We start from the raw sequence: 57,671 nt of genomic DNA on the forward strand, positions 1-57,671 counted from the left end.
GCCATAAAAAACACCCCTAAATTGTTAGATTTGGTGTCTAACAATTTAGGGGCAGTTCATAATTTCGACAGTCTTTTGATTATTTATTAGGATTTTGTTACGAAATGTTGATTGATTTCGCGGCGGTTATTTTTTTGCTTTTTGCATGATTTTGGATTTTATGATAATTAATCAGAAGCAAGCTTGTTAGAATAAAAAGGATGCCTACAAACATAATAGGATGGAAATATTCTTTGTAAAACAAAGAGCCAATTGCTAAAGCAATTAGGGGTGAAACATATAGCCAAGTAGATGGAAAAAAAGAGTTTGTTTTTGCGACTAGATAATAATATATCGTGTGCCCAAGCATAGAGCCCGCGATAATTAAATAAGCGATGGAGCTTATTCCTTCTATCGAAAAAGAAGGGATGCTCTCTTTTGAAATAACAGATATCATGATTAAAAAGAGACCGCCGTATATCATTTGGACAGCATTTAAAACAATGGGAGAATCAGACTTCAAAGCAGCTATCACTTTGCTTGAGTAAATTGTTCCCCATGCATATCCGATTTCTCCAAGAAGTATGACACTGCATCCTATTAGCCATTTTGTATTAAACTCTATCGTTAATCCTGGAAGAAATAAAAATAATACCCCAATAAAGCCAATTACTACGCCAATCATACTAATCATTGCTATACGGGTTTTAAACATAATCCGCTGCAGCATAATAATCAATATAGGTCCAGTTGCCGAAAGAACAGCTGCAATTCCTGATGTTACATATTGCTCTGCCCAATATAAACAAGAAAATGTAATAAAGGTCAAAGAAAATCCGGTGAAAATTAATTCTTTACGCAAAAGCAAACCTCTAATTGAGCGATCCCGACAAAAAAAGAATAAAAAGATAATAGCTCCAGCCAGCAAAAATCGGATGCCAGCAGAAAAAAATGGGGGAAGTCCTGCATCCACTCCAATTTTTATCGCTAAAAAAGTCGTTCCAAAGATAAAACACATTATACTGTATAAAAAAATTATCATCTTAATCCCTCCTATTTCTAATAGTAAGGTAGAATGAACAGAACAGATGCTAATAAACAGACCAGATGGAAACAAAAAGATGCAATAATGAATAAAAAGGAGGATTAAATAAATGACTAGAATTCCTTTATATCAGCAAGTATGTGATTATATCATTCAGCGCATAAAGACAGGAGAGTGGGAAGAAGGCAGCAGGCTTCCATCTATTCGTACGTTAGCAAGCCAGCTAGGAGTCAATCGTTTAACAGTATTAAAGGCGTTTCAAGTATTAAAAGATAGTCAATATGTATATGCCAAGGATAAGTCTGGATATTATGTACAAAAAAATGCTGACAATCAAAAAAAACAGCAAAGTACCTTAAACGAACCCAAAATTTATTCCTATATAAAAAACAGCCATCTATCAGATATACATAATAAACCGGTCAACTATATGTTTTCTACTTCTTTAATTGATCCCAAGCTGTTGCCAAACCGGTATTTATCCGAGCATGTGAAAGAAGTATTTGATCAATATCCTCAGCTATTAGGGACATATGCACCAGTAAAAGGAGATAAGGAGCTTATAAAAGGATTTTCTGCTTATTTTCAAAAATACTATAATTTTTATATTCATGAAGAGTCCATTTTAATTACAACTGGGGCACAACAGGGAATAGATATTATTGCAAAAGTATTTGTGCAGTCCCGTGATTATGTGCTAATTGATTCGCCAACCTATAGTGCGGCCGTTGATATTTTTCTTAATAGAGGTGCACAACTTTTGCCTATTGATTTGACTACAAAAGGATTTTCATTGGAGCAGGTAGAATCGTATATGAAAAAGTATAAGCCGAAATTATTTTATATGAATCCAACTTTTCATAATCCTACAGGATATACAGTCCCGACTGAACAACGAAAACAGTTGGTGGAACTTGCGGAAAGATACCAATGTATTCTTGTAGAAGATGATTCTTTTCATGAAATTTACTTTGTTAAAGCCCCGCCTGCTCCAATTTTTACCTATGATCCATGCGGCTATGTGATCTATTTAAGAAGCTTCAGCAAATATATTGCCCCTGGATTAAGAATATGTGCACTTTTGGCTCATCCTATTCTAATAAAATGGCTTGTAAAGGGAAAGGCTTTAGCGGATAATGGAACACCTTTGTTAAATCAAAAGGCATTCTTATATTATTTAACATCAGAAAGAGTGCAAAGGCATATGGAGAAGCTTAGGATTGCCTTACAACTTAGAAAAGAGGCGATGGAGAAGGAATTGTCTCTTAAACAATTTCAGTGGAATAGTCCAGCAGGAGGCTTAAATTTATGGGTAAAACTTCATGAGGACATCAATATAGAAAAGTTTAAGATAAAAGCATTAGAGCAGCAAATTTCTATTGTTCCAGGCAATATTTGTGATCCGTTAGCGCGCAGTATACCTTATATTCGGCTAAGTTATTCATTTTTAAATGAACAAGAAATTAAAGAGGGAATACAGCTTTTGAACGAGGTGCACGAATCACTAAAAGTATAGGGGAGAGATGAGAAGATGGAGAAGATCTCTTTAGTGTATTATGTTATAACGAGAAAGATTGAATTTACAGAACAACGTATTATAGAAGAGGAAAAAAAGATTATCTTATATGATGATAAGATAATGGCAGATAATCGGATATTTTATTTACATACAGTGTCTGATGTTTCCTTTAAAAGGACAACGAACGAATATGATATGCTCTATTTGCATACACTTAGCGGTGTATTTTCTTTTCTGATTAAGGACAATCCAAAAAAATTTATGCGAATGGTTAAAGAAAAAGAAAACTAACCTCTGAATTTAATGAGGTTAGTTTTTTAGCAAATTAATCTTTATTAGAAAGAATACCGAAAATGCGGAGAATGTTAATAAATAAATTAATAAAATCCAGATATAGATTTAAAGCCATTAATGGAACTTCTTCAGCTGAGATTCCATAATGCTTCATTCTATTGAAATCAAATAATACATATCCGCTGAATACTAAAACGCCAATAAAAGAATAAGCAAGCATGGCAGTAGAGCTAAGCGGCCAGAAAATATTAAAAATTGATATCGCAATTAAGGCGAGAAGTGCTGCCATTAGCATGCCGCCTAAAAAGGATAGATCTCTTTTGGTTGTAGTGGCATATAAAGCCAAACCTCCAAAAATGACAGTGGTGGTTCCGAATGCTGTCAGCACTAAATTTGCGCCAATAGTAGAAACATAGTGCGCTACTATTGGGTAAGTAGTTATTCCTGATATAAACGTAAATGTATACAAAAAGGAATAAGATAAAGATTTTCCTTTTCGCAAAAAGAATGCAATAATGAGCAAAACAATTTCTAAAATAGACAATGGCAAAAATAGGGAGGTGGGAATATAATTGCCGGCCAAAGTTCCAACAAATGCAATCGCTAATGATAAAGCAAATGTTTTTAATACAGCAGGCATATGCTCATTTCTAGCACTATGTGCGTACATTTTTTTCACTCCATTAATAAGTATTTAGATTATATACGTCAATAAATTAAAATAGTTTCATATTAAATATATTATTTTTCTCGGACAATATCCCTTTTTAGCAAATCTCTAATTTCCATTAATAATTCCTCTTTTGAATCTGTTTTAATCTCTTCTTCTTTTTCTTGTTGTACTTTTTCTTTTCTCTTTAATCTATTAATAAGCTTTACAAATAAAAAGATGGAAAAAGCAATAATAAAAAAATCTAAAATAGTCTGAATAAAGGTTCCATATTTAATAACTGCAGTGCCATGGCGGAAAATTAAAGAGGTAAAATCAATTCCTCCTACTAACATTCCAATAATGGGCATAATTACATCATTTACTAATGAACTGACAATTTTGCTGAATGCTGTGCCGATAATAACCCCGACAGCCAAGTCTACTACATTGCCTTTTATCGCAAATTGTTTAAATTCATTCCACATAAGTATTCCTCCTCTATAAATAGCTAATTATTATCAGTATAGGTAAAAGGATAGAGAGATATTCGCTTGTCTCCACTGCTTACTAAACAGCTAGCCATAAAAACTTGTCTCCTTTGCTAGCGAATTTTAAACGAAGTAAAGCCCGAAGGAATCTCTTCCCGTATATCTAAATGCTCTACAGATATAAAGCGATTCCCTTTTTTTATTTCCTTGATAAAACTTAATAAAGCTTCTTTACATGCAGATGCCACAATTTCAACTGAACCATTCTCTAAATTTTTAACCCATCCAGTAACATCGTAGTGGATAGCCTTCATTTGTACAAAATACCGAAAACCAACGCCTTGGACTTTGCCTGAAACAATAAGATGATATTGAATCATTATATCATTCTCCTTTCCTAATACTAGTTTGCTATGGGACCCGCTTTTAATTTTTTATATATAGTAGTAAAAAAAGCCCATTTTCTTTTTTTCGGAGATTAATAGCCTTGTTCTACTGTACAATAAATAAATAAGTAAAGAGGATTTTCAAAAAAAAGCGTTTAACTCTATGAGAAAAGTTGGAGAATTATTCTTTGCATTTTATTTATTTGGAAAAAGCTAGATTTGTAGAACAACCCTCATTTTGTTAATATATTAAGTACTTATAACAAAAACATGTTTTTATGTAAAGAAGCGTGTAGTGTTCAGGAGATAAATAAATGAAACCTTATATATATACTAGCATTATCATATTTTGTTTAATTGGAGTTACGGTATTTGCTGTAAATGTTAATGTTAGCCAAAAACATCCAGCAACTAAAGTGGCAGAAGACATGGTAGATAAAAAAGCGATTAGCTGGATGCAAGAAAATGCTTTATATGAATTAAATATGAAAAATGGCAATAAAGAGTATGAGGCGTATTTAGTAAGTGAAAATCAAAAAAAGTATAGCTTGCAGCAAGAAAATATATATGGAAAAAAAGATGATCAATTAGTGGAGGGAGATTATTCTTTTTATGTTCTGGATGATAAGTCAGAATATGCCTATAAACAAACGGTCGCTATGCAGCATATGACGTTTAATACATCCAAAAAAAATAAAAGTACTTTTTATGTAAATAAGCATACAGTTGCAGTGATTTATCAACAAAGAAATGAAGACGTTATTGATGCTTATATGTATTCTATAAAAAAAGGGAAGGTTGTTTTATTATCAGATGAGGCTTTACAGCTTTATGATCGAAAAATAAAAAATGTCCAACAAAATTATCTGCAAACCATCTCTAAAAAGGATAAGGAAACATACGAAGTAAAAACGTGGATACTTGATGCGGAAAAAATGAGACTTAATGAATTAGATGCTACAATAGTTAAAGATAAAAAGGTTGTATCTGATTGGCTGGATACAGAAGAATATTATTATCCATATAAAAATGTGCAGGATATTTCAAATATGGTCAGCAAGGCTGAACAAGGCATGCTAATAGGAAGCCAGTATCCAATTGGAACAAATATTGATGTAATTAAGAAATCAAATCCTAATTACCTGAAAGAAGAAAAACAAAAGGATACGGTAACGGTAGAATATCCAGAAGTTACCTATTATTATAATGAAAAAGAAAAACAAGTTACAGCGATATCCATTCCAGGAATTCGTCTGAAAACGACTTTGCAGGAGTTGGAAGCAAAGTTTGGAGAACCGAAAAGTTATATAAAAAATAAAGAGATAACAGCTGTTTATGAAGCAGGAAAATATGAACTTCATTTTGTTATTACAGATTCACAAGAAATAGAATCTATTCAATTAATAAAAAGGTAAAAAAGGAAAAAACTTTTCCCTTTTTTACCTCTAAAGAGTCACAATTAAAATGCCCAATTGCCATTCCTAAAGATTGCTTCCACTTTTCCATCTGCCGTCACGCCATCAATATCCATTTTATCGGAGCCAATCATAAAATCTACATGTGTGATGCTTTCATTGAGACCAACAGCTGTGAGTTCTTCACTTGTCATTTTTTTGCCGCCTTCTATACAGAAAGCATAAGCGCTGCCAATAGCTAGATGATTGGAGGCATTTTCATCAAATAGCGTGTTGTAATAAAGAATATTTGACTCAGAAATAGGGGAGTGATGTGGTACAAGGGCCACTTCTCCTAAATAATGAGAACCTTCATCTGTTTCCACTAATTGTCGCAGAATCTCTTCTCCTTCTTCTGCCTTCACATCAGTGATTCTTCCATCTTTAAAGGTGATGGAAAATTGGTCAATAATATTGCCGCCATAACTTAATGGCTTTGTACTAGAGACTGTTCCATTTACACCTGTTTTATAAGGGACAGTAAACACTTCTTCTGTTGGCATATTTGCCATAAATTCAAACCCTTTTTCATTGATGCTTCCTGCACCGCACCATAAATGATTTTTTGGAAGTTCAATTGTTAAATCTGTTCCAGGTGCCTTGTAGTGAAGTTCTTTATAAGCTTTATTGTTTAAATAGTCTACTTTTTCATGTAGTGTTTTATCGTGTTTTTTCCATGCTTCAATCGGGTTATCAGCATCTACACGGGAAGCTTTAAAGATAGCATCCCATAACAAATCGACACGTTTTTCAGAAGGCTCGTTAGGAAATACTTTATCTGCCCAGCTTTGAGAAGCTGTGCCGATTACTGTCCAGCTCACTTTATCTGATTGAATATATTTGCGGAATGTAGTTAATGCTTTTCCTGACGCTTTTTGAAAATTGCTGATTTTTTCAGATGAAATCCCTTTTAGAAGATCAGGGCTAGAAGATAGAACAGACATGAATGCTGCGCCATTTTCTGCTAATTCTTCTGTTTCTTTTGCCCTCCATTTTGGATATTCTAAAAAGGCTTCACTTGGCGCTAATTCATATTTTGTTCTTGTAACGATGTCATCTGTCCAATTTACGACAACATTGTTTGCCCCTAGTTCATATGCTTTTTTTACTACGATACGTACAAATTCTGCTGCATCAATTGTTGTGTTGATAACAAGTGTTTGGTCTTTTTGAATATTAACGCCAACTTTAACAGCAAGTTCTGCATATTTCTCTAAATTCTTTTGAAATGTGCTCATCATTTCACTCCTAATTAGTTCAATTTTTTTATGTAATGCAAAAAAATTCAAGATACAAGCACTTGGCAAGAGCAAGTATTATTGTTGCTTTTATTTTAGCTTTTTTATGAGTAGAAAGAAACTAAAAAGGTACTCACATTTTTTTGATATAATGCTAATAATGGAATGCTAGAGGAGGTAAGAATGTCTCAATTATTAAAAGCAGTTATATTTGATTTCGATGGTGTTATTGCAGACACTGTTTCTTTATATTATGAAGCAACCAAAAGATTAGCAATCGAGATGCAGGTACCCTTTACAAAGGAAGATAATATTCGTTTTCAAGGAATTCCACGTAAAGTGTTGATTAATGAACTTGCATCTAGAGGGAATTTATCATTAACAGAAGAAGAAAAAATCGTGTTGGGAAATAAAAAAGGAGATTATTATAAAGAACTAATTGCCGATTTTACAGACAAGCAAATGCTGCCTGGAATAAAGGAGTTTCTGAATGATTTAAAAAATGCTGGAATCAAAATGGCGATAGCCTCATCGAGCTCTAATGCGCCTTTTTTATTAGAACGGTTTGGTGTAAAAGAATGGTTTAATTGCATTGTTGATCCACATTCCTTAAAAAAAGGAAAACCTGATCCAGAGATCTTTTTAACAGCTGCCAACTGCCTGCAAGTAGATTACAAAAACTGTGCAGCTATTGAAGATGGAGAAGCAGGTTTAAAAGGAATTATGGAGACACCGATGTTTTCTGTTGGAGTGGGAAAAGAAGAATACTTAAAGTATGCAGATTGGCATGTAAAGGAAACACAACATTTAAATCTGGACAGTTTATTAAAAAAGTTCCAGATAAAAGGATAAATCTTAATGTATGGTAGTATAAATCGTAAACAGAATGACGTAAAGGCAAATATAAAAGAAAAATTTCTAAGTGCTAAATGATTGTTCTTTAAAAGGCGCATTTTAGAAAATAAAGGAGCATAAAACAAAATGGCAAAAAGCCTGGTATTAGCTGAAAAACCTTCCGTTGCAAGAGATATTGCAAGTGTATTGAAGTGTTCAAAAAAAGGTAATGGATTTTTAGAAGGAGATAAATATATTGTTACATGGGCATTGGGCCATCTTGTCACATTAGCTGATCCGGAAAGTTATGATGTGAAATATAAACAATGGAATTTAGAAGATTTGCCAATGCTGCCTGAAAGCTTAAAGCTGACAGTAATCAAGCAATCGAGCAAACAATTTCATGCTGTGAAAGCTCAATTAGCACGAAAAGATGTAAATGAAATTATTATCGCAACAGATGCAGGCCGCGAAGGAGAACTGGTTGCCCGCTGGATTATTGAGAAAGCAAAGGTTAATAAGCCAATTAAACGTTTGTGGATTTCGTCTGTAACAGATAAGGCAATTAAAGATGGATTCAAGAACTTAAAGCCAGGAAAAGATTATGAAAACTTGTATCATTCAGCTGTAGCTCGATCTGAGGCAGATTGGTATATTGGATTAAATGCTAGTCGTGCGTTATCGACAAAATTTAATGCCCAGCTGAATTGTGGGCGGGTACAAACGCCAGTAGTAGCAATTGTTGCGGCACGGGAAGAGGAAATAAAAAATTTTAAGCCACAGATATTTTATGGAATTGAAGCACAAACAGCAGATAATTTAAAATTGACTTGGCAAGATAAGTCTGGCAATAGCCGAAGTTTTTCTAAAGAAACAGTGGACGGGGTTTTAACAAAACTTGCAAGCAAAGATGCAGTTGTGACAAATGTTGAACGCAAACCAAAAAAATCTTATGCACCAGGTCTTTATGATTTAACAGAGCTGCAGCGAGATGCCAATAAAATTTTTGGGTATTCTGCTAAAGAAACATTAAACATCATGCAAAAATTGTATGAGCAGCATAAAGTTCTAACATATCCCCGAACAGATTCACGTTACTTATCGTCTGATATTGTCAGCACGCTAAAAGAGCGTTTAAAATCTTGCGGGTTTGGTGAATATCAATCTTTAGCACATAAAATTTTAAATAAGCCAATAAAAGCAACAAAGGCATTTGTGGATGATAGCAAAGTAAGTGATCATCATGCGATTATTCCGACTGAAAGCTATGTGAACTTGTCAGCATTTACAGATAAAGAGCGTAAAATTTATGATTTGGTTGTTAAACGATTTTTAGCTGTTTTATCTCCTGCTTTTGAATATGAACAATTAACATTACACGCAACAATAGGCAATGAAAAGTTTATAGCACGTGGGAAAACGATTATTAATATTGGCTGGAAAGCAGTATATGAAAATCGTTATGAGGAGGACGAATCCACAGATGATTTAAAAGAACAGATTTTGCCACGTTTGGAGAAGGGACAAGTGCTTAAGACAAAATTAATAGCTGTAACTTCTGGACAAACAAAATCGCCAGCACGTTTTAATGAGGGGACGCTGCTGACAGCAATGGAAAACCCTGTGAAATATATGGAAACAAAGGATAAAGAACTGGCAGCTACATTAAAGTCAACTGGAGGACTTGGAACTGTTGCAACACGTGCGGATATTATAGATAAGCTGTTTAATTCATTTTTGATGGAAAAGCGTGGAGGCAAAGAAATTTATCTTACATCAAAAGGCCGCCAGCTTCTAGAGTTGGTCCCAGAAGATTTAAAGTCTCCTGCTTTGACAGCGGAATGGGAAAATAAGCTAGAACAAATTGCAAGGGGCAAAAGAAATAAAAAAGCATTTATCACAGAAATGAAGGGCTATACGAAAGAAATAGTTTCTGAAATAAAAGCAAGCAATAAAAAATATAAGCATGATAATATCTCTACTAAATCTTGCCCAGATTGTGGGAAGCCAATGCTTGAAGTGAATGGAAAAAAAGGCAAAATGCTTGTTTGCCAAGACCGTGAATGTGGACACCGAAAGAATGTAGCAAGAACGACTAATGCTCGCTGCCCACAGTGTAAAAAGAAAATGGAGCTTCGAGGAGAAGGTGAAGGCCAAATTTTCGCATGCAAGTGTGGATACCGAGAAAAATTGGCTGCATTTCAGGCTCGAAGAAAAAAGGAATCGGGTGGGAAGATAGATAAGCGTGCTGTACAAAAGTATTTGAAGCAGCAAGAAAAAGAAACAGAACCCGTTAATAATGCCTTTGCAGAAGCCTTTAAAAATTTAAAGCTATAGGGCATTCCTGAAAATTTCAAATAGAAAAAGCACCTATTAGAAAAAACTTTAAATAGGTGCTTTTTTAGAAAAGTTAAAAAAACGAAAAATTACAGAGTTTTTGAGAAGAGTCTAGGATAAAAAATAATAGACCTTGCTGCTAATTTTAAGCAGAGAAAATTTCTCATTTATTCCTCTTCTATACGATTTTTAAAAGCTTCCTGTGTCACAATAAATTCCTCATCTTCAGGTGCATCCTCTGCATGTGTATGCACTTGAGTATCTTCAGGTAGTGGACCAGGATGATGCTTCTTTTTATGTTCAAAATGCTTTCCGCGAGCCATATTTACACCCCTTTCTTTTTCTATTTGTATTGTCTGAAAAAAAGGGGGTTCTTATACAATGTATAAGAAATCATTCTATTCGATCACCATTGTAGAGAAAAACCAGGAGATGATAAAATGGACTTTTCCTCATTAATTTCTGAAGAGAAAATAAAAAAAGCTTATAAAAATGGAGAGTTCGAAAATTTGCCTGGCTTTGGAAAACCTTTGCCGAAAGACAAGTTTGCTGCTGTTCCAGCAGAACTTCGGATGGCTTTTCGGGTCTTATCCAATGCGGGATACAATGTAGAAGAGGACCAGTTGAAGCAAGAATTGCTATCCATTGAAGATCTATTGAGGGCATGTAGAGAAGATGAAGAAAGGAATAGACTGCAAACAAAATATAGGGAAAAGCTGATGCGTTTAAATAAATTAATGGAGAATCGAAGGAAAAATAATACATCTTCTTTTATTAAATATCAACAGAAAATAGAAAGTGAATTCTGGAGAAAATAGTGGTAATTTATTTGAGCTTTTATAAGGATAAAAGAGCATTTTGTCAAAAAAAATCCATAGTTAGTCCATATTATTTAAAATATCCTCGAGTTCCCCTAAAATAATGGCAAAAATAGTCGAAATATAAGATATATACAAAAAACAAAAGCAGACAATATATTTCAAGTAAGATAGGTGAATTGAATGGATAAGACATCACTCATAGGAGTTGTTTTAGGATTTGTAGCAATAGGTGTAGGAATGGTTTTTAAAGGCGTTAATCCTTCTGTTTTGGCAAACCCTGCTGCGATACTGATTATTTTATTGGGGACAGCAGCGGCTGTTGTCATTGCCTTCCCAACTAGTGAAGTAAAGCGAGTACCAAAATTATTTGGCGTTATATTTAAAGAACAGAAACTTCATAAGACAACTGATCTTATTCGAATGTTTTCTGAATGGGCGCAGCTTGCAAGAAAAGAAGGATTATTGGCGCTAGAAGCAAAAACAAACGAAGTAGAAGATCCATTTTTGCGAAATGGTTTATCATTATCTGTGGACGGCCAAAGTGCAGAGTATATTCGTGATGTTTTATCAGAAGAAATTGAAGCGATGGAGGAAAGGCATAGAGCAGGTGCCCTTATTTTTACACAGGCAGGAACTTATGCCCCAACATTGGGAGTGCTCGGTGCAGTTATCGGATTAATTGCGGCGCTTGGATTTATGGACGATGCAGAAGGGTTGGGCCATGCAATAAGTGCAGCTTTTGTTGCGACTTTAATGGGGATATTTACTGGATATGTTTTGTGGCATCCATTTGCAAATAAACTGAAAAGAAAGTCTCAGCTAGAAGCGAGCCAAAAATATTTAATGATTGAAGGAATTCTTTCCATTCTGGAAGGAGAGGCTCCAAGGGTTATTGAGCAGAAACTATCTTCCTATTTACCGGTTTCTGAAAGGAAGAAATTCTTGGAGGAAATGGAAAGCAGTGTGAATAATAATGAGTAAAAAAAGAAAAAAGAAGGAGCATCATGAAGAGCATGTAGATGAATCATGGCTTGTTCCTTACTCCGATCTACTGACATTATTACTCGCATTATTTATTGTTCTATATGCAATGAGTTCTGTTGATTCAAAAAAATTTGCAGCTTTGGCAGATGCTTTCAACAAAGAATTTCAAAGTGGAACGGGAATATTCGATTATCCTAGTCCAGCTCCATCCAAGATAGAAGAGCAGGCCGATATAGATGATATGAATGAGAAATCAAAGTCAAAAGATACGGCCACTATGACGAATGAAGAATTGGAAAAAATAAAAGAACAACAAGATCAAGAAGAACTTGGAAAGATACAAGACAAGGTAAATTCCTATATAAATGACAAGCACTTAAATAAGCAATTAGACACATCTCTAACAGATGAAGGGCTGCTTGTGTCAATAAGAGATAATGTATTATTTGCTTCTGGAAGTGCAGATATTCGAAATTCTGACAAAAAAGTAGTTACAGAAATATCAAAGCTGCTTGTCATGGATCCACCAAGGAGCATTATTATTAGCGGCCATACAGATAATGTTCCAATCAACAATTCTGAATATGATTCGAACTGGGAGCTTAGTGTAACAAGAGCAATCAATTTTATGAAACTTTTGCTAAAAAATGATAAATTAAATCCAAGCTCCTTCAGTGCAAAGGGTTTTGGCGAATTTAAACCAGTGGCAAGCAATAAAACGGCAGAAGGAAGAACAAAAAATCGTCGGGTTGAGATTTTAATACAGCCTCGTGCTGCTGAGAATTAAAAAATGGATTCAAAGGTCATTAAGTTTTGGACTTTTGAAATCCATTTTTTTTATAAAAAAAATGGATTTCAACCTGTTTTTGCACTGATATTTGATTCTTATAAAAGTTTTTAACTCTTAATAAATAAGAGTTGTGACTACTTAACCAAAGTGGATGTTCAAGCTGTTTAGTCGAAAACAATTTTAATAAATAGAGAACCCAAAAGAATGGTCTATGAATGTTTCCTATTTTGCTATTTCAAATCATCTGTCATTCTTTTGAATTTTAGAAACTCTAAGCAATAGCGAAAATCTTCTTTTGTAACCCCCTCCCTTATAGCGGATTCCAGTAAGTCCCTCCATTCCTCGTCTAAAATATCAGAAATAGCAGCATCATTTTTATCTAGTAGTTGTTCTAGATTAGTGTCAAGGGTATGAGCTAGCTTTGAGAGTATTTGTAAGGAAGGATTTTTTTGGATTCCACGTTCGATATAACTTAAATAGGACTTGGAAACACCAGCGCGTTCGGATAATTCATTAATTGAATAGCCTTTCATTAACCTTAACTTCTTAATTTGAGTTCCAACCATTTAGAATTGTCTCCTTAGGTATATGTATAAACATATATTTTCATTATAACGAACGAAACGTTCAATAAAAAATACGAATTTGCTAGAAAAAACGAGATAATTCGAGATAAAGAACGATATTTGTTCTTTAAAGAGAAGAAATCAAGGATTTTAGAATTTTTCAAATTAATCAATTTGAACTATAATAATCATAAATAACTGTTCTTTAAAAAGAACTAATTTATTAGTTAAAAAGAAATGATTTGGAGTATTTAGAATTAGACATGCTTAGATAGAAGGGATTATTTACTAAGGAATATTTAATAAAAGTTCTATAAAAAGAAGGTGTGAACTATCTATAGAAAAAACTGTGATAAATGTCATAGACCGTCATATAGTAGTAGTGAGATAGGTGATTGGTATTGCCCAATATGCAATAATAATCTAACAGATTATCCATTTTTTGATGCAATTACATTTGAACAGATTCATATTAATTATTCCTTTAAGAAAGTATTAGAGAGTTATCAAAATAAAACTAAGGTTACAGGCAGTTTTAATAAAAACTGTTAAATACAATAGTATAGATAATTATATAATTATATAATCAATATAAGAGCGAACGACAAATATAGTACAGCTGCAATAATGAGAGGTTTTAATTCTAATTCACTGAATCTGTGTATTGATTGAATCAAGGTTTCTTATTTAGTATTACTGAGTTATAGGGATAATATTTTTAGGTCATTTATTACTCTGTCCAGCTGTTTATTAGTTCAAGAATAAAAGAAAAGGACAAATTAACAAAAGATTGGAGCCTAAAGTTTAAGTATTGCAATGGCAGCCAGACTGCAAAAATACAAAGGTATTTTTGGGAGGGAAAGAAATTAGATGATCGATCAAAAAGTATTGGCAGTAGAGCTGGATATTGAATGACTTCAATTGATAAAAGAAGCAAAAAAATTGGGGTTAAAAATGGAGGAAATCAGGAGGTTTATTTATAATAATCAGAATGATTGTTTGATTCTAAAAAATGGCTAAAGTTTGTCAATGTACAATAGAAAAAAGACACAAAGTCATTTGTGTCTTTTTTTTACTGTACAGATTTGATTTTATGAATAATTTTTAGTGGATTTCTAAAAATACTTGCTCTAAGTTCCAATAGTCGAGCGAAGTAAATTATGATGCAATGGCATACGTAATTTATGAAAAAAATATGCCAGGAATTTCTCTGAAAAAGAACATCGATTATTAAAGCCAATAATATTTTATATGTTGAACAGATGGAGATTTAGTCTATAGAAGTTCTATTTTTTTGTTCAATTCGCCATTTATTAAACTCTAAAAATTCTCGGAATTCGCTTTTGGAGACTCCGGAATCCATCGCTTCTTTAACTATTTTAAGCCATTCAGAATCTAAGTCCTCTTTATTTTGCTGTTCATTAATAAGATGATCAACAGGAACATTAAAAACCGTCGCAATTTTTTCTAAAAATTGTATGGAAGGATTAGATTGTAAATTTCTTTCTAATGAACTTAAATAGGATTTAGCAACGCCCGCTTGCTCAGCTAATTCTGATAAAGACATCCTTTTCTCTAAGCGGAGCTTTTTTACACGATCGCCAATCATACAGCCTCACTCACCTTATCACTATATGTATTAATATCATAACAAATATATATGAAAAGTTCCATATAAAGAACAATTTGTTCAATGATTTATTAAAGAAAATGCCATTAATTATTCACAATTAAAGCCAATCATTTATAAAAAGAACCTTTTTATAAATACCCGTTAAACAGCAAAATAAACCTTTGTTGTGTAAAAAAATAATGTTTTAAAAGTGAGAAGAAATATTTAATATAGCCTTATATTAAAATAATGAAATTTAAAAGTGATATACCTCACACGTATATAGAATTATTCAATAGTTATATATGTATCCAAATACGTATAGAGTTATGAATAAATAAAAAATATTTATTTAAATAGCTACAATGATAGAAAAAATAATGACACTAAAAGCCATAAGTTTTAGGTATAACAATTTTTTAAGAATCTGAATGCTTAATTAGCTGATGGGTTAGAAGCTTTGTAGATGATAAATTATAATAATGAACGTATACAATTTTCTACTAGCATGTTTTATCTTTAATGTTTGGGGAAACTAATTTATAAAACGAACCAATAAGGAGATGAAAACATGGGTAAAAAAATTGCAACAGTTCTTACAAATATGTTTGAGGATGTAGAATTTACGGAGCCTGCTAAAGCATTTAAGGAAGCTGGTCATGAGGTTGTTACCATTGAATCGGAAGCTGGAAAATCAGTAGAAGGCAAACAAAAGGAAGCAACAGTAAAAATTGATAAGAGTATTAATGAAGTAAATCCAGAGGAATTTGATGCATTATTTATTCCAGGTGGATTTTCTCCTGATCAACTTCGTGCAGATGATCGATTTGTTGCATTTGCAAAAGTATTTATGGATGCTAAAAAACCAGTGTTTGCGATATGTCATGGGCCACAGCTACTTATTACGGCAAAAACATTGGAAGGAAGAAATGCAACAGGATATAAATCAATTAAGGTAGATATGGAGTATGCTGGGGCAACGTATAAAGATCAAGAGGTGGTTGTCTGCAATAATCAATTAGTAACAAGCAGAACACCGGAAGATATTCCAGCCTTTATTAAGGAATCTTTGGGACTATTACAATAAGTAAAAAGGGAGGAGTATCTCCCTTTTTTTTTGCGTATAAATGATAGAAATACATAGGAAATAAATTAAGAATAAATAGTGTTTTTTTCTGTTTTGGTGTATATATATTAAGGAAATGAAGCTTCTTTTATGAAGGAATTTTTCGACTAGGTAAAGAAAACACTAGCTTATTTCCTCGTATAATGTTTTGGGTTATCACTAGGGAGGACGATGGAAATGATTGTATTAAAATCAAAAAGAGAAATTGAAAAAATGAAAATGGCAGGAGAAATATTAGCGAATTGTCATAAAGAAATTGCCAAAATAATTAAACCGGGAATTACTACAATGGAGATAGACTTATTTGTAGAAAACTATTTAAAAGAAAAAGGGGCAACACCTGAACAAAAAGGATATAGGGATTATCCATATGCCACTTGTGCAAGCATCAATGATGAAATATGTCATGGATTTCCAAGAGAAACAGTTCTTGAGGCAGGAAATATTGTAACAATTGATATGGTCGTAAATTATAATGGGGCGTTAGCTGATTCTGCCTGGACATATGCAATCGGACAAATTTCTGAGGAGGCAGAACGATTATTGCAAGTAACAAAAGAGGCATTATATATTGGCATCAATGAATCGAAAATTGGGAATCGAATTGGCGATATTGGTTATGCCATTCAGCAATATGTCGAAGGTCAAGGATTCTCTGTTGTAAGAGAATTTGTAGGTCATGGAATAGGCGCAGCTATCCATGAAAAGCCTAATGTTCCTCATTATGGACTGCCTGGTAAAGGACCCCGCATAAAGGAGGGCATGGTATTTACTATTGAACCAATGGTAAATATAGGCGACTATGCAATGAAGATGGATGATAATGGTTGGACATCCCGTACAAGAGATGGCAAATATTCTGCACAATACGAGCACACGATAGCTATTACCAAAGATGGTCCCATTATTTTAACAAATCAGGAGCGTTAATGGAGGGGAAGAAAAAAGGAGATTCATCTTACATGAATCTCCTTTTTATTATTGTTTACGCAAAGATCCTAATTCTTCTGCTAGTGCTTGCATTTCATTTGGGCTAAAAGATTCCTTTTTCATCACATGTTCATAGATTTCTTTTAATTCTTCATACATTTCTTCATCGAAATGTGATGGTTTGATTGCCCCAAAATTTAAAACCTTTAACTTTTCTTTAATCTTATCAATCATATATTCAACATTTTCAGTTGATTTAGCACTTAAATTCATGCTTATTTGCCCCTTCCTATTTGCCATTTTTTCATTTTTGCTAAACTCTTTTGTTTAGTACATCTTTTCATGGGTTTGTATAAAAGTCAAACATAAATTGTGGTTCTCTTTTATAGTAGTGTGTTGCTTCAAATGTATGGAAATGCTAGTCTGTAATGTATGTTATAAAAATGAATGGAGGAAACTATAGTGGTAGTAAATGTTCTTTTTATTTGTTTAGGAAATATTTGCCGTTCTCCCATGGCTGAAGCGATTTTTCGGAATTTAGTAAAGAAAGAAGGCCTTGAAGGAGAAATAAGCTGCGATTCTGCAGGAACAGGTGGATGGCATGCTGGCAAAACTCCTCATCAGGGTACAAGAGATATTTTAAAAACGAATAATATTAGTGATGAAGGTATTTTTGCCAGACAGTTTATCAAGGAAGATTTGGATCAATTTGAATATTTAATTGCAATGGATGGAAGTAATATTGAAAATATTCAAAAGTTAAGTGCAGATTCTACAATAAAAGTTAGGCTGCTAATGGATTATACAGCAGAAGAAAAGGGAAAAGAAGTACCAGATCCTTATTTTACTGGTAATTTTGAAGAAGTATATGAATTGGTAACAAAGGGTTGTGAAGCGCTGCTAGCAGAAATAAAAACAACCTATAAATTCTAGACAATAAGTTTTTGACTATTTGAAGATATTCAGCAGTTGTTGAAGAAAGGATGGAAGAAATGGTGCATATAAATATTTTTCAAGGTGTAGTATTGGGAAGTCTTGTAGGTGCATCTTTAAGTCTTCTGGATAAACAAACAAGAAGGAATTCTCTGCAAAGTGTACAAAAAATTAAAAGTTCTGTTACTAATTTGGAGCAATTAACATCATCTGTCACTACTACTTCTGAGAAGTTAAAAACGACTGCTGAAAAAGTTTCAGAAGATGTTGCTTTTATCTTAGAAAAAGTCGAGGAGTTAAAGCAGGTGACTCCAGCAATCGCAAGTATTGTGAAAGAAACAAAGGATGCTTTCTCTAATGGAGGCAAAGAGCCTAGAAAGCAAATCTCAAGCATTCAATATTTACCTGAGTATTAGTATTGATAATTCTCTGTTAGTGCCTCATTACTTCATAAGTAAGGGAAACAAGCATGGTAAAACATAATATCACTGCTTGTTTTTCCTCCCTTTAAGTCTTTTTCTATATATAAAATCAACAAAATGCTACATAGATATGTTTTTAGCATGTATATAAAGGGGAAAGAGAAAACATCTAAAAAAAACAGTGAAGTCCGTTAGGAAGGTGAAAAAGATTGGGAGAGGCATTTACAGTTGCGAAAGATTTAGTTAAGAGAATACAGCAGGATGATGTTTTCGATTTAGCCGCACAATTGGCTTATTATTTTTTATTATCCATCTTCCCCCTCATTATTTTTATCATGACATTGCTTCCATATTTACCAATAGCCAAAGAGGATTTATTGGGCATGTTTGAAACATTTGCACCTGGAGAAAGCATGGATATAATTGAGTCCAACTTGGATCAAGTGCTCAGCAAAAATGGCACATTATTATCAATCGGGATTATCGGGACAATATGGTCTGCATCGAATGGCTTGAATGCGATTGTAAAAGCATTTAATAAAGCATATGATGTGGAAGAAACAAGATCTTTTGTTGTTGCAAGGGCAATGTCTATTGTATTGACCTTAGGCATGATCGCAGTGTTGGTTATTGCTTTACTGCTTCCAGTCTTTGGGGAACAAATAGGGATTTTTTTATTTAGTCAATTTAATTTATCAGAGGAATTTTTATCTGTTTGGAGAGCCATTCGCTTTTTAGTAACCCCTGTTATTTTATTTATTGTATTTTTAGCGCTTTATTGGGTGGCCCCAAATAAGAAAATGAAATGTGTCAGCGCTATTCCTGGAGCATTATTTGCAACAATAGGATGGGTTGTTGCTTCTTTAGGATTTTCCTATTATGTAGGAAACTTTGGGAATTATTCTGCTACATATGGCAGCATTGGGGCTATTATTATTACGATGATTTGGTTTTATTTAACAGGTGTGATCATTATGATAGGCGGAGAGATTAACGCTTATTTTACAGACAAAAAGAAAAATTGTTAGGTAAAATTGCCATTATAAAATGAGTGATAGGACACAAACTAGTAGAGGGGAATCACTTACACTTATAGGGGGCATTTACAATGACTAAACATACAAAAAAAGATGGCGGCACCAAACAAAAAGGAAAAAGCAAACCAAAACATAAAACGTCAGGTTCTGCAAATGGACAAAATGGCTATCACTAAGAATCTATAAACAAAAAAAGGATGAGTTTTAAAGCTCATCCTTTTTTGTTTAATTCCGAAGCAAACGAAGGCTATTTAATATTACTAATATCGTGCTGCCTTCATGGCCAATTACGCCAAACGGAAGATCTAATATTTGTAAAAAATTTGTACAGATAAGCAACATAATAACGGTTATAGAAAAAATAATGTTTTGTTTTACAATGCGATTCATTTTACGGGATAATTTAATGGCTTCCGATATTCGAGGCAAGTCATTTTTCATTAAAACAACATCAGCGGTTTCTAAGGCCACATCTGTGCCTTCTCCCATTGCGATGCCGACATTTGCGGTTGCAAGTGCAGGAGCATCGTTAATGCCATCACCTACCATTGCTACATTTCCAAACTTTTCTTTTAATTCTTTAATATAAGAGACTTTTTTCTCTGGCAGACATTCTGCCATATATTCATGAATATGGCTTTCTTCTGCGATGGCACTTGCTGTTTTTTTGCTGTCCCCAGTCAGCATAATGGTATGGATGCCTTGTTCTTTTAATGTGTGAATTGCCGACTTTGTTTCTGTTCGAACAATATCTTTTAAGCTGATAAGTGCAATTATTTTTTCTCCCTTTTGTACAAATACTACCGTTTTTCCTTCTTCAGAGAAACGATCATAGGCATGATTGGCGAAAATCTGTGCCTCTTTTTTACCGACAAATTGAGCTTTGCCAATTTTCCATTCTTCATTGTCTATTATTGCTTTTACTCCCCAACCAGAAGTATCTTGAATACTTTGCGGCTTGAGAACATCCTTTTTGTACATGGTTTTAGCATATTGCACAATCGATTTTGCCAAAGGATGATTAGAATGATTTTCAATGCTTGCGACAGTTAAAAGAATGGACTTTTCGTCTAGTCCCTTTTGTACAATTACATCTGTTACAACAGGTTTTCCTTTTGTAAGTGTTCCTGTCTTATCAAAAGCGATTGCTGATATATGGGCTAAGTTTTCTAAATGGACGCCTCCTTTAAAAAGAATGCCGTTTCGAGCGCCATTTGAAATAGCTGATAGAGTTGCTGGCATAATGCTCGCAACTAGGGCACAAGGGGATGCTACAACAAGTAAAATCATCGCTCGATAAAATGTTTCATTCCAACTCCAGTCAAATAGAAAATGGGGCAGAACCATCATAATTAAGACGATAGAAAGAATAACCTTAACGTACGTTCCCTCAAATTTTTCAATAAATGCTTGGGAAGGAGATTTTTCACTTTGCGCAGATTGCACTAATGTAATAATCTTATGAAAAAGTGTTTCGTTTGTATTTTTTGTAATTTCAACGGTGATTGATCCATTGATATTAACTGTTCCAGCAAAAACATCATCGTTTATTCCTTTTGCTACAGGAACGGACTCTCCAGTAATTGCTGCTTCATCTATGGCAGTATCTCCTGTAATAATTTTTCCGTCTGCAGGAATTCTTTCACCTGGTTTAATAAGAATCATATCAGAAATCACCAGTGATGCTACAGGGACAACTTTTTCCCTGCCATTTGGAAGCAGTTTTACAGCTTCCTCTGGCTGCAGACTCATTAGAGATGAGATTTCTTTATGGCTTTTATTCATTGTATAAGTTTCTAATGCGCCACTTACAGCAAATATAAAAATAAGAATAGCTCCTTCTGTCCAATAGCCGATGATAGCAGAGCCTATTGCTGCAAATACCATTAGCATCTCTACATTTAGCTCTTTGTTGGCAATCGTTTCTTCTATTCCTTCCTTTGCTTTGGCAAATCCTCCGATAATAAAGGCTAGAATATAAGCAGTGATCGACAATGGCTTATCTTCGAAATGGGCGAATAACCATCCAACTACAATAAGAATTCCACTTAATCCTGCAGCAATTAATTCTGCATGTGGCATTATTTTTTCAAAAAATGAACTTTCTGTCAGCTGTTTTTGCTTTTGATTAAGAATTTTTGTTTCTGCGGTCATTTTTACTACCTCCTATTTGATTCTTTTTTCTCAATGAGAGAGATAATCACATTCATTACCCTTAAAAAACACGAAAGCTGCCACCTATTTAGGTGACAGCATTATTTCTTCTTTGATGTCTGGACAAAAGCAATAAATAATTGCTTCTTGGCATAATGTATTTAATTATCTATATCCTACCATATAAATTATGTATTGAACATTGATTTGTTCATTAAAATTAATGTGTTTTTGCTAAACCTTGTTTTCCAAAAAAGAATAAGATTAGACTTAAAATAAAAAGAATGCTACTGATAAATAGAAAATAGCTAAACTCTTTAAAAAATTGAATAAATAGTCCACCTAAATAGGGTCCTGTTAAACTGCCTATGCTAAATGCTATTCCACATAATAAATTCCCTGTTGGCAAAAGATTTGTGGGAACTAGATCTGTCATATAACTAACGCCTAAGGAAAAGGTAGATCCAACATTCATGCCAGCAAGAAAAAGTAACAAGCAAATGATTGGCAGAAAATCTTCGAATAGACTGGCGGTTAAAAAGCAAAAAAATCCAACAAATAAAATAATGATCAATATTTTTCTTCGTCCGTATTTATCGCTTAATATGCCAAGAGGGAGCTGAAAAACAATCGCACCAATCGCAAAGGAGGTTAAAAGAAAAGAGATATGAACTACGCCCATGCCAATTCGAAGTCCATAAATTGGAAAACTGGAATTGAGACTTGATTCTAAAAAACCGTATGCTAATGGAGGGAGGAAGGCAACCCAGGCATATTTCATAGTACGAGAGAAGCGTTTTATCGTTTCCTTAAAGGTATTTATTTCAATCGTTTGCTGAGGAAAGTCATTTTGAATAAAGAAAACAAAAATCCATGCACATAAACACAAAAAGGAAGACAGAATAAAGGGGAAGGATTCATTTATTTTTATCAATGGAGTCAGCATAGGGCCAACTGCAAAACCAATCCCAAAAAACAGTCCATATAACGATATGTTTTTTCCTCGCTTTGCTTCTTCTGATTGAGAGGTAATCCACGTTTGGGTAGCGAAATGCAAAGAATGATCGCCAATGCCAATTAACAGCCGTAAACAGAACCAAAACCAAAATGATTTCCATAATGGAAAAAGGGTGAGTGCTGTAATGACTGTTAATCCCCCAACTAAAATAGCTGGTTTATAGCCGAATTTGCGGAGCGGGTATTCCATAAACGGTGAAATAAGCAATATACCAATATATAAGCCAACTGCATTTAATCCATTTAATGTCGAAGGAATTCCATCACTTTCAAAAATAACAGAAATAAGAGGAAGGAGCATGCCTTGACTAAACCCAGAAATGCTGATAATCGTAATTAATATCCAAAATTTTTTATTTTCCATAAATAAGTACTCTCCCCAAGATAAAATCATAGATGAAAAAAACTTAGTGTCCCTAAAAGATGTTAGCTGGAAAAGACTTGGTTTGCAAATAAAAAAGAACATGCTCTATAGCGGCATGCTCTTAGGTGAGTAAAGGTCATAAAGAGATTTCTTCTGCTTCTGCTCCAACATCTGCAAAATAGCGAATTTTATGTGGTGTAAATTTAAGCAGGACATAATTAGGATCATTTGGACCAGTCAGCCAATTACTTAATTGATCAGACCAAAAGGCTTCTTTATTTTCCGGTGCTTCATCAATTTCTACATTTGCTTCTACTTCACAATATGCCCCGTTATAGCCGCCGTTCTCTAAACCAAGCAGGATATGGACAGAAGGATTTTCTTCAATTGTATCCACTTTATGTGTTTGTTTATTCGTAGCGCTATATAAAGTTAATTCTTTAGCAAAAAAGAGCATAAATCGACTGTAAGGCTTATTGTCTTTAATAGTCGCTAATGTACCAATTTTATGGTTTTTAAATAGATGAATAACTTTATCTTTAGTCAAAACAGCAACACTCCTTTTGGGCTTATATACTACTATAATTTGTGTACTCTTTTTGTTTTTATCCTTCTTTTTAAGAAATCAAACTATGTTAAAATAAGTGGTGAGATTTGGAAGGAATGTCTCGTTGCTCCTATGTTTATCTTATGTATAAATGGGGAAAGTTAAAATTTAGAAAATGAAAGGAAGAGGATAGTGTGGTCAATAAAATTTTTATGTTTGCAGCTATTATAGGTGTACCATTATCTATTATTGGATCTCTTATGCATTTGCCGAGTATTATGATGTTTATTATCTATTGTTTAACCATTATTGCCCTGTCTAGTTTTATGGGGAGAGCAACAGAAAGTTTGGCAATAGTTGCAGGACCAAGAATCGGCGGTTTGCTTAATGCTACTTTTGGAAACGCAGTTGAATTAATTATTGCTATTTTTGCATTGCAACAAGGATTAACGGAAGTAGTGCTTGCATCTTTAACTGGTTCTGTACTTGGGAACTTGCTTCTTGTTGCGGGACTTTCCTTTTTTATTGGTGGAGTTAAATACAAAAGACAGCATTATAATGTTTTTGATGCGAGGCATAATTCTGGATTATTAATGTTTGCTGTTATTGTTGCATTTGTAATACCAGAAGTATTCTCCATCTCGATGACAGATCGTGAAACGCAGTCTTTAAGTATCGGGATTTCCGCTATTCTTATCCTTTTATATGTAGCGGCGTTATTTTTTAAACTAGTTACACATCGGGGGGTTTATCAGACAGAAGGAGAAAATAAGCACGCACATGAGGAAACGCCGGAGTGGTCTGTGAAAAAAAGCATTGCTATATTAGCTATTGCAACATTAGCGGTCGCATATGTTTCCGAGCATTTGGTACATACATTTGAAGTAGTTGCTGAATCATTTGGGTGGTCAGAGTTATTTATCGGGATAATCATTGTTGCGATTGTAGGAAATGCAGCAGAACATGCATCAGCTGTAGTAATGGCATATAAAAATAAGATGGACATCGCTGTAGAAATTGCTATTGGATCTACTTTACAAGTAGCGATGTTTGTTGCACCAGTACTTGTTATTATCTCCTTGTTTTTCCCAACACCGCTATCACTTGTATTTACACTGCCAGAACTTGTTTCAATGGCAGCATCTGTTTTGTTGATGGTTATTATTTCTAATGATGGGGAAACGAACTGGTTTGAAGGAGCGACTTTGCTTGCAGCATATGTCATTATGGGCATTGGATTTTATTTATTGTAAAGTTTATGAACAGTTAGTGGGGAAATGCATTAGCGCTGATTGCTCATAAATACAATAGGAAAAAAGGCAAAACAAAAGCCAATCCGTTTTCTTTACAGCGGATTGGCTTTTTTGCTATAGATCATCCTTTCTATTCTTTTTTTAATAAGTATATATTTACTTGTTATTATGTTTTCTTTAGGGAGTAAATCAAGTCGCTTCCATTGGATCACCAACCTTTATAAATTGTTAATGTACATACAATACTAGCTGATTGATGAGTTATTAAAATTATTTTTTTCCTCCTTTATTATTTTAAAAAAGCGATATGACTGGCTGCCCTCCTTCTATTTGATATCTTTATTATAAAGTAATTTTTGATAAATGTAAATATTCTGATTATTTATTTTTAAAATTTTATTCAAGATAATGGAGGCTTGTGCATATGTATTAAGGACAAGTAATTTAGAGGGAGAGAGTAAAATGGCAATATTTTATCGAAGTCTTTTTTATATAGTTGGGCTATTAATACTGTCATTTGGTGCCACACTGACGATAAAGGCAAATTTGGGAGCTGGTCCTTGGGATGCTTTAAATGTTGGGTTATCCCAATTAATTGGCCTAACCATTGGAAGTTGGATTATTATTATTGGCATCTGTTTAATTTTTATTAATGCGTCTCTTATGAAAAAAAAACCAGAACTATTGTCCCTATTTACAGTGTTTATTTTAGGTTTTTTTGTTGATTTCTGGATGGCGCATTTGCTTCATCATTTTAATTATTTTTATTTTATGAATCAGCTAATCCTTTTAATGGTTGGGTTAGTGGTTGTTGGCTTAGGGATTGCACTATATTTACAAGCAAGTTTTCCCTTAAATCCAATTGATCATTTTATGGTTAGCATTCAAAAAAAATTCGGTTTAAATATTATGGCAGCAAAATTAGTAGGAGAAGTGCTTGCCCTGGTGTTTGCGCTGCTTGTAAATGGACCAATTGGTGTAGGAACAGTAATTATTGCATTTGGAATTGGACCAGCTATTCAATTTTTTCATCCTTACTGCAATGGAATTATGAATAAATTATCGATTAAATAAAAAAACATGGATAGAAAATCAGAACTCCGAAGAAAATAACTATAGATAATTTATAGTTATTGTATTGGAAGGGAGTTCTTACCTTGATAAAAAAAATATCGACTGTTCTATTAACTTTTATCATGATGCTAACGATTCTAACACCTGTATCTGCTGAAAAAGAAAAAAAGAAACAAGTGGATAAAGAAAAGTCCCATCTAGTTGTTATTCCAAACTCGGTAACCAATATAGCAAAAGAGAATACGTATCCAAATCCGGCGCAAGATATGCCAAAACTGCAGCCGAGTGAATTAACACAGGAGCTGATTAATTCATCCAAAGTAAAAATTGAAAATCCTGATTTAATTCGCATGCTAAATGAAAGTACAGTAAATAGCACACCTTTTGCTCTTGGATATAAAGCTATTGTATATTTAGGACAATGGCCTCTTAATTATGAATCGACTGAAACAGCTCCAAACTGGGAATATCAAAAAATCAATACAAATTTTTATGATAATAGAGGGGGAAAAGCGCCTTATCAAATTCATTATGCACAAGAGGTGCAAAAGATTGTTCGAGGCGGTTTAACAGCGAAAATTCCAAGTGCGGAAGAAGTAAAAAAAATGATGCTAGTAAAAGCGACACAAAATTCTGGATTATCTCTAGGGTTTGAAACAGTGATTGGAATTGGAACGAAAAAAGACCATGTCTATAATATTCCAGCAAAAAAACTTGGTTATTTGTATGGATATGCACCGGCAGTAAATGAAAAAGGGAAAGTAACCTATGGGGAAGTTTATTTGATGCTAAAAGGCAGCAAAAAGACAATAGTTGTTAAAAATGTGACATCACAAGGCATTGGAGCATGGATTCCAGTCCAAGATCACGTATCATTTGGTTTTATAGCGAGCGATAAACCGAGATAATAGAAAAAATGGATGCAATTTTTATTTGCATCCATTGAGGCTGTTGACAAACGCTCGCTTTCTTCGTTATTCGCCTTGCTCGGATGCTCATTACCTACCTGGTAACTCCGCTCCTCCCAAGGCTTCACTCCTCCAAAGACAAACGTTTTCGATCAGCCTGAAAAGTTAGTAAAATAAGCTTTTTCTACACTCTGAATGGATGCAATTTTTATTTGCATCCATTTTTTTTATTTAGAAATAAGTGCTTTTCTTGTAGAAAAGTCTATATTTTGATAATAGCTGTTTTTTACCAATACATTGGGTCCTAAACATTGAACGCTTGGACAGTGGCAGTTAAGGGAAGATGCTAAATCTGTTTGCATCCATTTTTTGAAGATATCCTCTAATTGATCATGTTTAATATTTCCTAATGCCGGTGTATCGCCGAAGTCTGTCACAATTACATCCCCTGTGAAAATATTAACATTTAAGCGAGAACGACCATCAGGATCATTCCGTACGGTCACATTTTTGCTGCTATATAAGCGACTTAAAAGATTAAGATCTTCTTTTTTGCTGTTACATGGATAAAAAGGAAGTGTTCCAAAAAGCATCCATACATTTTCATCCCGAATATCTAAAAGATGGTTGATGCTTTCCCTAATCTCATCTAAGGATAAAGTTTCAAGTGTTGATGCAAAGTCAGAGGGATACATAGGATGTATTTCATGACGCTGACACTTCATTTCATCGACAATTTGTCGGTGAATATGCTCCAAATAAGGAAGTGTTCGTTTGTTTAGCATTGTTTCTGCAGATACTACGACACCAGCTTCCACTAATGCACGACTGTTTGTAATAATATTTTGAAACAATTTTCCTCGCTGTTCATATGAAGGTTTTTTTGCCATCATCGCAAATCCCCGCTCCGCAAACTCCTCTTCTGTTCCCCAGTTATGGGAAATATGAAGAACATCCAAATAAGGAATAACTGGTTCATAGCGATGCAAACTTAATGTTAAATTAGAGTTTAATTGGGTTTTAACACCGCGGCTATGTGCATATTTAAATAGTGGCACAACATAATTTTCGACTGATTTTGTGCTCATCATTGGCTCTCCGCCAGTAATGCTGATAGAACGCAAATAAGGAATTTCTTCTAGGCGTTTAATTAATAAGTCGATAGGAAGCGCATTGGGATCCTTTGGCTGCAAGGTATAGCCAACTGCACAATGTTCACAGCGCATATTGCATAAAGTGGTAGTAGTAAATTCTATATTGGAAAGTGTCAACTTGCCATGCTGTTGTATATCCATATATGCTTCCCATGGATCTATTTTGGGGTTTATGGATGTTTTTTGAGAAATCATGATATTGCTCCTTCTTCATTAAAATCTTTAGTCATTATTGAGCGAAAACATCTTAATGTCAAACCCTTTTTTGTTTAAAATTTGTTCAGCAGGGAAAAGAGTCAACAAGACTGAAAAAAGGGAGATGGCTCATATGTCTAATGAAAAACATAATAAATTAATGACTGGTATGGTAATAGGCGGACTTATTGGTACTGCATTTTCTCTCCTCGATTCGACTACAAGGAAAAATGTTCTGGAAAAATTTCAACATATAAAAACTAACTCAGAAAAAATATTTTATGAAATCAGAGAAAATCCAAAAGAAGCAAAAGAACAAATCAGTGAAAAACTGCATTACGCCCAAGCCGTAGTAAAAGATGCCTTCCGTGATGGACAGGCACTTTATGAACAGATACAACGGACGGTCGTTGCAAGAACTAGTGATGTAAAGGAAATTACACAAGAAACATTAGATACACTGCAGCATTCAAAAGGTGAAATACAGGCGATTACAGGAAAGTTAAAAGAAGCAGGCACTACTGTGATGCCAACACTTGAAACAAATAAGCCTCAGAATGAAGAGAATTTGCCTGCTATTCAAGGAAATCGTATGGTAAATATTCATCCCGTTCTTTAAATAGTTATGTTTGTAAAATGAATCTTATTAATAGTCTATCATAAATGATCACCACGATTGATAAATCATGGTGATGTTTTTTGTCAGTAGAAAAAGTCACTTGCATGTGTAAAAATATCAAAAATGTGCAAACATATAAAGAGGAAAGAAGCGGGAGTACATTGCCGAAAACGAAAAAATTCGGTAGGATGTATATAGTAGTGAAGGGAGAGAAAAGTATTGGGTAATTCTATTACAGGCAAAAATGAACAAGTAGACTTTTTAAAAACAAGATTAAATATGTTTTTAGAAGTATTGGATGCGATCGATCCAGAAGAAGCAGAATTAGAAGATATTGATCGTTTAATTGAAATGATTGATGATATTGAATTAAAATGCAATGAATTTAAACATAGAGATTTATAAGAAGAAATAGATCCCAGAGAAATCTGGGTTTTTATTTTTGGCTCTTTTCTAAAAGATTGTTGTTTTTAAATAGATTTTGTTCACTCAAATCGTTTATAAAGAAGCTGATTGGAGCGGAAATCAACTACTCTTTTTTGATTAATTAGCAATAAGGTTTATGAAAACAGCCTTATGTTTTTATTGGATAACGGAATAGATATAGTCCATTCTATTTAAAGAAAATAATTAAATTTTTAATAGGGAATATAGGGTTATTTTATGAAAACGATTGCATATCACTTCTCACATTTAAAGAAGAAGAGTATACTTTTTAGTGAAATGTTTTTTTGAATATTTAGGCAGATAGCAACAAAAATAAACGGTTTTAAGAGTAAGGGTTCTGAAGGGGGAAGAGCAAAATGTATTTGGAAAACTTAAAGAAAAGTGTCTATCAATTGATTGTGGAAACTTCAACAAATCTTCCGAAAGATGTACGAAGAGCAATAAAAAAAGCAAAAGTATTAGAAAGTGCAGGTACACGCTCCGCAATGAGTTTAGCCACAATTACGCAAAATATCAGTATGGCGGACGAAGAAGTGTCTCCAATTTGCCAAGATACTGGCTTGCCGACATTTAAAATAAAAACACCGATCAAAACGAATCAGCTGGAAATAAAAGCAGCTATTTACGAAGCAATGGAATTGGCAACGAAAAATGGAAAATTAAGACCGAATTCTGTAGATTCATTAACAGGTGAGAACAGCGGCAATAATTTAGGAGCAGGCACTCCTGTCATTAAATTTGAGCAGTGGGAAAAAGACTATATCGAATTAGCGCTGATCTTAAAAGGAGGCGGCTGTGAAAATAAAAATATTCAATATAGTCTTCCTTGTGAACTGGAAGGATTAGGAAGAGCAGGCCGGGATTTAGATGGCATCAGAAAATGCATTATGCACTCTGTTTATCAAGCACAGGGACAAGGTTGCAGTGCTGGTTTTATTGGTGTAGGCATTGGCGGCGACCGTTCGGCAGGCTATGATTTAGCGAAAGAACAGCTGTTTCGTTCGGTAGATGATACAAATCCAATTCCGGAACTTGCAGAACTGGAAGACTATATTTTAGAAAATGCGAATAAGCTTGGCATTGGAACAATGGGATTTGGCGGCGAAACGACCCTTTTAGGCTGCAAAATTGGTGTAATGAACAGAATTCCCGCAAGCTTTTTCGTATCTGTTGCCTATAATTGCTGGGCATTTCGCCGACTAGCAGTAAAAGTAAATACAGATAGCGGTGAAATAGCAGAGTGGAAATATCAAGATGGAGAGAAGATAGATTTTAGCAAAGAGCAAAGGCAAGACCCATCTGTTGATAAAGAAGAGGTTATTACACTCCAAGCTCCAATTAGCGAAGAAGAGATTCGCAAATTAAAAGTAGGTGATGTAGTACAAATTAATGGTCTGATGTATACAGGCCGGGATGCTATCCATAAATATCTAAGCACAAATGAAGCTCCTATTGATTTAAATGGCCAAATTATTTATCATTGTGGGCCGGTTATGCTAAAAGATGAAGATGGTACATGGCATGTCAAAGCAGCAGGACCAACAACAAGCATCCGTGAAGAGCCATATCAAGGAGATATTATGAAAAAGTTTGGCATTCGCGCAGTAATCGGAAAAGGCGGTATGGGACCTAAAACATTAGAAGCATTAAAAGATTATGGAGGCGTCTATTTAAATGCGATTGGCGGTGCAGCTCAATATTATGCAGACTGCATTAAATCTGTAGAAGGCGTCGATTTGATGCAATTTGGGATTCCAGAAGCAATGTGGCATTTAAAAGTAGAAGGATTTAAAGCAGTTGTTACGATGGATTCACATGGAAATTCCTTGCATAAAGATGTAGAGCAATCTTCTTTGGAAAAACTTGCTCAGTTCAAAGACCCAGTTTTCAAATAAAAAAGATTCAAGCAGCGGCTAGATAGCGGCTGCTTTTTGTTATTAATATCCAAGCATCTTTTCCTTCTTAACACAAACAATAAGAAAAAAGCTGTATAAGGAGGATGAAAAGTGAAGCAGTTTGTTCAATATGCTTTTATATTATGTTTGCTTTTGGGAATCAATTTAACGCCAGTACATGCAGTGTCTAATCAGCCAATTCATTGGGGATTTAAAAAAGCGGTAAATGAAGCGCCAGCAGAAGCCGGGAAAGAATTAGATGAGCTTTTGGAGAAATATGGAGCATATTATAAAGACAAAACAGATAAGAAGGTACTATATTTAACATTCGATAATGGCTATGAAAATGGCTATACTGGAAAAATACTTGATGTTTTAAAAAAGGAAAAAGTACCTGGAACGTTTTTTATTACTGGACATTATTTAAAAACAGCTCCCGATTTAGTAAAAAGAATGGCAAACGAAGGGCATATAATAGGGAATCATTCTTATCACCATCCAGATTTCACCCAAGTATCAGATGAAAAGCTAAAAAGCGAGCTCGAAAGTGTTGTTGCTGAAACTGAAAGTCTAACAGGGAAAAAGGGCATGACTTATTTGCGTCCGCCACGAGGGATTTTTAGTGAAAGAACATTAAAATTAGCAAAAGAAATGGGCTATACACAAGTATTCTGGTCACTCGCTTTTGTGGACTGGAAAACGGATCAGCAAAAGGGCTGGAAGTACAGCTATGATAATATTATGGCGCAGGTTCATCCTGGTTGTATTCTCCTTTTGCACACAGTTTCTAAAGATAATGCAGATGCACTGGAACAAGCAATTAAAGACCTAAAGAAACGAGGCTATATTTTTAAAAGTTTGGATGATATCAGTGTGAAGCGAGAAATGGATGAAGGAATTATAAATTAGGATTAAAGTGAAGCGGACTTAGTATAGACTAGGTCTGTTTTTTTATGGTGTATATGCTTCGAATTTTGTCGAAAAATAGCTAATTTGGGGAAAAATGAAGCAAAAGCCGTGAAAAGTGCAGACTAATCGATAAAAATTGCAACAAAAGGAGCAAAATGGAGCCTATATTATTTTACTTTTTACCTATACTGGATATTAGGGGAAAGAAGTATTAGTATTAATAGGATAGTGTTATGATGAAAAAATAATAAAATATTTATAGATAAATGTGGGAGTAAATAAATGAAAGATAATAAACAAACAAATTCAGTAAAATTAACGCAAGGGCAAACCTTTCCGTTGACAATAAAACGTTTAGGAATTAATGGAGAAGGTGTAGGCTACTTTAAACGCCAAGTGGTATTTGTTCCTGGTGCCCTTCCTGGTGAAGAAGTGGTTGTAGAAGCAACAAAAGTGCAGCCGAAATTCTCAGAAGGAAAAGTGAAGAAAATCCGTAAATCCTCTCCTTTCCGTGTAAAAGCCCCGTGCCCAATTTATGAACAGTGCGGCGGATGTCAGCTGCAGCATTTAGCATATGATCAGCAGCTTAAGGAAAAAAGAGATATTGTTCTTCAGTCATTAGAAAGACATACAAAGCTGAACGTAGAGAAACTAGATATTCGGTCAACAATAGGTATGGAAGAGCCATGGAAGTATCGCAATAAAAGCCAATTTCAAATCGGCCAGCAAAAAAATGGGAAAATCATTGCAGGACTATATGGAATAGATTCCCATCAGCTTGTTCCTGTACAAAATTGTATGGTCCAGCATCCGTTAACAAATAAAGTATCAGAAGAAGTAAGAAAAATATTAGAAGCGCTGAACGTTCCTATCTATAATGAACGAACACAAAAAGGTATTGTCCGCACGATTGTTACCCGGGCAGGTTTTCAATCAGGCGAAGTGCAAGTAGTGTTAGTTACAACACAAAAAGAAGTGCCACGTAAAAAATTGATTATGGCGGAAATTCAAAAAAGGCTGCCTGAAGTCAAATCATTGGTGCAAAATATTAACGGCAATAAAACATCACTTATTTTTGGCGAAAAAACATTGCATTTAAGCGGAGAAGAAGTGATTCAAGAAACATTAGGAGACTTAAACTTCGAATTATCGGCACGAGCATTTTTTCAATTAAACCCTATTCAAACGGTGAAATTATATGATGAAGTAAAAAAAGCGGCAAATTTAACAGGCAAAGAAAAAATTGCCGATGCTTACTGTGGTGTTGGAACCATTGGTTTATGGCTGGCAGATGGCGCGAGTGAAGTCCGCGGGATGGATACAATCGAAGCAGCGGTAATAGATGCACAACAAAATGCCGCCCGCCACAATATTAAAAATGCCACATATGTTACAGGGACTGCAGAACATTGGCTGCCAAAATGGGTAGAAGAAGGATGGAGGCCAGATGTTGTTGTGGTAGATCCTCCAAGAACAGGTTGTGATCGCAAACTGCTGGATGCCATCCAAAAAGTAAAGCCAAAAAAGTTTGTTTATGTATCATGCAACCCATCCACACTTGCTAAAGATATCGATTATTTGGCGAAGGATTATAAAGTGGAGTACATTCAGCCTGTAGATATGTTTCCACATACAGCACATGTGGAGTGTGTAGTGCAGATGACGTTGAAGAAGTCTTAAACAAATAATTGCTAAACCAACCCTAATTTCGTAAAAAACTTTTGCGAATTGGGGTTTTTTATTCGAAGTCATGTCCAAGGTGTTTTTTTCTCCAATTCGTTTAAATAACATTCTAAGTGAGAAAAGAAATAGGAGCATGAAAAAAGGAGGGATGCTTATTCAGCGATTATTGGAATGAGTGTGATGTTTTGTTTAGTTTAGTTGTTTGTTCCTGTAAATAAGCTAGCAGCTTGAACACATATTTGAATTAGAGTAAATAGGGAACTGTTTTGGTGATAATTAGAAATCATTATACTCCAATCCAATTTGGCAGTATATTTTATAGGATTAGATTAATTGAAAAAAGAAATCGAGTCTTTTTTCTTGTATAATGAAAGAAGATTCAATAATGGAAAGATAAATATTATATAGAATAGCTAATTATATTTATATAAAAAATTCATTTATTAAGGCTGTTTTAGTAAACTTTTTTGCGATTGATTCAGCATTGGGGAAGGTTGATTTCCGCTTCAGGATGCTCGCTTTCCGTGGGGCGGGCGGTGAGCCTCCTCGTCGCACAGCGACTGTGGGATCTCATCTGTCCCGCTACTCCCACAGGAGTCTTACACCTTTCGCTCCAATCAATTTAACTAGGTTTTGTTTAAAAAACTAGTCAAAACCAACAAGCTTTTAGAAAGGAGCCTTTATTAAAATAGATGCCTTTTTATGATGACATTTAAGTTTGTCTTTTCAGTTATCATAATTTTTGTATTAATGAGGGTGAAAAATGAAAAAGAAAAGAAAAGCAGCAGTCAACATTCTTTTCATAATAGTCATAGTTTTATATGGTGGATACTTATTGACAGAAAATACACTGAAACAAAATAATGAAAAGAGATTGATAAAATACTTGCCGATCATTTCAAGTGAATTGGAAGAAAATGATTTAAGTGCAGATGAGTTCTCTCCTGTTTTATTAGCCATTATGGATCAAGAAAGCCATGGAAAAGGGAATGATCCGATGCAATCATCTGAATCTGCCGGTTTAAAAAGAAATGAAATTGATAACCCTTATGAAAGTATAAAGCAGGGCGTTTTTCATTTTTCTGAAATGTATAAGTATGGAAATAGACTAGGAGTTGACTTGGAAACAATTATACAAAGTTATAATATGGGGCCAGGATATATTGAGTTTATAGCAAATAATAAATCAGCGCATAGTGAAAAATCAGCCAAAACTTATTCTGAATATATGGTGGAAAAATCTCCATCAATTTATACTTGTAATCATGATAAATTGAATTTTCGATATCCTTACTGTTATGGTGACTATACTTATGCTGAAAAGGTAACTGCAAAATTAGATGCAATGGATAATATTATTGAAAATAATTTATAGAATTCTTAAGCCATTAAAATTGCGAGTTGCAATGGAGAGCTATGCAGGAAATCTGAATAGGGAAGAATGCAGACATAGTTTGTCTATTTTATGAATTAGGAAAAGAGATAAAAAAGGGTATCTTACCTTGCAGCATGTAAGATACTCTCTTTTTAATTTTAAGCTCCCTCTTGCATAGATTGATTGTCACTTTTAAAACTTAGCCCATAATAGTAATACAATCCTTTTTTGCGCATCCATTGGACTTGCACAAAAGCGTCGTTTTCTGTTTTTTCTTTCATAACAAAGGAAAATGTTTGTTGCTTTATACGCTTTCTCGTTTTTAATTGGCAGCCTGAATTGCTGAGATCTACTAATTTTCCTTCTATCGATTGATCAATCAATTGGATGTTAACTGGAATATTTGTTTTTTGTCTAATAGATTTTCGGTTTAGTTTTTTAGGATTTTTTTTCGTTTTATGGAAAAAGCCGATTATCGCTCCTAATACAGAAGCATTTTCATAAACTTTATTAGAATAAATATCAATTGATTCAACAAATAAAGCAGAAATTAAAGATCTATATTGATCATTATTTACATCTAAAAAGGATATTCCAATATAATAAGAATCCTTTATTTTTGTTACCCAATGTTTTTGCAGCTTTAATCCAAGTAGAGTATTAGTGCTTAAATATAAGTAGTTGTTATTAGAAATAAATTGAAAAGTATCAAAATCCTTTTGCTTTATTTCAATTCTAGCCCCGTGCTCACTCATGTCTGTAATCGTACATGGTATTTGCAGCCCTCGGTTTTGTTTATTAGAGAGAGTGGCAGCTAAGTTGACCATAAATCTTTCTGCTCCTCTGAATCTTGGACGCTCTACTGTAATTAACAAGGCAATAGCAATGGCTAATGCATTATAAATAACCCAAAAAACATTAATGATGAGCATATCGATATTTGGGTAAATCTTCATTGGCGTGAAAACATGCAGGCATACCAACAGTAAGGAAATGACAGACATAACTAATAAAATAATATAAGGAAGGCTAATTTCCCAAAGGAAGCTTCGTTCATTATTTTGAATTCCTTTTTTTGTTACATTAAATTTTCCTTTTTCTTTTAAAAAAATTTCTGATAACACGGAAAAAGCCATATATGGCGCCAATGTCACTTCATAAACATGGCTCCATAAAACGCTGCGTTTGCTGTCTGCCATTCTTCTGAAAGCAAGCAAGGAAGATAAAAATGCTGGAAACCAAAAGATTATTAATGTAGAAAAATTTGTTTGTATGCTGTATATAGAAAATAGCAGAAAAAGCAATGGTGCCAATAAATAAATCATTTTATAGACACCAAAGAACCAATAGTGGATTCCATCCAAATAGAGCAGACGCTGCATCAATGATAATCCTTTAATGTTCAGCGGATTCCATTTGCGTGCTACTTGAATATTGCCACGGCACCATCTATCTCTTTGTTTAATTAAATCAGGGAAAGTTTCAGCTGAAAGACCAACGGCTAATGTTTCATTTACAAACACAGATTTTTGACTTTTTGTTTGCAGAAGCATTCCTGTAGCCATATCTTCTGTAATGACGCCTGTTGCAAAACCGCCGATCTTATCTAAAGCTGTTCTCCGAAACAATGCGTTGCTCCCGACATACATAGTCGAATTAAAACGATCTTTCCCTTCTTCTAATCTTCTCATAAAAAAGTCTTGTTCGTTCGTTAGTCTTTCTTCATAAAATAGGTTGTACTGAAAAGGATCTGCGTTATAAAAAACTTGTGGTGCTTGAACAAATGTTACTTGGTCGTCCTTGAAATAGCCTAGTGTTCGTTCTAAGAAGTTGATTTTCGGCACCATATCAGCATCCATCGTCACAATAATATCCCCATTTGTTACACTCATTGCATGATTTAAATTTCCTGCTTTTGCATGCTTATTATCTTCCCTTTTAATATAATAGGCTCCAAGAGATTCTGTCATTTTTTTGATTTCTTCTCTTTTTCCATCATCACAAACATATACCCGCAATTTTTCTTTTGGATATCGCATTAAAAGACAAGCAGTAATCGTTCTTTTTAATAAATCTGCTGGTTCATTATAAGTTGCAATAAATACATCTACAGTAGGAAGCTCCCTAAATGAGTATAATGGGATTATTTTTCGTTTAAAGGGTTTCCATGAGAGGATGGTAAAAGTTATTGATTGCGAATAGCCAGCCCATTCTGCTGCAAGCAATAATAAACCAAATATAAAGCTAACAATCCCAACAGTTGGAAGCGTGTAAATCGTTCTCCATACTAAATAAATGCCATTTAAAATCAAAAAAGCAAAAAGCAATATATATTTAGACCAAAGATATTTGCTTGCTAAGAAATATAACAGCAATAAAAGAATGGAAGATCCTGCTAAGCAATAAAGCATTTCTATATCCATAATATACTCCTTAATTTTTACTAGAATAGTAGTATGTCTAAAAAATACCGTTAGATTCTACTCTATCCATCGGTTATATTATAATAAAATACATAGGTATTTAGAACTACTAAAACTCAATTTTATAAGGTTGTTTTTTAAAAGATGGTTGTTTTGAAATAGGTTTTGTACACTTAAACCGCTTATAAAGAAGTTGATTGGAGTATCCTGAATTAGAAATTAACCACTCCTTTGTTTTGTCTATTTATCTCTATTTAATGGACTTTTTGCTCTCGATAATTAAAGTTTCTTTTTTAGGTAGAGATTGACTGAAGAAGTATTGCTTTTTACATTATTTTCATTTGCTAATCAAAAATTTCGTATATAAAAATAAATAAGTGAATGATATGATAATAGAAGAATATTAATATATATTGAGTTAGCTAAAAAATGTGAATGCTAATGGTACATAAGGAGAGCGGTATTATGGCAACATGGAAGCGTAATTTACTGGTACTATGGGTCGGAGTCTTTTTTACAGCAGCTAGTTTTTATATGGTAATTCCTTTTTTGCCCATTTTTTTATTGGAATTAGATGTACATGAACATACAGAGATGTGGTCAGGGTTATTGTTTAGTGCCGCTTTTTTTGCAGGAGCTTTATCTTCGCCATTTTGGGGAAGGGTGGCAGATAAATATGGCAGAAAACCGATGATTATTCGAGCTGGATTTGTTCTATTTATTGTTTATACATTGGCAGCATTTGTAACCAATCCCTATCAATTATTGGTTTTGCGGATTTTGCAAGGACTCTTGTCTGGGTTTATTCCAGGAGCAATTGCGTTGGTTGGTACAAATACTCCCGCTCATAAAACAGGATATGCACTGTCGATGATTTCAACTGCAGCTGCAACAGGGGGGATTGTTGGGCCTTTGCTTGGAGGAGGAATTGCGGAATTGGTCGGTAACCGTATTGCTTTTGCTAGTGCTGGTTTGATTGTCCTTTTTGCTACTGTTTTAATTATTTTTTGGGTAACAGAAGAGAATTTTACTCCGAGCAAGGAGAAGGGATCGGTTAAAAATGATATCAAAATTGCTTATGCAAATAAGCCTTTGATGCTTGTTTTGCTGTTGACGGTCATAACATCTTGTTCAATCATGACGATTGAGCCAATCCTTCCTTTATATATTGTTCATATAGGCGGTTCTTCAGATAAAGCTGCTTTATTGGCTGGTATTGTTTTTTCGTTGCCTGGGATAGCGAGTGTATTAATGGCACCTTATTGGGGGAAATGGGCGGATAAAGTTGGATTTAATCGGGTTCTATTTATTGGTTTAATCGGTGGGGGGATTGGAACAATTGCTCAAATTATATTTGCTGATATTTGGGGATTTTCTATTATGCGGTTTATTTTTGGGCTGTTTTTCTGTGCAGTTTTTCCAAGCTTAAATGGACTTGTTGTAAAGTCAACAACGGAAGATTTTCGTGGGCGAGCATTTGGTTTAAACCAAACAGCTAACCAAATAGGTGGGATGGCCGGCCCTATAATGGGTGGGGCCATTGGCGGGATTTTCCCTGCTCAAACAGTATTTGTTCTAACTGGTATCCTGCTTTTATGCGCGACAGGGATAGTTTTTTGGAAAGCAAATGTGTTAACTCCAAAGTATAAAAGAAATATAGCGCATGAAAAATAGTATAAAAATTACCCTTAATGTTTGAAAAGGGCTGTATCTAATTCAAAAATCTTGAATTGGAAAACAGTCTTTTTATTTTAAAAAATTCACAGAAACTTCATTAGCTAAATATGTAGAGGAATTGTTAGAAGCTAATATAAACACAAAGATTTAATACAAATGGCAATAGATGCTGGTAAGATTGATTTTAAAATTAATCTTATTTTTTCTATGTTTTTATTAAAGAGTTGCATAATAAGGGAAATGGTGATAACGACTGATTTTTTTCTTTTTGCAACGCTAAATAATTAATTTCGAGAAAAAAGAATGGAGATATAAAGATGTATAGTTTTAAAAATGATTATAGCGAAGGTGCTCACCCTCGAATTTTACAAGCATTAGTAGACACTAACTTTGAGCAAGAGGCAGGATATGGGGAAGATCGTTTTTCAATAAAAGCGGTAGAATTATTAAAAGAAAAAATGGCAAGAACAGATGTGGATGTACACTTATTGGTAGGTGGCACCCAAACAAATCTTACTGCTATTTCAGCTTTTCTAAGACCACATGAGGCAGCAATTGCAGCAAAAAGCGGCCATATTTTCACACACGAAACAGGTGCAATTGAAGCAACTGGCCATAAAATATTATCCATCGAAACAGATGATGGAAAGATCACACCTGTTTCGATTAAAAAAGTGCTAGATGAACATACAGATGAACATATGGTAAAACCAAAGCTAGTATACATCTCTAATTCAACGGAGATAGGCTCCATATATAGAAAAAAGGAGGTAAAGGACTTAAGCGAATTCTGCCGCAAGAACAACCTTCTTCTATTTATGGACGGCGCAAGACTAGGGTCTGCTTTATGTTCGGAAGAAAATGACTTGAAGTTAAGTGACTTTCCTGATCTTGTTGATGCCTTTTATATTGGCGGTACAAAAAATGGGGCGCTTTTTGGAGAGGCATTAGTAATTTGCCATGAATCATTGAAGGAAGATTTTCGTTATCATATAAAGCAAAAAGGAGCAATGCTTGCAAAGGGAAGGTTATTAGGGATACAATTTGTAGAACTTTTCCGTGATAATTTGTTTTTTGATTTAGCACTACATGCGAATAAGATGGCAGAAATATTAAGAGATTTGCTGACTAAAATGAATTTTCAGTTTGTAACCCATTCAGCTTCTAATCAACTTTTTCCGATATTGCCTAATACGTTGATAGAAGAACTGCAAAAAAACTATGCTTTTCTTATTTGGGAAAAGATAGATGACAATGATTCTGCTATCCGTTTAGTTACATCTTGGGCAACCAAAGAGGATAAGGTATTAGCATTTATAGAAGATATAAAAAAATACCTTCCATAAAATCAACAACCTTAAAGATGTCTGATCCTATACTGGACAGACATCTTTAAGGTTAGTTTTGTACAGGAATAGTTATATGAAAAGTTGTGCCTTTTCCTTTTTGACTCTCGACTTTTAGCGAACCCTTCACTTTATCAATGGTATTGTAGACCATAAGCATACCAAGTCCTGTTCCTTCTTCTTTTGTAGAATAATATGGTTTGCCTAAACGGGATACTTCCTCTTTTGTCATTCCAATACCTGTGTCTTGTATGATGATAAGGATTTTTCCAGCTTTTTCTGATACATTAATGGTTAATGTGCCTCCACCGGTTTCTTTCATGGATTCAATTCCATTTTTGACTAAATTGATTAAGCATTGCTGTATTTGGTTACGATCATATCTTTTGGATAGTGTGTTAGTAAAGCTTAATTCAACATCAACTTGATGCATCCTAGCATAAGGAAGTAAAAGGTTTGTTGTATATTCCACCTCTTTATAAAGATTAGAATAAATCATATTCTCTGATTGAGGCTTGGCAAAAGAGAGATAATCACTAACAATTTTTTCTGCGCGCTTTAATTCTTGCAAGGATAGTTCCACATATTTTTTTTCCTCTTGCGTGATTGTTTGAGAATCATTTAAAAGTTGAAGAAAGCCGCTTGTTACAGTAAGCGGATTTCTTATTTCATGAGAAACGCTTGCAGATAATTCACTTACTACATTTAATCTCTCAGAATGCAGATATTTTTCTCTATCTTTATTATTGGCGATAATCCGCTCAATAAGAATTGTAATAATAGCAATCATTACAATATGTGTCATTAATGCGTGAAATGCCAATAGCCAAAATTCTTTTGATAATTCTTTGAAATAGGTGCTTAATAAGCTAAGATAAATGCCCATAAAAATAAATGAAACAGCGGAAGAAATTATTACTCTTTTTTTCGAATTCAGCTGTGAAAATTTATTGCTTAGCATAGGGATTAGCAGGAAGGCTGCTGTCGAAAAGAGAAAGGAATTGACGGTTCCCTCCCCGCCTACATAAAAGCGATAAATATTTAAAATTACATAGAGAGGAAATGCAGTTTTATATCCTCCGTAAAGAGCAACGATTATAAATGGAATATATCTCAAATCAAAAATAAATCCAATATTTAATCTAATAGGAGTAGTTATACAGAGAATCATCGTAAGAGAAGATAATATGATAACAACCCACCTATTAAAAGAATATGGTTTATGTTCAAAAAATATTAGATAGATCATTACTGGCAACAGTAGAAATAAAAAATTTAATAGTAATGTTTCAAACAATGGATGGCTTCCTTTCAGACTACTTATCATGATATGTTTTACTTTAATAATATTAGCAGATTTATGTAGTTAGTTAAATCAAAGACAGAAAAAATTTATTGAAACTAAGACTTTATCGTGCTAGTATAAATTAAAACTAAAGTGAATACTCCTTTAATTTGGTACAGAGAGACCGAAAAGGGCCAACAGATTAATGATTTGTTTTGTTGATTTTATATCTTTGTATATATATGCCCTTTTGTCTCAAAGACAGAAGGGTTTTATTTTTTTGTAAAGGGTCTATGCACAGTCAGCATATAGGCACTTGCAAAAGTTTTTTATGGTTGTTCTTCTTTTAAAGGAAGTCCTGTGAGGCTTAAAAAGAGAATGGAGTATTTGGTGCATATAATGATACAAGTCCATTCCCACCCCACAATAAAGAGAATTATGTTTGCTTAAGATATTGGAGGATGGAAATTATGAATTATCGCAAAAAAACAGTGGTAGCATCAGTTGCAGGCTTAACATTGGAAGGCATGGACATTATGTTTATTTCATTTGCCATGTCGATGATTATTGCTAATTTTAACATTGATTTAGCAACGGGAGGTCTAATATCTTCTATTACTAATATTGGAATGCTCGTAGGTGGAGTGATTTTCGGTATTATGGCAGATAAATTTGGAAGAGTAAAAGTATTTACCTATACGATTATTTTATTTGCAATTGGTACAGCATTAACAGGACTTGCAGCAAATATTGAGCAGGTTTACTTATTTCGGTTTATAGCAGGTCTTGGAGCTGGAGGAGAATATGGTATTGGGATGGCTCTTGTTGCTGAGGCATGGCCAAAGAATAAACAAGGAAGAGCATCTTCCTATGTTAGTGTTGGTGCACAATATGGTGTTATCTTGGCAGCTTTGCTTAGTGCCATTATTTTGCCTACATTAGGATGGAGAGCGTTATTTTTTGTTGGCGTGCTTCCAGTTATTTTTGCCTTTTTTGTTAGAAGAAATTTGGAGGAGTCTCCAGAATGGTTGGCAGCTCAAAAAGAGAAAAAAAATTCTAAGAAGAAAGAACAAGGAAAATTAGCGCAGTTGTTTAAAACACCAAGAACTGCTTTTACTACGATTTCTTTAGCGATTATGGCAACTGTTCAAATTGCAGGCTATAATGGGTTGATGATTTGGCTGCCATCTATGCTTCAGCAATCTCAAGGATTATCTGTTTCTAGTTCCGCATTGTGGACGATAAGTACTGCGGTTGGAATGATTATAGGAATGCTGACATTTGGTCAATTTATGGATAGGTTTGGGGCGAAACGATCATATGGAATTTTTCTGCTTGCCTCAAGCGCTGCTGTATTCTTATACTCTAATGCAGAAGGAAGTATTGGTGTTCTACTTGGTGGTGCCATTGTTGGCTTCTTCTCGAATGGAATGTTTGCTGGATATGGTGCATTAATAAGCAGTTATTACCCAGTTAGTATTCGCAGTACTGCTACTAATACTATTTTTAATTTTGGAAGAGCAATCGGAGGGTTATCTCCTATTTTAGTTGGATATATTTTACAAGAATATGACGTAACAGCTGCAATGACGTATTTAGCAATTCTATATTGTCTATCATTTTTTGCCATGCTTAGTCTAAAGAAAAAGCAATCCTCTACAGCTGTTGTTGATTAAGATGTTTTAGCATAATATCTATTAAAACAAAAAGCAGAAACCAATAAATATGGTTATCTGCTTTTTGTTTTAGGCTGTTTTCGTAAACTTTGTTGCTTTTAAAGGAGTAGGTTGATTTCCGTTTCAGGATGTCCACTTTCCGTGGGGCGGGCGGTGAGCATCCTCGGCGTATCCGCCTGCGGGGTCTCATCTGTCCGGCTAATCCCACAGGAGTCTAGCATCTTTCACGCCAATCAACTTGTTTTAGCAATAAATTTACTCATGGAAACTATTCGAAAAACCACATTCTTTTAGAAAACAGCCTTGTTTTAATAATAAAGAAATTATTTTTTTATCTCTATTTGACAGAACTTTGAACCCTACTTCGAGATGTTGGAAGGAATGAGCTATTCCTATAGTTCTCAGACTATAAACAGTAGGAAACTCCTACTGTTTAAGACTTCACTTTGTTAATTCTTTAGCATCAATGTTTTTGAAAACTTCACCCGCAATTGTCATGGCTTGAACTGCTTTTGGAAAACCAGCATATGCTGCACATTGCATGATAATTTCTTTAATCTCATTTTGGGTTATCCCTGTTTTTAATGCTGCACTTATATGAAATGGAAGTTGATCAAATAGTCCTTGTGATATAAGGGAGGTGATTGTAATAATTTCTCGTTTATCTAATGACAAACCTTCTCTTCCATATACATCACCATATCCAAATGATATAATCATGTCCCAAAAGTCTGGCGAAACCTCTCTCATATAGGAGATGCCTTCAAATTCTTCGTCTGATACCATTTTTTTTATTGTTTCAATTCCTTTATTATATCTTTTGCTGTTTTCCATCTTATTGCCTCCCCATTGTAGGTGGTATTTCATCCTTGTCGACAATTACTTCAATTACGACAGGTTTTTTTGTTTGTTCAATCATTTGTAAGGATTGATGAATGGCCTCTTTTAAATCAATTGGTGTAAAGCATTGGAAGGCTTCTAGACCCATGGATTGAGCAAATAATGAAATATTTACTGGTGTGTCATACACAGCACCAATAGACTTGCCATTCATTTTTCTCATACCCTTTTCCACCATATCCAGCATTCCGTTGTTTAGTGTAATAAATAAAACAGGAGCTTGGCTATTTAATGCAGTGGAGATTTCAGTTCCATGCATAAACATACAGCCATCTCCAACTAAACATACAATATTTTTATCTGGAGCAGCAATTTTTGCCCCGATAGAATATCCTATAGCATGTCCCATTGCACCAAAAACATCATCGAAAAAAAAGGTGCCAGGTTCAAATATATCAAAATATTTAATGCCGTAGAAAGTGTGGCTGCCATCATCACCAAAAATAACCGTGTCATCAGGCAAAGCATTTCTAATAACTTTTAATGTGTTAGCAGCAGACATACGTTTAAGGCGACTATTAATCTCGATCTCTTTTTTCTGTTTGGGCAATAGGTAGTTAGAATTGTCTATTTCCTTAACATCTTTAAGAATAGCTTTCAGATTTGCCCGAATATCCCCAAGTAAAGGAGTTGTAGGAACATCTAGGGTTTTTGCAATAAATGTTTGCTCATAATCGAAATGAACGATATGATCTGGGAACATATCTTGTGTAAAACCTGCCAATGACATATCACTAAGTTTTGTTCCAATAACTAATAATAAATCAACACCTTGAAGAAGGTACTCACTAGCTTCCATTGTACCTCCCAAGCCAAATCCACCTAAGGATAAGGTATGATTCGTAATAAATGTTCCTTTTCCTCCTGGAGTCGTTATTACAGGAATATTCCAATTTTCAGCTAAGCGTCGTACTTCATGATAGGATTTGCTTGAATGGACGCCCTTTCCTAAAAACATTAAGGGCCGTTTAGCGTTATTTAATAATGTAATAACATTGTCAACTAATGGTGAAATCATTTCATAGGATGTTGGTAAATCTAGTTGGAATGATTCTATTTCTTCTATTAAAATATCAAAGGGAATGGATAGATGAACGGGTCCTTTAATATCTGATAATGCTTTTTCAAGTGCATGCTGCAAGTAGATCTGCAGCATGTCGCTCCGTTCAACTCTTGCACTAAACTTTGTTACATGTTTGAACATTTCCACCAAATCTGTGCCAAATATAGAGGAATCCTGACCCATTGCTTTCCCTGTGTCCTTAACAGACGGATGTCCAGTAATAATAAGTAGTGGAATATTGGATGCTTTCGCTTGTCCTGCTGCTGTAAGCAAATTAGTTCCACCAGGGCCTGAAGTGCCTATCGCGACCCCTATTTTATTCGTCATTAATGAGTAGCCAGATGCACAAAATCCTCCCCCTGTCTCATGTTTGCTTAAGACAAAAGTGATATCCTCTTTATCTGAAGCATATATTAACGGAGAAATTGCTTTCCCTGGTATGCCAAAAATGTAATCAATGCCCCAATGTTTAAAGTTTTTTGCTAAAATAGTTGCACATGTTTTCATAAAAAATATTATCCTCTCAAATAGATATTATTTATTTCTGTTAACAATTTCGGCAGAGTCCTTTCAAAATGGCTTGCTGAAAGGGGTTTACTAAAAAGATATCCTTGTATTTCATCGCAGTTATATTTTTGCAGAATATCTAGCTGTTCTTTTGTTTCAACGCCCTCCGCAATTACCTTCAAATTAAGATTATGTGCTAAAGTAATAATGGCTTTTATAATATTTACATTATTTTCATCTAGCGAAATATCTCTGACAAAGGATTGGTCGATTTTCAAATAGTCTAGAGGGAATTTTTTTAGATAGTTAAGAGAACTATATCCAGTTCCAAAATCATCGATACTGATACAAACGCCAAGCTTTTTTAATTCTTGTAAAACATTTATGGAATAGTTATAATCCATTGCCATAGACTCTGTAATTTCTAATACTAGATATTTAGGATTCAGTTTTGTTTTAACAAGTATGTTTTTTACAAAATCGACTAAGTTTAATTTAAGAAATTGTTGTGTAGATAAGTTAACGGCAATTTGCAAGGAAGGGATTCCTGATTCTTGCCATTTCTTATTTTGGATGCAGGCTTCTTCAATAACCCATTCTCCAATTTCTGTAATTAAACCAGTTTCTTCTGCAAGTTCAATAAATTTATTGGGGTAAATTAAGCCAAGTGTCGGATGCTGCCATCTGACTAATGCTTCTACACCTACTATTTTTTTTGTTTTTATACAGACTTGTGGTTGATAGTGCAAAACAAGCTCATTATTTTTTATGGCCTTCCTTAAATCAATTTCAAGTTTTAGTTTTTCAATAGAATTATTTAATAAATCTGCTGTATATACTACATATTCATTTTTTCCTTGAGATTTAGCTTTGTACATTGCTGTATCCGCATAAATCATAAACCTTTCAAGGGGAATATAGGTAGAAGGATAGATAGCAATGCCAATGCTGACAGTTGTATGAAACTCATTGGAGTTTACAGTGAAAGGGTACTTAAATTGTTTTAATATCTTTTCCGCTGTTTCTATCACATAATGATTATCGTCAAAATCTTTTAATAAGAAGATGAATTCATCTCCACCCATACGAGCAAGTATATCATTTAATCCGAGGCAGTTCATTAGCCGCTTGGACACTTCTATTAAAAAAACATCACCATTTGAATGTCCGAATGTATCGTTTACAACTTTAAAACGGTCTAAATCTAAATATAATATGGCAAACTTAGATTTTTTTTCTTCAGTAAAAGTTTGAATAAGAGAATTCATTTCTTTTTGTATGAAGCGTCTGTTTGGCAAACCAGTTAAGTCATCGTGATACGCAAGATAGTTATATTTTTCTTCTATTAAATATCTGTCGGTTATGTCTCGAAACTGGCCAAATGCACCAACAAGTTTATCCTCTTCATAGATCTGCTGGGCATCGAATAAGCAGACAACTTGTTCTCCATTTTTGTTAAGAAACTTAAGCTCCACATTTTCATATTTTTCTCCATGCTCTATTACTTTCTTGAAATATTTTCCGGTTAATTCCGATTCATAGATTCTTCTGCCGATTACAGAGTTTCTGCTGTTATTCGATATTTTTTCCGCAAATTCGTTAAATTCAATAGTATAGCCTTTTTCATCCGTAATAACGATGCCATTTCTTGTTCTGCTAAGCATGATTTGATTCATAATGTTTAATTTTCTATTTTGTTTCCGTAGTAATAGTTCTCTTTCGATAGAGTCTACTACTTGAGAAAGCATAGTCAAAAATAGAGGGTTTTGATAATTTATGGGCATCATTATGCAGACACTTCCTAGTAAATTATCTTCGTCCGTATAATGAAAAGCTGCACCATAACAAGCAATATTGTAAAGAAAAGTATGATAATGCTGTTCACCTATTAATGTAATTGGATGTCTTTGTTGAAGGGACAAACTAATTACATTTGTACCTGTATCTTCTTGTGTGAAAAGACTTCCTTGTTTAATGCCAAATTGGTTAACGGTCGATTTGATTGCTTCATCACCTACCATATCTAATAAGTAACCTTCGGCATCAGAAATGACAATTAATAAAGGAGTCCCTTTAAGTGAATCTAAAAGCTTATGAGAGAAAAAGCTTACAACAGACAAGATTTCGCTATAAGATTTTCTTTTTAACTGCAGGTCTTGCTCTGTCATAAATATTTTAGGGCTAGCTACTTCATGTGGATTCATCCCCCTTTTTTTGCACTTTAATTTTGATTCAGTTATATAGCAGGGTTCTTTTGCTCCCATTATCAACACCTCAGAATGGTCATAATACAATAACCTTTATTTTAATATTAAATAGCATATTATACTAGAACACATTAAACTTTTTGTGCAGTAAAATAAGTGTATATATGTATATAATTATATTTTTTATCAAGTGAGAAAAAACTACCACCAAAAAACGATTGTAATATTTATGAATAAGCAAACGAATAAAGATAATAATGATGAAAGTGTTTTTTATTGGATGATTCAATTTTACTGTGCTAGAACTTAAAAAGCTACCGCATAAAAAGAGAGGATGATAGTAAACGCAGGCATATTTTAATTTGGACTTTATGCTTTTTTACTATACATATTTATTACCCTGATTAGGCAAAATAAGCAATGGAGGTGTGTACTATGACTAAAAATAAACAGGCTAGTGGGCTTAGTGATAAACAAGCTGTTAAAGGGAATTTTTCACGAGAATATGACCATGAATTTGCGAATGAACCGTTAACGGCAGCAGAAAAACTTAATAATAAAAAAACGAAAAAAAGACAATGATTTTATGAATCACTAAACGTCGTGAGACACTTTTAATCCTTTTTTAGGTTGTGTGCAAATGGTTATCTTCCGACGTACAAATCCATTGGAGCGAGTTAGTAGGAAGAAATCGTTTGTTCACAGCCTAAAATTATGTGAAGATGGAACTTCTTTTGATACGGGAGATGAAGCGTAGCCTAATGTGAAAAGGTATTTTTTTTCTTCTATAAGGTCAATTTGTCAAAATGAAAATACATAATTCGACAAGAAAGCGTTGACAATATATCTTGTGAGAATTTATAATAATATTATGGAACCGGTTCTACAAGATGTGTAAATAAGTTTGTTTTATATACTTATTTATCCAGATTTGAAACTGATTCTTTTTAATAGTTTTTTTGAAGTTTAATGAAAGCGATTATTTTTTTATAATAAAACGGAACCGATTCCAAATTTACGATTAACAAGTGATGATAATATGAATTGTTTAGGGGGAAGATTATGAAGCAGAAATGGTGGCAAAAAGAAGTTATTTATCAAATTTATCCTAAAAGTTTTTATGACTCAAACAATGATGGAATAGGCGATATAAAAGGTATTACAGAAAAATTAGATTATTTACAGTCTTTAGGAATAACGATGGTATGGATATGTCCAATATACCAATCTCCAATGGCCGATAATGGATACGATATTTCAGATTATTATCAATTGAATCCAGAGTTTGGCGAGATGAAAGACTTAGATGAGTTAATTGGAAAGGCAAGAGAAAAAGGAATCAAAATTGTCCTTGATTTAGTCATAAATCATACATCTGATGAACATCCATGGTTCCAAGATTTTCTAGAAAATCCTAATAGCAAGTATAAAGATTATTATGTAGTGAAATCCGGTAAAGATGGCCAGCCTCCTAATAATTGGCGCTCTGTTTTTGGAGGAAGTGTATGGGAACCTTTAAAAAATACAAATTATTATTATTTCCATTCTTTTGGAGTAAAGCAGCCAGACTTAAATTGGGAAAATAAAGAAGTACGTGAAGAATTGTATAAAATGGTTAACTATTGGCTGGATAAGGGAATTGCTGGTTTTAGAGTCGATGCGATCACGTTTATTAAGAAAGATCAATCTTATGAAGATTCTCCTGCAGATGGAGTAGATGGACTTGCAAAATGTACAAAAAAGGGACGCAATCAACCAGGCATCGAAAAATTTCTGCATGAACTACAAGAAAAAACCTTTTCAAAGTATGATTGCGTAACAATTGGCGAAGCACCTGGTGTACCATATGAGCAATACGGAGACTTCATTGGCGATAATGGATATTTCTCCATGATTTTTGATTTTAGATATGCAGATCTTGATGTAGCTTCTGGAAGTGAATGGTTTAAAAGGGTCGATTGGAATGTAATAGATTTAAAAAATTTAATATTTACTAGCCAAACAGAAATCCAAAAGGTCGGCTGGGGTGCCAACTTTTTAGAAAACCATGATCAAAATAGATCGATAAGCAAATATATAAAGGAAGCAGAAAATCGCAACTTCTATTCTGCAACGATGCTAGGAGCAATGTTTTTCTATCTGCGTGGAACTCCTTTTATATATCAAGGTCAAGAAATTGGAATGACTAATTTCAAAAGAAAAAGCATTAATGAGTTTGACGATATTTCAAGCATTGATCAGTATTATCGTTCTATGAATGAAGGGTTTAGTAAAGAAGAAGCTTTGCACTTTATCAACTTGCGGAGCCGAGATAATTCAAGAACACCATTTCATTGGAGCGAAAGAGAATATGGTGGATTCTCAGAAGTGAAGCCGTGGTTAGGAATGAATGAGAATTACAAATCGATAAATGTAGAGCAGCAAGAAAAAGATCCAGATTCTATCTTGAATTTCTATAAAAAAATCATTCAAGTAAGACAGTCAGGCATGGCAAGTGAATGCTTAAGCTTTGGTGAAATTGAACCAATCTTAGAAGATCACCCACATATAGTTGCGTATAAACGCAAATTGAATGGAAAAGAAGTAATTTGTTATTTCAATTTTTCATCAGAAAGCAATGTAGTCAAACTAGAACATAAAGTGCATGAAGTTTTATTAAACAACTACAAAGACGAAGAAGAAATAATAACTATACAAGATTACGTACTAAAACCATATCAAGCTTTACTACTTTTAAAGAAAGAAGAGAATAGTTATGAATGAAAACAAATACGAACGCATAGGTAAAGAAATTATTGATGTAATAGGTGAAGATAATATTGAATCATATACTCACTGTGCTACTAGATTGCGTTTTTCTATTAAAGATCGCGCGAAGATCAATGATGAAGCTATTGAAAGCATTGATGAAGTAAAAGGCGTATTTTTTAATGCTGGCCAGTATCAGGTTATTTTAGGTACTGGTACGGTTAATAAAGTATATGCTGCCTTGAGGGGAAATAAGCCAGAACAAGATGAGGCACAATCCAAGAAGAAGGATGTTTCATCTTCTAAAAAGGAAAAGGGAATAAGAAGAGCTGTACGCACACTTGCTGATATATTTATTCCGATTATCCCGATTATTGCTGCAACAGGACTATTTCTTGGTTTAAAGGGCGTAATATTTAGTGACGCTATTTTAGGGCTAATAGGGATGACTGGCGATGATATTCCTGCTTATTTGAAGACGCTTATCTCTGTTCTTACAGATACTGCATTCGCTTTTTTGCCAGCATTAATTTGCTGGTCTGCATTTAGGAACTTTGGCGGAATGCCAATAATCGGTTTTGTAATCGGTTTAATGCTAGTTTCTCCTGCTCTTCCAAATGCTTATGCAGTAGCAGATATCAATAGCGGGGTAGAACCAATTATGGCATTTGGGTTTATTCCAGTGGTTGGATACCAAGGCAGTGTATTAACAGCACTCGTTATTGGAATTTTAGGAGCAAAGCTTGAGAAGAAATTGCGAGCCGTGATGCCAAATGCATTGGATTTAATTTTTACCCCTTTTCTTGTTTTATTAACAATGATGATTACTGGTTTGCTGGTTTTAGGGCCATTATTGCATATATTAGAAATGGGATTGGTGCATGTTGTGACAGCGCTTATTCATGCTCCTTTTGGAATTGGCGGCCTTTTGATTGGCTTCATCTATCCGTTGGCCGTTATGACAGGAATGCACCATTTATTCATAATGATTGAAACAACATTGCTCGCAAATACCGGATTTAATCCGCTGATCACTTTATGTGCAATGTATGGATTTGCGAATGCTGGAACTTGTCTGGGAATTACAATTAAAGCTAAAAAACGTACTGTAAAGGTTGCTGGAGCAAGTGCAACGCTTACTCAATTGCTTGGTGTCAGCGAGCCTGCATTGTTTGGTGTAGTAATGAGATATAGCATGAAACCACTATATGTCATGATTTCCTGTTCGACTGTTGGTGGTATGATTCTTTCTGTCTTAAACATCAAAGCCAACTCCTATGGTTTAGCAGTAATTCTTTCTCCGTTAATGTACATCTACGAATGGAATCAATTAGTAACATATATCGTAGTTGGCATTGTAATTTTTATAGCGGCATTTGTGCTTACTTCTTTATTTGCAGTACCTAAAGAAGTAATGGTTGAAGACAAAGCATCAACTCAAAAAAATGTGAGTATATAAATAGATTGATAGTAAATAGAACGCATCGGTTTGCTAAGAACGGGTTGCTTTAGCAACTCGTTTTTCATTTTTAAAATTATTTTTTGGAGGAAAGTTAATTATGGAATGGACGAATGAAGCACGCTATCGTACATGTGACAGTATGACTGTAGAAGAGAGAAAGAAACTAGAATTGTCAGTATCGAGAAGTCTATGGCGGCAACGATATCATATTCAGCCGCCATATGGTTTATTAAACGATCCTAACGGCTTTGTTTGGTATAAAGATCGCTACTATTTATTTTATCAATGGTTTCCCTTTGGGGCTGTACATGGTATGAAACATTGGTACCAGACAGCATCAGCAGATCTAGTAAACTGGGAAAACAAAGGAGTTGCTGTAAAACCAGAGTTGCCATTTGAAAGCCACGGGATATACTCAGGCAGTGGATTTGTTCATAATGAGTTCCTTTATCTGTTTTATACAGCAAATAAACGAGATGAAGAATGGAATCGTCATGCCTCTCAGTGCTTGATAATAATGGATGATAAGGGGAAGATGATAAAGCAAGATACACCTATAATTAAGAAGCAGCCGAAGGGATATACAGAACATTTTAGAGATCCAAAAGTTTGGAAAGGAAAAAATAGTTTCTATATGGTAGTAGGGGCCCAACGTGAAGACTTAACGGGATGTGTTCTTCTTTATGAATCGGATAATTTAAAGAATTGGAATTGGCTAGGAGAGTTAAAGACGAAAGAAGTAGATTTTGGTTTTATGTGGGAATGCCCCGACTATTTTGAATGGCAAAACCATGGTGTACTGCTATTTTCTCCCCAAGGGCTTCCACCAGAAGGTGACTATTTCCAGAATATTTACCAATCTGGGGCATATATAGGGAAGCCATTAGATATAGAGAATAACTATTTTGAGCATGGTGCTTTTCAAGAATTGGATGCGGGTTTTGATTTTTATGCCCCACAAACAACATTATCACCAGATGGTAAACGTTTGCTTGTTGGTTGGATGGGACTGCCAGAAATAGAATATCCGACAGATAAAGAAGGATGGGCCCATTGCTTAACTATCCCAAGAGAACTTTCAATTAAGGATAATATTCTTTATCAAAAGCCTGTACGAGAACTACAAGAAAAACGAAAAAATAAAGTGAAAAGAGCATTAAATATATGTGAAAGTATAGAGAATGTGGAAGAATTTTCAGGACAATCATATGAAATGATTGTTGATATAGAAGTAGGAAGTGCTAAAAGTGCAGGGTTGAAGCTACGTGTTGGAGAAGAAGAAGAAACATTGCTCTATCTTAATAAATTAGCTCAAAAGGTAGTACTTGATCGTACAAAAGCTGGAGAATCATTTGCGCAAGAATATGGAACAATTCGTCAGAAAGCATATTTAAAAGAAAAAATACGGCTTCACATATTTATGGATGTTTCCTCCGTTGAAGTATTTGTGAATGATGGAGAAATTGTTTTTACAGCCCGTTTATTCCCCCAAGAGGAGAGTTGTGGAGTTCAATTCTTTGCAGAAGAAGGGATTGCGAATTTTGAAGCTGTACAATGGAAATACGAATAGAGTAAACTTTTCTTTATTAGGGAATTTTTGGATTTTAAATCTCGCCTTTTAGCAAGTTTAATAATATAGTGTTTATTTTTTATAAATGAAGAGGATAGTTCAAACGTCATTTTTGGACGAAGGAGTATCCTCTTTTTGTATCTACAAGTTTAATAGATTTTTGTTTAGATAAATAGTGCCACTATTTTCTCTTAATTGCTGACAAGATTCCAATTGTTAAACTGCAGCAATGGAATATTCATGTGAAGGTTTATTGGGGGGAATTTAAATATATGACTAAATATACTAGGATGAAAGAAAAAATAAAAGATGAAATTTAGTATTTTATAGTGGGAGGATTAAGCTACTATAAGAATTTTTAAGTGAAAGGACATGGGAGATAACAGAACGCTGGTATGCTTCTTTAAATTAAGAATCAGGAGGGAATTTATAATACAACCAATCCGAAGAAAATTAAACAATTAAAAGAGCAAAATCATGATTTCCATCAGCGCTTTGTGGAGATAGTTACTATTTCAACAGAAGATTTCAAAGCCAATATAGAAGAATATATTTCTATGATTGTAAAGGATGAGACTCATCAAAACACGCCGCTTTCAGAAATTATTGGAGAGTTTTTGCGTCAGCAGTATGTATATATAGATACAGTGGTTGCACATCAACTTTTTCAACTAATTGATGGATTAAAGCTAATTGGCATTACGTGCAGCATATCGGGGATATTGCCAAGTATTGCACAAACAGCTATCCAATTAGGCATGAATTTTCATGAAATTGATACATATTCAACTTTACAGCAAGCGTTAGAGAAACATCAGTGGAAAAAATATTTAGCTAAAAACACGGCATCATATTATTCCTTATATAAACTGCATAATAAGGAGCTTTCCTCATAAAAGAACTTTTTTATAATTCTTTTATGAGGAAAGCTTTTTTTGCGGAAAATATAAATTATTAATTTTGATAATTTTCAATTTATTTTTAAATACTAGTTGACGGGTAGGAATAATGCGATATATAATCTGTTTAATAAAAAAAATAAAAAGCTGATCAAACATCCGAAGGCATAACCAAGTCGAAGGGTTATGATTCTTTTATACCTTTTTTAGCTTTTCCCATTAATTAAAACAAATAGAGGTGTATATAATGAAAAAGTTAATCGTTTTTGCTTTTATTGGCTTGCTTGCACAATTGATTGATGGTGCTTTAGGGATGGCTTACGGTGTTACATCGACGTCTCTGTTATTGGCTTTCAGCATTTCTCCTGCTGTTGCATCTGCTTCTGTTCATTTAGCAGAAGTAGTAACAACAGCTGCATCAGGGGCATCTCATATAAGATTTGGAAATGTAGATAAAAAAACAGTTTATCAACTAATTATTCCAGGTTCGATCGGAGCATTTTTAGGGGCAACATTTTTAAGCAATATACCAGGAGATTTGGCAAAACCATATATTTCTTTATTCCTTCTAGGATTAGGTGCATATGTCCTTATTAGATTTTTATTTAACTTTCGACCAAGTGAAGAGAAAAAGGGACTTGATTTAAGTAAAAAACAAGCGATCCCATTAGGTCTAATTGCTGGATTTGCAGATGCAACTGGCGGCGGAGGCTGGGGCCCAATTGCTACACCGGTTTTATTATCCCGCAAAGGCATGAGTGCGCGTAAAGTAGTAGGTACAGTTGATACAAGTGAATTTGCTATAGCGGTTTCTGCAACACTTGGTTTTTTCATCTCTTTAGGATGGGAGCAAGTAAACTGGTTATGGGTTGGAGCATTAATGATTGGCGGAATTATTGCAGCACCAATAGCTGCATGGCTTGTTCAGAAAATTCATGCACAGTTAATGGGTGTACTTGTAGGTGGTTTTATTATTCTTGTAAATGCAAGAAACTTGTTAACATCTTGGATTGATCAGGCAGCCCTTTATCCATATGTATACGCAGCAATTATTATTATTTGGATAGCAGCAATAGTTTATACTGTTTCAAAAATCGGCGGTTTTAAAAAGACTAAAAAAGTAAAAGTTAATTCAATAGCTGACTAGAAAACTAGAGGCTCTCGGATTAAGTAAGTTTCTTACTTAAACTGGGGGTCTTTTTTATAAATAAATATGATCATTAAAATAGAATAAATATGGGACAGTTTGTCCATTTATTAATAAATAGAAGAAATTTAACATACCTTCATAAAAAAGGAATGAGAGGATGAGAAAGTGATGGCAAAAGTTATAATTATTACTGGTGCACCAAATGATTACTCACGTTTAAATGGAATATTGGATTATAGTATAAAACTATTGAAAAAAACAGGAATTTCTTATGACGTTATAAAAGTACATGAACTTCCAGCAGAAGATTTGATTCAGGCCAAGTTTGATAGTGAAGCAATCAGAAAGGCCAATAAAAAAGTAGAAAATGCAGCAGGGGTGCTTATTTTTACACCAGTGTATAAAGCTGCTTACTCTGGAATTGTAAAAACATATCTTGATTTACTTCCCCAAAAGGGACTGGAAGATAAAATTATTTTACCCTTAGTGATAGGGGGATCTTTTGGACATTTGCTTACAATTGAATATGCACTGAATCCAGTGTTATCGGCCTTAGGAGCCACTTATATAATCAAAGGGGTATACACTATTGATAAGGATGTAGAAAGACTTGATAACAATCAATTTTCTCTAAAGGAAGAAGTGCAGCAAAGAATTGAAAAAGGTATAGATGCATTCATTAAAGTAATATCGGATTAACAATGACCATAAATAGTTAGGGAGAATCAGTATACAAAAGAATAGAAGACTAGAAGATAAGCCATAGTATATATCCATTAGAAAATGCTTATTTAAATCTTCCTGCAACTATGTTCTATTAGTCAGGAGGATTTTCTTTAAAACTAAATGAGTTCATTACTTCGTATCTAGGAGATCCATATGTCCATAATTAATGCGACTAGAAAAATGGAGCAGCCTTTTCTTTAGTGGATAAGTCTGCACTTTTTTTACGGTTAACAACTTAATTTATAGAAAAGAAAAAAATAGTAAAATTGCGCCATTTCTAAAAAAGAAACGGTGCAACTTTACTGATAAATAGGAATAGATATTTTTACGAAATTTAATCGAAAATTTCCTAATAAGTGGTTGATTTACCCACTAATACATAATATGATTAATAAAAACATATATTCATATAGATATACTCGGTATTAAGAGTACTAACAAATAATTTGTAAAAAATTCCAATTTCCATTAGATAACAAGCTATAAAAGCATGAAGCAAATTTAACATTATGGGGGAGAGAAATGAAACGTTCTATCAAAGGGGAATATGCAGCAAGTGTAATATTAGCACGAGACTGCAATCAACTGGACATCGTTATGACACCCCAGAGAAAATCAGAAAAACCACTGCTATTTATTATGCAGAATAAATATTGCTGCAATTAAAAACAGATTATGCTCAAGGATAGCTAGAGAAGGATATTAATTTCATAAGAATTCCAATGGAATTAATGGAGGAGAAGTAATCTGCAGCCTAGAGGGACCACTTTTGGTTATTGCTAAATTGCTTGCATATGTTCTTTTAAAAAACAGCCTTGGAAGACCTGCTTTTAAACCGTATGAGTCTAATAAAAGGAGAGGATTTAGATGTCTTCAAAAAATAAAATGGATCAAGAAATCATTGATAAAATTATTAGTTTTATAGAAAATATGGAGTTTGGAACGATTCAAATAACCGTGCATGACTCCCAAGTAACACAAATTGAAAAAG

51 protein-coding genes and 1 pseudogene (1 of these 52 running past the window's edge) are annotated in these 57,671 nt (G+C 34.1%); 34 read left to right on the forward strand and 18 right to left on the reverse strand.

From position 1 onward, the window contains the following. Window positions 1-97 precede the first annotated feature (97 nt). Window positions 98-1,021, reverse strand: coding sequence for a DMT family transporter (locus tag CWS01_RS13825; protein WP_101177785.1), 924 nt, complete (start codon window positions 1,019-1,021; stop codon window positions 98-100). Between the two features lie 112 nt (window positions 1,022-1,133). Here CWS01_RS13825 and CWS01_RS13830 point away from each other — a divergent pair, with 112 nt between their 5' ends. Together CWS01_RS13830 and CWS01_RS13835 are read left to right on the forward strand one after the other, a co-directional pair. Further along, a complete protein-coding gene (locus CWS01_RS13830; protein ID WP_101177786.1) occupies window positions 1,134-2,540 on the forward strand; it encodes an aminotransferase-like domain-containing protein in 1,407 nt (468 codons plus the stop codon). A gap of 15 nt (window positions 2,541-2,555) precedes the next feature. Next, window positions 2,556-2,834, forward strand: coding sequence for a hypothetical protein (locus CWS01_RS13835; protein WP_101177787.1), 279 nt, complete (start codon window positions 2,556-2,558; stop codon window positions 2,832-2,834). A gap of 34 nt (window positions 2,835-2,868) precedes the next feature. On the opposite strand, the gene CWS01_RS13840 is transcribed toward CWS01_RS13835, so the two are convergent. The 3 genes from CWS01_RS13840 to CWS01_RS13850 form a co-directional block, all read right to left on the reverse strand. Then, window positions 2,869-3,507 (reverse strand): Bax inhibitor-1/YccA family protein, encoded by a 639-nt coding sequence (locus tag CWS01_RS13840; RefSeq protein WP_101177788.1) that lies wholly within the window; start codon window positions 3,505-3,507, stop codon window positions 2,869-2,871. Window positions 3,508-3,578: 71 nt separating this feature from the next. Continuing rightward, window positions 3,579-3,974 (reverse strand): large conductance mechanosensitive channel protein MscL, encoded by a 396-nt coding sequence (mscL, locus tag CWS01_RS13845; protein ID WP_101177789.1) that lies wholly within the window; start codon window positions 3,972-3,974, stop codon window positions 3,579-3,581. Window positions 3,975-4,090: 116 nt separating this feature from the next. Beyond that, window positions 4,091-4,357: an acylphosphatase gene (locus CWS01_RS13850; RefSeq protein WP_193603782.1), complete on the reverse strand. Its 267-nt coding sequence runs from the start codon at window positions 4,355-4,357 to the stop codon at window positions 4,091-4,093. Window positions 4,358-4,677: 320 nt separating this feature from the next. Here CWS01_RS13850 and CWS01_RS13855 point away from each other — a divergent pair, with 320 nt between their 5' ends. After that, window positions 4,678-5,778, forward strand: a complete 1,101-nt coding sequence (locus CWS01_RS13855; protein WP_101177791.1) for a hypothetical protein — start codon at window positions 4,678-4,680, stop codon at window positions 5,776-5,778. A 44-nt stretch (window positions 5,779-5,822) separates the two neighbouring features. On the opposite strand, the gene CWS01_RS13860 is transcribed toward CWS01_RS13855, so the two are convergent. Further along, window positions 5,823-7,055 (reverse strand): aminopeptidase, encoded by a 1,233-nt coding sequence (locus CWS01_RS13860; RefSeq protein ID WP_101177792.1) that lies wholly within the window; start codon window positions 7,053-7,055, stop codon window positions 5,823-5,825. Between the two features lie 183 nt (window positions 7,056-7,238). Here CWS01_RS13860 and pgmB point away from each other — a divergent pair, with 183 nt between their 5' ends. Both pgmB and CWS01_RS13870 read left to right on the forward strand, forming a co-directional pair. Continuing rightward, window positions 7,239-7,907, forward strand: a complete 669-nt coding sequence (gene pgmB, locus CWS01_RS13865) for a beta-phosphoglucomutase (RefSeq protein WP_101177793.1) — start codon at window positions 7,239-7,241, stop codon at window positions 7,905-7,907. A gap of 129 nt (window positions 7,908-8,036) precedes the next feature. Further along, window positions 8,037-10,226 carry a DNA topoisomerase III gene (locus CWS01_RS13870; RefSeq protein WP_101177794.1) on the forward strand — a complete coding sequence of 730 codons (2,190 nt, stop codon included), beginning with the start codon at window positions 8,037-8,039 and terminating at the stop codon, window positions 10,224-10,226. A gap of 167 nt (window positions 10,227-10,393) precedes the next feature. On the opposite strand, the gene CWS01_RS22695 is transcribed toward CWS01_RS13870, so the two are convergent. Beyond that, window positions 10,394-10,549 carry a hypothetical protein gene (locus CWS01_RS22695; RefSeq protein ID WP_168714402.1) on the reverse strand — a complete coding sequence of 52 codons (156 nt, stop codon included), beginning with the start codon at window positions 10,547-10,549 and terminating at the stop codon, window positions 10,394-10,396. 117 nt (window positions 10,550-10,666) lie between these two features. On the opposite strand from CWS01_RS22695, the gene CWS01_RS13875 reads away from it, so the two are divergent. From CWS01_RS13875 to motB, 3 genes are all read left to right on the forward strand, one after another. Then, a complete protein-coding gene (locus tag CWS01_RS13875; RefSeq protein ID WP_101177795.1) occupies window positions 10,667-11,044 on the forward strand; it encodes a DnaJ family domain-containing protein in 378 nt (125 codons plus the stop codon). Window positions 11,045-11,227: 183 nt separating this feature from the next. After that, entirely contained in the window at window positions 11,228-12,028 is an 801-nt protein-coding gene (motA, locus tag CWS01_RS13880; protein ID WP_101177796.1) for a flagellar motor stator protein MotA, read from the forward strand. Further along, entirely contained in the window at window positions 12,021-12,818 is a 798-nt protein-coding gene (gene motB, locus CWS01_RS13885; RefSeq protein WP_101177797.1) for a flagellar motor protein MotB, read from the forward strand. The genes motA and motB overlap by 8 nt, the downstream gene beginning before the upstream one ends. Window positions 12,819-13,051: 233 nt before the next feature. On the opposite strand, the gene CWS01_RS13890 is transcribed toward motB, so the two are convergent. Further along, window positions 13,052-13,387: a helix-turn-helix domain-containing protein gene (locus CWS01_RS13890; protein WP_101177798.1), complete on the reverse strand. Its 336-nt coding sequence runs from the start codon at window positions 13,385-13,387 to the stop codon at window positions 13,052-13,054. Between the two features lie 1,270 nt (window positions 13,388-14,657). Next, on the reverse strand, window positions 14,658-14,996 hold the full coding sequence (locus CWS01_RS13895; RefSeq protein ID WP_101177799.1) for a helix-turn-helix domain-containing protein: 339 nt from the start codon (window positions 14,994-14,996) through the stop codon (window positions 14,658-14,660). A gap of 574 nt (window positions 14,997-15,570) precedes the next feature. Here CWS01_RS13895 and CWS01_RS13900 point away from each other — a divergent pair. Both CWS01_RS13900 and map read left to right on the forward strand, forming a co-directional pair. Continuing rightward, complete coding sequence (locus CWS01_RS13900; protein WP_101177800.1) at window positions 15,571-16,086, forward strand: type 1 glutamine amidotransferase domain-containing protein; 516 nt, start codon at window positions 15,571-15,573, stop codon at window positions 16,084-16,086. Between the two features lie 216 nt (window positions 16,087-16,302). Further along, window positions 16,303-17,055 (forward strand): type I methionyl aminopeptidase, encoded by a 753-nt coding sequence (gene map / locus CWS01_RS13905; RefSeq protein ID WP_101177801.1) that lies wholly within the window; start codon window positions 16,303-16,305, stop codon window positions 17,053-17,055. A 48-nt stretch (window positions 17,056-17,103) separates the two neighbouring features. Here the strand turns inward: map and CWS01_RS13910 are convergent, their stop codons facing one another. Continuing rightward, window positions 17,104-17,328, reverse strand: a complete 225-nt coding sequence (locus CWS01_RS13910; protein ID WP_101177802.1) for a DUF1128 domain-containing protein — start codon at window positions 17,326-17,328, stop codon at window positions 17,104-17,106. A 174-nt stretch (window positions 17,329-17,502) separates the two neighbouring features. Here CWS01_RS13910 and CWS01_RS13915 point away from each other — a divergent pair, with 174 nt between their 5' ends. The 3 genes from CWS01_RS13915 to CWS01_RS13925 all read left to right on the forward strand — a co-directional run bounded on the left by CWS01_RS13915 (window position 17,503) and on the right by CWS01_RS13925 (window position 19,438). Next, window positions 17,503-17,988: a low molecular weight protein-tyrosine-phosphatase gene (locus tag CWS01_RS13915; protein ID WP_101177803.1), complete on the forward strand. Its 486-nt coding sequence runs from the start codon at window positions 17,503-17,505 to the stop codon at window positions 17,986-17,988. Between the two features lie 59 nt (window positions 17,989-18,047). Next, window positions 18,048-18,404 (forward strand): YtxH domain-containing protein, encoded by a 357-nt coding sequence (locus CWS01_RS13920; protein WP_101177804.1) that lies wholly within the window; start codon window positions 18,048-18,050, stop codon window positions 18,402-18,404. A 215-nt stretch (window positions 18,405-18,619) separates the two neighbouring features. Further along, window positions 18,620-19,438, forward strand: coding sequence for a YihY/virulence factor BrkB family protein (locus CWS01_RS13925; protein ID WP_101177805.1), 819 nt, complete (start codon window positions 18,620-18,622; stop codon window positions 19,436-19,438). Between the two features lie 234 nt (window positions 19,439-19,672). On the opposite strand, the gene CWS01_RS13930 is transcribed toward CWS01_RS13925, so the two are convergent. The 3 genes from CWS01_RS13930 to CWS01_RS13940 form a co-directional block, all read right to left on the reverse strand. After that, window positions 19,673-21,601, reverse strand: a complete 1,929-nt coding sequence (locus tag CWS01_RS13930; protein WP_101177806.1) for a heavy metal translocating P-type ATPase — start codon at window positions 21,599-21,601, stop codon at window positions 19,673-19,675. Window positions 21,602-21,821: 220 nt separating this feature from the next. Further along, on the reverse strand, window positions 21,822-22,982 hold the full coding sequence (locus CWS01_RS13935; protein WP_101177807.1) for an MFS transporter: 1,161 nt from the start codon (window positions 22,980-22,982) through the stop codon (window positions 21,822-21,824). A gap of 136 nt (window positions 22,983-23,118) precedes the next feature. Beyond that, on the reverse strand, window positions 23,119-23,529 hold the full coding sequence (locus CWS01_RS13940) for a pyridoxamine 5'-phosphate oxidase family protein (protein ID WP_101177808.1): 411 nt from the start codon (window positions 23,527-23,529) through the stop codon (window positions 23,119-23,121). A 194-nt stretch (window positions 23,530-23,723) separates the two neighbouring features. Between CWS01_RS13940 and cax the strand changes: the two genes are divergently transcribed. The 3 genes from cax to CWS01_RS13955 all read left to right on the forward strand — a co-directional run bounded on the left by cax (window position 23,724) and on the right by CWS01_RS13955 (window position 26,764). After that, window positions 23,724-24,782, forward strand: coding sequence for a calcium/proton exchanger (gene cax, locus CWS01_RS13945; protein ID WP_101177809.1), 1,059 nt, complete (start codon window positions 23,724-23,726; stop codon window positions 24,780-24,782). Window positions 24,783-25,244: 462 nt separating this feature from the next. Then, window positions 25,245-25,856, forward strand: a complete 612-nt coding sequence (locus tag CWS01_RS13950; RefSeq protein WP_101177810.1) for a YczE/YyaS/YitT family protein — start codon at window positions 25,245-25,247, stop codon at window positions 25,854-25,856. 83 nt (window positions 25,857-25,939) lie between these two features. Next, window positions 25,940-26,764, forward strand: a complete 825-nt coding sequence (locus CWS01_RS13955) for a YfkD famly protein (protein WP_235852064.1) — start codon at window positions 25,940-25,942, stop codon at window positions 26,762-26,764. Window positions 26,765-26,991: 227 nt separating this feature from the next. Here the strand turns inward: CWS01_RS13955 and yfkAB are convergent, their stop codons facing one another. Further along, complete coding sequence (gene yfkAB / locus CWS01_RS13960) at window positions 26,992-28,113, reverse strand: radical SAM/CxCxxxxC motif protein YfkAB (RefSeq protein ID WP_101177811.1); 1,122 nt, start codon at window positions 28,111-28,113, stop codon at window positions 26,992-26,994. Between the two features lie 133 nt (window positions 28,114-28,246). Between yfkAB and CWS01_RS13965 the strand changes: the two genes are divergently transcribed. From CWS01_RS13965 to CWS01_RS13990, 6 genes are all read left to right on the forward strand, one after another. Further along, on the forward strand, window positions 28,247-28,732 hold the full coding sequence (locus CWS01_RS13965; RefSeq protein WP_101177812.1) for a YtxH domain-containing protein: 486 nt from the start codon (window positions 28,247-28,249) through the stop codon (window positions 28,730-28,732). A gap of 219 nt (window positions 28,733-28,951) precedes the next feature. Further along, window positions 28,952-29,137 carry an SE1561 family protein gene (locus CWS01_RS13970; protein ID WP_101177813.1) on the forward strand — a complete coding sequence of 62 codons (186 nt, stop codon included), beginning with the start codon at window positions 28,952-28,954 and terminating at the stop codon, window positions 29,135-29,137. A gap of 398 nt (window positions 29,138-29,535) precedes the next feature. Further along, window positions 29,536-31,074, forward strand: a complete 1,539-nt coding sequence (locus CWS01_RS13975; RefSeq protein ID WP_101177814.1) for a fumarate hydratase — start codon at window positions 29,536-29,538, stop codon at window positions 31,072-31,074. A gap of 138 nt (window positions 31,075-31,212) precedes the next feature. Further along, on the forward strand, window positions 31,213-31,983 hold the full coding sequence (gene pdaA, locus CWS01_RS13980) for a delta-lactam-biosynthetic de-N-acetylase (protein ID WP_235852068.1): 771 nt from the start codon (window positions 31,213-31,215) through the stop codon (window positions 31,981-31,983). A gap of 282 nt (window positions 31,984-32,265) precedes the next feature. Next, window positions 32,266-33,663 carry a 23S rRNA (uracil(1939)-C(5))-methyltransferase RlmD gene (gene rlmD, locus CWS01_RS13985; protein ID WP_101177816.1) on the forward strand — a complete coding sequence of 466 codons (1,398 nt, stop codon included), beginning with the start codon at window positions 32,266-32,268 and terminating at the stop codon, window positions 33,661-33,663. Window positions 33,664-34,429: 766 nt separating this feature from the next. Next, on the forward strand, window positions 34,430-35,041 hold the full coding sequence (locus CWS01_RS13990; RefSeq protein WP_101177817.1) for a lysozyme family protein: 612 nt from the start codon (window positions 34,430-34,432) through the stop codon (window positions 35,039-35,041). A gap of 158 nt (window positions 35,042-35,199) precedes the next feature. On the opposite strand, the gene CWS01_RS13995 is transcribed toward CWS01_RS13990, so the two are convergent. Beyond that, window positions 35,200-37,464, reverse strand: coding sequence for a glycosyltransferase (locus CWS01_RS13995; RefSeq protein ID WP_101177818.1), 2,265 nt, complete (start codon window positions 37,462-37,464; stop codon window positions 35,200-35,202). Window positions 37,465-37,929: 465 nt separating this feature from the next. Here CWS01_RS13995 and CWS01_RS14000 point away from each other — a divergent pair, with 465 nt between their 5' ends. Beyond that, complete coding sequence (locus tag CWS01_RS14000; protein ID WP_101177819.1) at window positions 37,930-39,138, forward strand: MFS transporter; 1,209 nt, start codon at window positions 37,930-37,932, stop codon at window positions 39,136-39,138. A 320-nt stretch (window positions 39,139-39,458) separates the two neighbouring features. Beyond that, a complete protein-coding gene (locus CWS01_RS14005) occupies window positions 39,459-40,487 on the forward strand; it encodes a threonine aldolase family protein (protein ID WP_101177820.1) in 1,029 nt (342 codons plus the stop codon). A gap of 52 nt (window positions 40,488-40,539) precedes the next feature. Here the strand turns inward: CWS01_RS14005 and CWS01_RS14010 are convergent, their stop codons facing one another. Beyond that, window positions 40,540-41,784, reverse strand: coding sequence for a sensor histidine kinase (locus tag CWS01_RS14010; protein ID WP_101177821.1), 1,245 nt, complete (start codon window positions 41,782-41,784; stop codon window positions 40,540-40,542). 458 nt (window positions 41,785-42,242) lie between these two features. On the opposite strand from CWS01_RS14010, the gene CWS01_RS14015 reads away from it, so the two are divergent. Then, complete coding sequence (locus tag CWS01_RS14015) at window positions 42,243-43,448, forward strand: MFS transporter (RefSeq protein ID WP_101177822.1); 1,206 nt, start codon at window positions 42,243-42,245, stop codon at window positions 43,446-43,448. A gap of 441 nt (window positions 43,449-43,889) precedes the next feature. Here CWS01_RS14015 and CWS01_RS14020 read toward each other — a convergent pair whose 3' ends face one another. Genes CWS01_RS14020 through CWS01_RS14030 form a run of 3 tightly spaced genes read right to left on the reverse strand, consistent with a single transcriptional unit; the run spans window position 43,890 to window position 48,182 of the window. Then, entirely contained in the window at window positions 43,890-44,282 is a 393-nt protein-coding gene (locus CWS01_RS14020; RefSeq protein WP_101177823.1) for a carboxymuconolactone decarboxylase family protein, read from the reverse strand. Between the two features lies 1 nt (window position 44,283). Next, window positions 44,284-45,918, reverse strand: a complete 1,635-nt coding sequence (locus tag CWS01_RS14025; protein ID WP_101177824.1) for a thiamine pyrophosphate-binding protein — start codon at window positions 45,916-45,918, stop codon at window positions 44,284-44,286. An 8-nt stretch (window positions 45,919-45,926) separates the two neighbouring features. Beyond that, window positions 45,927-48,182, reverse strand: coding sequence for an EAL domain-containing protein (locus CWS01_RS14030; protein ID WP_101177825.1), 2,256 nt, complete (start codon window positions 48,180-48,182; stop codon window positions 45,927-45,929). A 378-nt stretch (window positions 48,183-48,560) separates the two neighbouring features. On the opposite strand from CWS01_RS14030, the gene sspO reads away from it, so the two are divergent. The 9 genes and pseudogenes from sspO to CWS01_RS14070 all read left to right on the forward strand — a co-directional run. Then, window positions 48,561-48,707, forward strand: coding sequence for a small acid-soluble spore protein O (gene sspO, locus CWS01_RS14035; protein WP_101177826.1), 147 nt, complete (start codon window positions 48,561-48,563; stop codon window positions 48,705-48,707). A gap of 480 nt (window positions 48,708-49,187) precedes the next feature. After that, window positions 49,188-50,888 carry an alpha-glucosidase gene (locus CWS01_RS14040; protein ID WP_101177827.1) on the forward strand — a complete coding sequence of 567 codons (1,701 nt, stop codon included), beginning with the start codon at window positions 49,188-49,190 and terminating at the stop codon, window positions 50,886-50,888. Then, window positions 50,881-52,332 (forward strand): PTS transporter subunit EIIC, encoded by a 1,452-nt coding sequence (locus tag CWS01_RS14045; RefSeq protein ID WP_101177828.1) that lies wholly within the window; start codon window positions 50,881-50,883, stop codon window positions 52,330-52,332. The genes CWS01_RS14040 and CWS01_RS14045 overlap by 8 nt, the downstream gene beginning before the upstream one ends. A gap of 100 nt (window positions 52,333-52,432) precedes the next feature. Continuing rightward, a complete protein-coding gene (locus CWS01_RS14050; RefSeq protein WP_101177829.1) occupies window positions 52,433-53,905 on the forward strand; it encodes a glycoside hydrolase family 32 protein in 1,473 nt (490 codons plus the stop codon). A 638-nt stretch (window positions 53,906-54,543) separates the two neighbouring features. Then, window positions 54,544-54,801: pseudogene (locus tag CWS01_RS23490) on the forward strand (STAS domain-containing protein); the annotation flags it as partial. 250 nt (window positions 54,802-55,051) lie between these two features. Further along, a complete protein-coding gene (locus CWS01_RS14060; protein ID WP_101177830.1) occupies window positions 55,052-55,951 on the forward strand; it encodes a sulfite exporter TauE/SafE family protein in 900 nt (299 codons plus the stop codon). Between the two features lie 171 nt (window positions 55,952-56,122). Next, window positions 56,123-56,653 (forward strand): NADPH-dependent FMN reductase, encoded by a 531-nt coding sequence (gene ssuE, locus CWS01_RS14065; RefSeq protein ID WP_101177831.1) that lies wholly within the window; start codon window positions 56,123-56,125, stop codon window positions 56,651-56,653. Window positions 56,654-57,202: 549 nt separating this feature from the next. Continuing rightward, entirely contained in the window at window positions 57,203-57,346 is a 144-nt protein-coding gene (locus CWS01_RS22425) for a hypothetical protein (RefSeq protein WP_157827657.1), read from the forward strand. Window positions 57,347-57,547: 201 nt separating this feature from the next. After that, window positions 57,548-57,671, forward strand: partial view of a YezD family protein gene (locus CWS01_RS14070; protein ID WP_101177832.1) — the 5' portion only. Its footprint extends 56 nt past the window's final position; only the first 124 of its 180 coding nucleotides appear in the window; its start codon is at window positions 57,548-57,550; its stop codon lies beyond the right edge, outside the window.

The organism is Niallia nealsonii (assembly GCF_002835805.1).
Taxonomy (GTDB): Bacteria; Bacillota; Bacilli; order Bacillales; family Cytobacillaceae; genus Niallia; species Niallia nealsonii.

What these genes read in the sequence shown, in the direction of transcription:
- CWS01_RS13825 (WP_101177785.1), bottom strand. Translation starts at nt 1,021, where the DNA reads ATGATAATTTTTTTATACAGTATAATGTGTTTTATCTTTGGAACGACT.
- CWS01_RS13830 (WP_101177786.1), top strand. Translation starts at nt 1,134, where the DNA reads ATGACTAGAATTCCTTTATATCAGCAAGTATGTGATTATATCATTCAG.
- CWS01_RS13835 (WP_101177787.1), top strand. Translation starts at nt 2,556, where the DNA reads ATGGAGAAGATCTCTTTAGTGTATTATGTTATAACGAGAAAGATTGAA.
- CWS01_RS13840 (WP_101177788.1), bottom strand. Translation starts at nt 3,507, where the DNA reads ATGTACGCACATAGTGCTAGAAATGAGCATATGCCTGCTGTATTAAAA.
- mscL (WP_101177789.1), bottom strand. Translation starts at nt 3,974, where the DNA reads ATGTGGAATGAATTTAAACAATTTGCGATAAAAGGCAATGTAGTAGAC.
- CWS01_RS13850 (WP_193603782.1), bottom strand. Translation starts at nt 4,357, where the DNA reads ATGATTCAATATCATCTTATTGTTTCAGGCAAAGTCCAAGGCGTTGGT.
- CWS01_RS13855 (WP_101177791.1), top strand. Translation starts at nt 4,678, where the DNA reads ATGAAACCTTATATATATACTAGCATTATCATATTTTGTTTAATTGGA.
- CWS01_RS13860 (WP_101177792.1), bottom strand. Translation starts at nt 7,055, where the DNA reads ATGAGCACATTTCAAAAGAATTTAGAGAAATATGCAGAACTTGCTGTT.
- pgmB (WP_101177793.1), top strand. Translation starts at nt 7,239, where the DNA reads ATGTCTCAATTATTAAAAGCAGTTATATTTGATTTCGATGGTGTTATT.
- CWS01_RS13870 (WP_101177794.1), top strand. Translation starts at nt 8,037, where the DNA reads ATGGCAAAAAGCCTGGTATTAGCTGAAAAACCTTCCGTTGCAAGAGAT.
- CWS01_RS22695 (WP_168714402.1), bottom strand. Translation starts at nt 10,549, where the DNA reads ATGGCTCGCGGAAAGCATTTTGAACATAAAAAGAAGCATCATCCTGGT.
- CWS01_RS13875 (WP_101177795.1), top strand. Translation starts at nt 10,667, where the DNA reads ATGGACTTTTCCTCATTAATTTCTGAAGAGAAAATAAAAAAAGCTTAT.
- motA (WP_101177796.1), top strand. Translation starts at nt 11,228, where the DNA reads ATGGATAAGACATCACTCATAGGAGTTGTTTTAGGATTTGTAGCAATA.
- motB (WP_101177797.1), top strand. Translation starts at nt 12,021, where the DNA reads ATGAGTAAAAAAAGAAAAAAGAAGGAGCATCATGAAGAGCATGTAGAT.
- CWS01_RS13890 (WP_101177798.1), bottom strand. Translation starts at nt 13,387, where the DNA reads ATGGTTGGAACTCAAATTAAGAAGTTAAGGTTAATGAAAGGCTATTCA.
- CWS01_RS13895 (WP_101177799.1), bottom strand. Translation starts at nt 14,996, where the DNA reads ATGATTGGCGATCGTGTAAAAAAGCTCCGCTTAGAGAAAAGGATGTCT.
- CWS01_RS13900 (WP_101177800.1), top strand. Translation starts at nt 15,571, where the DNA reads ATGGGTAAAAAAATTGCAACAGTTCTTACAAATATGTTTGAGGATGTA.
- map (WP_101177801.1), top strand. Translation starts at nt 16,303, where the DNA reads ATGATTGTATTAAAATCAAAAAGAGAAATTGAAAAAATGAAAATGGCA.
- CWS01_RS13910 (WP_101177802.1), bottom strand. Translation starts at nt 17,328, where the DNA reads ATGAATTTAAGTGCTAAATCAACTGAAAATGTTGAATATATGATTGAT.
- CWS01_RS13915 (WP_101177803.1), top strand. Translation starts at nt 17,503, where the DNA reads ATGGAGGAAACTATAGTGGTAGTAAATGTTCTTTTTATTTGTTTAGGA.
- CWS01_RS13920 (WP_101177804.1), top strand. Translation starts at nt 18,048, where the DNA reads ATGGTGCATATAAATATTTTTCAAGGTGTAGTATTGGGAAGTCTTGTA.
- CWS01_RS13930 (WP_101177806.1), bottom strand. Translation starts at nt 21,601, where the DNA reads ATGACCGCAGAAACAAAAATTCTTAATCAAAAGCAAAAACAGCTGACA.
- CWS01_RS13935 (WP_101177807.1), bottom strand. Translation starts at nt 22,982, where the DNA reads ATGGAAAATAAAAAATTTTGGATATTAATTACGATTATCAGCATTTCT.
- CWS01_RS13950 (WP_101177810.1), top strand. Translation starts at nt 25,245, where the DNA reads ATGGCAATATTTTATCGAAGTCTTTTTTATATAGTTGGGCTATTAATA.
- yfkAB (WP_101177811.1), bottom strand. Translation starts at nt 28,113, where the DNA reads ATGATTTCTCAAAAAACATCCATAAACCCCAAAATAGATCCATGGGAA.
- CWS01_RS13965 (WP_101177812.1), top strand. Translation starts at nt 28,247, where the DNA reads ATGTCTAATGAAAAACATAATAAATTAATGACTGGTATGGTAATAGGC.
- CWS01_RS13975 (WP_101177814.1), top strand. Translation starts at nt 29,536, where the DNA reads ATGTATTTGGAAAACTTAAAGAAAAGTGTCTATCAATTGATTGTGGAA.
- rlmD (WP_101177816.1), top strand. Translation starts at nt 32,266, where the DNA reads ATGAAAGATAATAAACAAACAAATTCAGTAAAATTAACGCAAGGGCAA.
- CWS01_RS13990 (WP_101177817.1), top strand. Translation starts at nt 34,430, where the DNA reads ATGAAAAAGAAAAGAAAAGCAGCAGTCAACATTCTTTTCATAATAGTC.
- CWS01_RS13995 (WP_101177818.1), bottom strand. Translation starts at nt 37,464, where the DNA reads ATGGATATAGAAATGCTTTATTGCTTAGCAGGATCTTCCATTCTTTTA.
- CWS01_RS14000 (WP_101177819.1), top strand. Translation starts at nt 37,930, where the DNA reads ATGGCAACATGGAAGCGTAATTTACTGGTACTATGGGTCGGAGTCTTT.
- CWS01_RS14005 (WP_101177820.1), top strand. Translation starts at nt 39,459, where the DNA reads ATGTATAGTTTTAAAAATGATTATAGCGAAGGTGCTCACCCTCGAATT.
- CWS01_RS14015 (WP_101177822.1), top strand. Translation starts at nt 42,243, where the DNA reads ATGAATTATCGCAAAAAAACAGTGGTAGCATCAGTTGCAGGCTTAACA.
- CWS01_RS14020 (WP_101177823.1), bottom strand. Translation starts at nt 44,282, where the DNA reads ATGGAAAACAGCAAAAGATATAATAAAGGAATTGAAACAATAAAAAAA.
- CWS01_RS14025 (WP_101177824.1), bottom strand. Translation starts at nt 45,918, where the DNA reads ATGAAAACATGTGCAACTATTTTAGCAAAAAACTTTAAACATTGGGGC.
- CWS01_RS14030 (WP_101177825.1), bottom strand. Translation starts at nt 48,182, where the DNA reads ATGGGAGCAAAAGAACCCTGCTATATAACTGAATCAAAATTAAAGTGC.
- sspO (WP_101177826.1), top strand. Translation starts at nt 48,561, where the DNA reads ATGACTAAAAATAAACAGGCTAGTGGGCTTAGTGATAAACAAGCTGTT.
- CWS01_RS14040 (WP_101177827.1), top strand. Translation starts at nt 49,188, where the DNA reads ATGAAGCAGAAATGGTGGCAAAAAGAAGTTATTTATCAAATTTATCCT.
- CWS01_RS14045 (WP_101177828.1), top strand. Translation starts at nt 50,881, where the DNA reads ATGAATGAAAACAAATACGAACGCATAGGTAAAGAAATTATTGATGTA.
- CWS01_RS14050 (WP_101177829.1), top strand. Translation starts at nt 52,433, where the DNA reads ATGGAATGGACGAATGAAGCACGCTATCGTACATGTGACAGTATGACT.
- CWS01_RS14060 (WP_101177830.1), top strand. Translation starts at nt 55,052, where the DNA reads ATGAAAAAGTTAATCGTTTTTGCTTTTATTGGCTTGCTTGCACAATTG.
- ssuE (WP_101177831.1), top strand. Translation starts at nt 56,123, where the DNA reads ATGGCAAAAGTTATAATTATTACTGGTGCACCAAATGATTACTCACGT.
- CWS01_RS22425 (WP_157827657.1), top strand. Translation starts at nt 57,203, where the DNA reads ATGAAACGTTCTATCAAAGGGGAATATGCAGCAAGTGTAATATTAGCA.